Origin of the sequence: Aeromonas sp. QDB54 (assembly GCF_027707385.1) — a bacterium.
Lineage (GTDB): Bacteria > Pseudomonadota > Gammaproteobacteria > Enterobacterales > Aeromonadaceae > Aeromonas > Aeromonas hydrophila.
In genome coordinates this window covers 57672-113335 of sequence record NZ_JAPCIT010000006.1, presented here as the reverse complement: position 1 = coordinate 113335, position 55664 = coordinate 57672, and the positions used below count along the sequence as shown (strand labels likewise).

Genomic DNA, 55664 nt, shown 5'->3' with positions numbered 1-55664 from the left:
GGCTACCGCTATCAGCTGACCGTCAGCAAGCAGCAGCTCACCGATGTGCCGGCAGATGCCCCTTCCCTGCGCTACCAGCTCATCAAGGTCGTCAGCAAGCAGGCAGCGCGCTGATCAAAAAAGGCATCATTTGGAGATGTCTGTTCAGTTCATGACCCGGTTCTGGTACGCTGGTTGACGAATCCATTGTTTAATCAGCGTTTTCGGGCAGCCATGCCCCACCACTATGATCAAGATCCGCACGACCCGGGCCAACGACTGGCCCGCCATCATGGCCATTCAGGACGAGTGTTATCACCAGCTGGATCCTGAGCCCATCGAAGTCATGAGCAACAAGGCCGAACTGGCCCCCGCCTGCTGCTGGGTGGCCGAACACCAGGGCCAGGTGCTGGGCTATTTGCTCTGCCACCCCTGGCGCGCCCACCAGCCACCGCCGCTCTCCGTCCCCATTCAGCGCCTGGCCGGCAACGACGAGTTCTATCTGCACGATCTCGCCGTCTCACGGCAGGCCCGCGGCAAGGGCATAGGGCAGCGGCTGCTCGCCACCGCCCTTGCGTTTGCCGCAGACGAAGGGTTTGAGCACGCCGGTCTGGTGGCGGTGCAGGATGCGCCGGCCTTCTGGCGCAAGCAGGGCTTCCAGCCGGCCAGTACCCGCAAGTCCCTCACCGAATATGGCGAGGGTGCGACCTACATGCGACTGCCGCTGCCGCAACGGGGCTGACGATCACCCAATAAAAAAGGCGCCTTGCGGCGCCTTTTTTGCAACTCATGGTGGGCTCATCAAGCCTTGAACTTGCTGAACACCAGGGAGGCGTTGGTCCCGCCAAAGCCGAAGCTGTTGGACATGACGGTATTGAGATCCGCCTCTTCGTACTCGCGCACGATGGGCAGGCCTTCGGCCTTCTCGTCCAGGGTCTCGATGTTGATGCTGGGGGCGATGAAGCAGTGTTCCATCATCAGCAGGGAGTAGACGGCCTCGTGCACGCCGGCAGCACCCAGGGCATGACCAGTCATGGCCTTGGTGGCGGAGAGCTTGGGCGCATTGCTGCCAAACAGCGTCTGGATGGCTTCCAGCTCCTTGGTGTCACCGACCGGAGTGGAGGTACCGTGGGTGTTGATGTAATCCACCTTGCCGACACCCTGCATCGCCATCTTCATGCAACGCACTGCGCCTTCACCGCTCGGCGCGACCATGTCGTAGCCGTCGGAAGTGGCACCGTAACCGGTGATCTCGGCGTAGATGTGAGCACCACGGGCCAGGGCATGTTCCAGCTCCTCGACCACCAGGATGCCGCCACCACCGGAGATGACGAAACCGTCGCGATCCGCATCATAGGTACGGGAGGCTTTTTCCGGGGTGTCGTTGTACTTGGTGGACAGGGCGCCCATGGCATCGAACTGGATGGTGGAAGACCAGTCCAGCTCCTCGCCACCGCCGGCGAAGACGATGTCCTGCTTGCCGAGCTGGATCAGTTCCAGAGCGTGACCGATGCAGTGGGCAGAGGTGGCGCAGGCGGAGCTGATGGTGTAGTTGACACCCTTGATCTTGAACGGGGTGGCCAGGCAGGCGGAGGTGGTGGAGGACATGGTGCGCGGCACCATGTAGGGGCCCACACGCTTGACGCCCTTCTCGCGAGCGATATCCGCAGACTCGGAGGTGTTCTTGCCAGAGGCGCCACCGGAGCCGGTCACGATACCGGAACGCTCGTTGGACACCATCTCTTCCGGCAAACCGGCGTCTTCGATGGCCTGTTGCATGGAGAGATAGGCATAAGCCGCTGCATCACCCATGAAACGCATGACTTTACGGTCGATCAGTTCAGACGGGTCGAGTTTGATGTTACCCCAGACACGGCTGCGCAGGTTGTACTGTTCGAACTGCTCGGAATAGGTGATGCCAGATTTGCCTGCTTTCAGGGAGGCCAGCACTTCTTCCTTGTTGTTGCCGATACTGGAGATGACGCCGATACCGGTGATCACTGCTCTTCTCATTAATTCATCTCGTCTGGAAAAACTGGCGCCAAGTCTACCCGCTTTCGGCTGCCAAACTGGTCTGCTTTCACGTAGAATGCCCGCGATTTTGTGACGCGAGCAGAGGAAAACGTGAGTCAAACATCCTTACATCATGCCCGATTGGACTGGAATGAAGCGGGAACTCCAGTCTCCAGTGAGTTCGGGGATGTGTACTTTTCCAATGATAACGGTCTAAGTGAAACCCGCTACGTCTTTTTGCAGCAAAATCGGCTGCCAGCGCGATTTTCGCATCACGATAGTGACATTTTCGTGATAGGTGAGACAGGTTTCGGCACAGGTCTTAACTTTCTGGCGACAATGGCCGCCTTTCTGGAACAGGCGCCCCAATCCGGCAACGGTGCCCGCCTCCACTTCATCAGCTTCGAAAAATACCCGCTGACCCGGGAGGATCTGCGCAAGGCGCTGGCCGCCTGGCCAGAGCTTGCCACCTTCAGCCAGCCCCTCATCGCGCAGTGGCCGCTGCCCGTCGCAGGTTGTCATCGGCTGCTCTTTGCCGGCGGCCGGATCCGGCTCGATCTCTGGTTTGGCGACATCAAGGAGATGCTGCCCCAGGTGCCCCACCCGGCAGACGGGCTGGTGGACGCCTGGTATCTGGATGGCTTCTCCCCTGCCAAAAATCCCGAGATGTGGACGCAAGAGTTGTTCGACGGCCTGGCCCGCCTGGCGCGTCCCCACGCCACCATCGCCACCTTTACCTGTGCCGGCTTCGTGCGCCGCGGCCTGATTGCCGCCGGTTTTGCCATGCAGAAGGTGAAAGGACACGGCAGCAAGCGGGAGATGCTGGCCGGGGATCGTGCAGAGAAACAGCCACAGCAGACCATCGCCCCCTGGTATGCCAGACCCGCCGGCCGCGCGGGTGAGGTGCTGATCATCGGTGGCGGCATCGCCTCGGCCATGACGGCGCTCTCCTTGGTGGAGCGAGGCCGCAAGGTGACGCTCTTGTGCCAGGATGGCGAGCCGGCGACCGGCGCCTCCGGCAACCGGCAGGGGGCCCTCTACCCGCTGCTCAACGGCGAGCACGATGCCCTGTCGCGCTTCTATTCGCTGGCCTTCGGCTTTGCCAGAAGCCGACTGTTGTCCCTGGCGGAGCGCCACCCCGTCGCCTTCTCGCTGTGCGGCGTCACCCAGCTCGGCTATGACGACAAGTCCACCGCCAAGCTGGCCAAGATGGCGCAAGGCCCCTTCCCGCCCGAGCTGATGCAGGTACTTTCCGAGCCGGAGGTTGAGCAAGTGGTCGGCCTGCCCTGCGGTCACGGTGGCGTCAGCTATCCGCAGGGGGGCTGGCTCTGCCCGGCGGATCTCACCCGCGCCGCCATCAAGGAAGCACAAGCCAGCGGGTTGCTTGAGGTGGTTTTCAATACCGAGGTGATCGCCATTGCCGCACAGGCCGATGGCTGGCAGGTCGAGTCTCGTGACGGGCGCCGCTGGCAAGCCCCCAATCTGGTGGTGGCCGCCGGCCATCAGTTGCCTGCGCTCATCCCCTTTGCCGAACTGCCGCTCTATCCGGTGCGCGGCCAGGTGAGCTATGTGCCTACCTCGGTGAGCTTGAGCAAGCTCAACACCGTGCTCTGCTACGATGGCTACCTCACTCCGGCCCACCACGATCACCACTGCATCGGCGCCAGCTATGGCCGCAACCAGACCGACCTCGGGTTTCACGCCGACGAGCAGGCCCAGAACCAGGCGCGGCTGCAAGCCTGCCTGCCGCAGCAGAGCTGGCCCGCCGAGGTGGATGTGAGTGGCGATCAGGCCCGGGTCGGCGTGCGCAGTGCCAGCCGGGATCACCTGCCGGTGGCGGGACCAGTCGCCAGCTTGGCCAACCTGGCGGATCACTACGCCGGACTGCAGGGCGATCAGCAAAACGCACCGCCGTTGCCGCTGCATCCCGGCCTCTATGTGCTGGGGGCGCTCGGCTCGCGGGGACTCTGCTCGGCGCCCCTTTGCGGCGAGCTGCTGGCCAGCGAGATCTGCGGCGATCCGCTGCCGCTGGCAGCCGATCTGCTGGAGGCGCTCCACCCGGCCCGCTACTGGGTGCGCAAGCTGCTCAAGGGCAAGCCACTCCAGTGAGCGCTAAGGTGCTCGGCAAGGCGCAACAACAAAAAGGGCTCCCCGACGGGAGCCCTTTTTGTTCGATCAAATCCTGTCGGGCTCAGATGCCCTTTGGCCAGTTAAGGCCCAGCTTGCGACCGTGATCGGTCTGCTGCTGCAACTGGCTGAAACGCTGGCGCGAGCTGGCCAGTACCCCCTGCCCCCGTTGCCAGGCCTGATATTCCAGGGCGGCGCAGTCTCGCTCCACCGGCAGCTGCGCCAGCTGGATGCCGAGCTGGCTGACGCTCTCCAGCAAGATATCCTTGTGGCGGCTCTCGTAATCAAACATGGCGGCCACCAGCTTGTCCCACTTCTGGCGCTCGGCAGCGGAGGCCTTGGCCTTGTCCATCCAGTTCGGCACCATCACCTTGATCCGGGTGGTGACCCTGACTTGTTCCAGCTCGCAGCGCTGCGCCTCGGGACGGGTCTGCAACTGCCAGGAGAGTTGGTAGCTGGCCATGCCGATGTGGCCGTTGGCCCGGGCAGTGCCCGCGCTGGTCATCTGGCGCGCCAGGCTCGCCACGTCCGGTCCGGAAACCCGATAAAACTGAAAGTCGACCTTGATGTCAGGCACCGCCTTGATACCGGTGTAATGGGAACTCTCGGCCCCGGCCGTGGCGGCGAACAACATCAATGCCACCATGAAAACTTTGCTGACCATTCCCATCTCTGCTGCCTTGACCTCGTTGCTGGCGGGGTTGTTATTTTAATTAATAATCAACGCATTAATACTCGAAGCAGGAGATTAACCGCGATCCCCGCGACTGTCACCTACTCCCGTCACAAAGCCTAAGTGTCAGGTTGACAAGTCGCAACCCCGCACCGCCATTGATTTGCAAGCAAGATCACAAGTGATGCGCAACATCATGGCGAGATACCCCTTATTGGATAATAATCGCCGAGTTTTATGTCGATACATTTCGGGATTGGCCAGATTAACCTCCAAGTTGACGCCAGGAATGCATCCACCTTCATTCGTACTCAGGAACTCACTCTATGATGGAACTCCTTATCGGCACCCTGGTCACCCTGGCTGTGGGTCGCTACATCTTCAAGGGCTACTCGGCCACCGGGGTGTTGCTCAGCGGCGGCTTGCTGCTGCTGGCGATCACCGCCCTGATGGGCAAGGCGGTACTGCCCACCAGCGTCACCTCCACCGGCCACGTGGCCACCGACATCTTCGAATACGTGCGCTTCCTGCTGGTGGATCGGGGCGGTGGTCTCGGCATGCTGATCATGGTGCTGTGCGGCTTCGCCGGCTACATGAGCCACATCGGCGCCAACACCATTTTGGTGAAGCTGGCCAGCAAGCCGCTTGGCATCATCAAGTCCCCCTACATCCTGCTGGTTGCCGCCTATCTGGTGGCCTGCGCCATGTCGCTGGCGGTGAGCTCCGCCACCGGTCTTGGTGTGCTCTTGATGGCCACCCTGTTCCCGCTGATGGTCAACATGGGGATCTCCCGTGGCGCCGCGGCGGCGGTGTGCGCCTCACCGGCCGCCATCATCCTGGCCCCCACCTCCGGGGACGTGGTGATGGCTGCCCAGGCCGCCAACATGGAGCTGCTCGATTTTGCCTTCAAGCTGACCCTGCCCATTTCGCTGGTGGCCATCGCCGCCATGGCGGTGACTCACTTCTTCTGGCAGCGTTATCTGGATCAGAAGGCCGGCGAGCACAACGAGGCGGTCGCCCCGAGCGATCTCATCACCGATGCCCCCGGCTTCTACGCCATCCTGCCCTTCACTCCCATCATCGGGGTGCTGCTGTTTGACGGCAAACTCGGGCCCAAGCTCGACATCGTTACCATCATCGTCATCTGCCTGGTGCTGGCCGCCCTGCTGGAGCTGGCCCGCAAGCGCAACGGCAAAGAGCTGCTGGACGGGCTGCAGGTGTGCTGGCGCAGCATGGCCGACGCCTTCGCCGGCGTGGTGATGCTGCTGGTGGGTGCCGGGGTGTTTGCCCAGGGGCTGATGGGGCTCGGCTTCATCGCAAACCTCCTGGATCTGGCCCAGAGCTTTGGTACCGGCGGCATCGTCATCATGCTGGTGCTGGTGGTCATCACCACCCTGGCCGCCTTTACCACGGGGTCCGGCAACGCCCCCTTCTATGCCTTCGTGGAGCTTATTCCCCATCTGGCCACCAGCCTCGGCGTCAACCCCGCCTATCTGGTGATCCCCATGCTGCAGGCCTCCAACCTGGGCCGCACCATCTCGCCGGTCTCCGGAGTGGTGGTCGCCTGTGCGGGGATGGGCAACCTCTCTCCGTTCGAAGTGGTCAAGCGCACCTCGGTGCCGGTCGCGGTCGGCCTGCTGGTGGTGATCCTCGCCACCCAGATCATGGTGCCTGCCTAAATTGGCCGGGGCTCCCTGAGCGGCTGCCCCGCCTCTCCCTCGCGCTACCAGCCCGGCCTGCCGCCGGGCTGGTATCTCCCCCCACCATTGGAGTAGACTCGGTGCTCTTTTTTCTCTAAGGAGGACCGAGATGAGTATTACGGTTCAACTTGCCCACTTCAGTGACTGCCACTCCCATTTCGATGGCGCCCCCATGCGCTTCGCCCCCGCAGGCGAGTCCGAGTGGCGCACCCAGTGTGGTGGCTACCCCCGCATCCTGACCCGGCTCAACACCTTGCGCCGACAAGCCGACGCGGCGGGCCAGACCTGCCTGTTCCTGCACGGCGGTGACACCTTCCAGGGCTCGCTCTATTTCAACCGCTTCAAGGGGCGCGCCAACGCCGACCTGCTGAGCCTGCTGCGACCGGACGCCATGGTGATCGGCAATCACGAGTTCGATCTGGGCAACGGGCCGCTGGTGGAGTTTTTGCGCCAGCTCGATTTTCCGGTGCTGGCCGCCAATCTCGACAGCAGTCAGGAGCCCGCCGATGCCCCGCTGCGGCTGCGCGGCCTGCCCCAGTTGTATGACGCCAGCCGTCCCTGGCACCGGCGCATCATCGACGGCGTGCCTTTCGCCCTGCTCGGCATCACGCTGCCGCAGATGGCGGCCATCGCCAGCCCCGATCCCCATACCCGCTTTCACGGCATCGAGCAGACCCTGAAGGCCGCGCTGGCAGAGATCAAGGCCGCCGGCATCCGCCACATCATTCTGCTGAGCCACCTGGGGCTGGAGCAGGACAAACTGCTGGCCAAGCATTTCCCCGAGCTCAGCCTCATCATCGGTGGCCACACCCACAGCCTGCTCGGGGATCTGGCGCCGCTCGGTCTGGCGAGCGAGGGCAGCTATCCGCTGATGCGAAACGGCGTCGCCATCCTGCACGCCGCCCACAGCGCCCTCTGCCTCGGAGTGTGCGAGCTGGCGTTTGACCAGCACGGCCGGGTAGTGCGCAGCCGTGGCCAGCTGGAGTGGCTGCCCTGGCAGCCCTGGCCGTTTGCCTCGACGCCGCCGGCCGGGCTGCACTTCTGCGAGCCGGCGCCAGAGCTCGAGCAACTGCTGGCCAAACGCTACCGGCCCGAGCTCGAGACCATGACCCAGCGCATCGTGACCCGCCTTGGCGGGCCGCTGCACCATCAGCGACTGCCAGATGCCAGCCTGCCGGCCGGCAGCCAGGTGGCCCCCCTGGTGGCCAGCGCCATGCTGGCCGGGGCCCGCGAGCAGGTCGGTCAGGTGGACTTCGCCCTGCACAATGCCGGCGGGGTGCGCTGTTCCCTCGAACCCGGACCGCTTAGCGAAGCGGACATCGCCGGCCGCCTGCTGCCCTTCGCCATCCCGCTCACCCTCTATCGGGTGCACGGTCATGAGCTGGCCGAGGCGCTGGAGGGTGCCATCGACAACGCCACCAACAACGGCGTGACGGGCAATGGCAGCGGCAGCTTCCCCTATACCGCCGGAGTGCGCTTCTGTTATCAGGCGGACCAGCCCAAGGGGCGCCGGATCACGCGGCTGGAGTGGGAGCGCGCCCCCGGCCAGTGGCAGCCGGTCGAGGCCAATGCCATCTATCGGGGGGTTTCCAGCGCCTACACCGCCTCCGGCAAGGAGGGCTATACCGCGCTGGCCCGCACCCTGACCCAGCACAACCAGGAGCTCGGCATCACCCTGGCGGATGCCTTCATCCGCTGGGCCCGCTATCTGCCCGAGCTCGCCGCTGCGCCGGCACTGGTGGAGTATCAGGGGCCATCCACCCGGTAAGGATCTGCCGGGCCCCTTGGCGGTGGCCCGCCAGATCGCTTTAGCCGGTTTTGTCAGAAAACGTGCCGCTTTCATGCCGTAAAGCGGCACTTTTACAAATTATTTCAAGCACATTCCCCTCGCCCATTGCATCGTGCTGTCAGGCTCGGCAAGATAGGCCCGCTTTCGAGACTTCCCAGCAGGAACAGGTCACCCATGAATCATGCCATCCGTTTTACCCCTCCTCGCGTCAATCCGGGCCTGCGGCCGCTGGTGATCCTGCTCACCGGTTTGCTGGCCTTGCTGTTCTGCCTGCGCAACCCGCTGTTCCACGGCATGGCGCCAGGTTTCGACGCCTCGCTGTTTGCGGTGATGGGCAAGATGTGGAGCGAAGGGGGCGTGCTTTACCGGGACATGATCGACATCAAGGGCCCCATGATCTTCGCCCTCGACGCCCTCGGCTACGGCCTTGGCGGCTTCTTCGGGATCTGGCTGCTGGAGTGGGCACTCTGCTGGCTGGGGCTGCTGGCCAGCTGGCAGGCGTTTGGTCAGCTCGGCCTCTCCCTGCGGGCCCGGCTCGGCAGCATGCTGGCGGTACTGGCGCTCTACGGCACCCGCTACTACTACGGCAACATGACCGAGGACTGGACGTTCCATCTGGCCCTCATCGCCCAGTGGGCCTTCATCACCATGCTGCTGGACAAGCGCTGCAGCTGGGGACCGGCGCTGGTGGCCGCGCTCACCTTTGCCATCGTCGCCTGGATGCGCACCAACAACGGCGCCTTCTGGGGTGCCTGGTATCTGGTGCTGTTCTGCCACTGGTGCCTGCGCGAACAGTGGCGCTGCGCCCTCTCCCTGCTCTGCTCCAGCCTGCTCGGGCTGGCACTCGTCGGCGGCCCGCTGCTGGCCTACTTCCAGCATCACAACCTGCTGGCCGAATTCAAATACTATGCCTTCGACATCTTCTTCGAGGGGAGCTACGGCAACGGCTTCTCGCCGGATGTGGGCAGTGTCGGCCTGCTGCGCACCGGTCTCATCATGCTGTTGCCCGCCTTCATCGTGCTGATGATGGGGCGCCGTCAGGAGTGGTATCTGCCGGCCCTGTGCGCCACCCTGTTTGGGGTCATCTTCACCCTGATCGCCAACTCGGTCTCCGGCCACGTGTTCGATCACTACGATGTGCTCTATCTGCCGCTGGCCCTGTTGCCGCTCGCCTGCCTGCTGGATCGCAGCGAACAGCAGGCCGATGGCCTCGGCCTGCTCTGCATCTCCCTGGTGGTGCTGACCGCCAGCTGGCTGCTGGCCCAGCAGCTCGGTTACGGCTGGAGCACCAAGGAGTGGTCGCTGGAGCGGGTGCGCGAAGTGCTCGGCAACAGCCTGTTGTGGGCCCTGCCGGTGCTCATCCTGGTGCCCCTGTGGCGCGCCTGGGATGTGCGCAGCGCCACCCCCTGGCTCGCTTCGCTCGCCATGCTGGCCCTGCTGCTCAACAACGCCTGGGAAGGCACCCTGAAGGGCACGCCGTTCAACCCGCCGGCCCAGGTGCGGGTCGATCGGATCAAGGCCGAGACCAGCCCCACCGACAAGATCTGGGTGGATGGCATCCAGCCACAATATTACCTCTGGACCGATCGCCAGCCGGCCTCTGCCTACCTGTTCTTTGCCAACGTCAACCCACCCTACGACGTGCGTGAACGGGTGCTGGCCGACCTCAAGCGCCAGAGTCCCAAGTTCATCATCGCCAAGCCGGATCGGGTGGCCGATGAGCTCAAGAAGCCGAGCTCCCCCTCCAGTCTCGCCTTCTATCAATACCTGGTGAGCCAGTATGAAGAGGTGGATCCGGGCCTCTATCGCAGACGCTGAGCCCCCCTTGACCGAAAAGGGCCGTCATCCCGCGATGACGGCCCTTTTCATTGTACCAACGCAGGCAAGGCCCGAAACGGTAGGCAAGCGGCGACGCGCTGACTACAATGGCGCTCTTTTGATATGACGAGTAATGCAGACATGGCGGAACTGACCTACCTCGGTGGCTACCCCGAGCCCCTCAAGGCCCAGGTGCAACAGCTGATCGCGGCGGGCAAGCTGGGGGACGTGCTGGCCAAGCGTTATCCAGAGACCCATCTCATCCAGAGTGACAAGGCGCTGCTCGCCTACACCATGGAGCTGAAGAACCGCTACCTGAAAAGCTCGGCGCCGCTTGCCAAGGTGATCTTCGACGGCAAGATCAACGTGATCAAGGATGCCCTCGGCCTGCACACCTATGTGAGCCGGGTACAGGGCAGCAAGCTCAAGGCCAAAAACGAGATCCGCATCGCCGCCCTGTTCAAGGAGGCCCACCCGGCCTTCCTGAAGATGATCGTGGTGCACGAGCTGGCCCACCTGAAGGAGAAGGATCACAACAAGGGTTTTTATCAGCTCTGTCAGCATATGGAGCCCGACTATCATCAACTGGAGTTTGATCTGCGGCTCTGGCTCACCTGGCGCGATCTCGAACGGGCCACGCGCTGATCCCGACTGTTTCAAGGAGGAGACATGACTTCATTGCGCCGTTATCTTGCCGTGCGCCACTCAGGCCGGCGCCGGCCGCTCGGCCGCTGGCTGGGGGCGCTCCTGTTGCTGAGCCCCTGGCTGCAGGCCGCCGAGCGTTGGCAGAGCGATGCCTATCTCACCGAGAGTTTCTTCGAGGTCGCCATGAAGCGGGAGTACGGCCACGAACAGAACGTGCACTTCTCCCGCTGGGAACAGCCCATCCGGCTCAAGCTGGTCAACGAATTTGGCGACAAGGCGCTGCAAAGCGAGGTGGTCAAAGTACAGAGCCAGCATCTGGCCGGCATCATAGGCCGTCCCATCGTCCTGGTCAGCGAGCGGCCCAACATCACCCTGATCATGACTGAACGAGCCAAGATGGCGAGCTGGGCCAAGCGCACCATGGGGCAGGATGCCTCCGTCAAGACCGCGCTCAAAGAGGGGCTCTGCATGGCCAACTTCACCACCAATACCCGCCGTGAGATGGCCCGCGCCACCATCATCATTCCGGTGGATTACAGCCGGGCCAAGGGGCGCTTTCTCGACTGCGTGGTGGAGGAGCTCACCCAGGTGATGGGACTGCCCAACGATTCGGACAAGGTGTTCCCCTCCATCTTCAACGACAACAGCATCGACAGCTTTCCGACCGGGCTCGATTACGTGCTGCTCAAGCTCGCCTATCACCCGGCCCTGCAGGCCGGCATGACGGCCAGCGAAGTGCGGGTCGCCCTACCCGTCGCCCTCAAGGCACTGCGTGCCAGCGGCGACATCGCCCAGGCCGATCAGCGGGTGCAGATCAACAGTCTCAAACGCTGGGCAGGGCTTTGACGGTTGAGGATCAAAGGCTGAGTGCTGACGCACCATCCGCTCGGGCTCTCATCCCAGCAGCAACAAAAAACGCAGCCGTGGGCTGCGTTTTTTGTTCGACAAGAGAGGCGCTGGATGAGAGCCCGGCCACCAGGCTCAGGAGGCAACACTCTCCGGCATCCAGCTGTCGGCATTCTCCCACACCTCCTGCACCATGGCTTCTGCCAGCTCCTTGTCCTCCTTGCTGGCGCGGCTGACCGTCAGCGCCATGGCGCTGCCGGGGGCGACCCGCACATGCAGGTCGGGGAACTTCTCGCCCAGTTGCTTGAGCAGCTCCTGACGCAGCGCCTCCATGGTCGAGGTGGGCACCTGATGTTTTTTGTCGATGATGATTTCCAGACGCATAGGATACTTCTCCATGATTTATAACTGTATTTTTATACAGTAAAAATCAAAAGTAAAGTCCGTCATCAACCTCTTGTTGCCAACCCTGCTGCGGCATCACCAAACCCGACCGGTTACCCCGCTTGCCGGAGAGGCAGAACTTCGTTCGGTCTATCGCCCCTGCATCACACAAGACAAAAAATTGTTGATATCTATTCTCAACAAAGGCATGATTTATTTGTTATGTTATAACAATTAAATCATGAGGCCAACATCATGCGTCCCGACATTCACCCCGAGTACCGTCAGGTTCTGTTCCACGACCTGACCGCCAATACCTATTTTCTGGTGGGTTCCACCCTCAAGACCGATCGCACCAAGCTGTGGGAAGACGGCAACACCTACCCCTATGTGACGCTGGATGTCTCCAGTGCGTCACACCCCTTCTATACCGGCAAGCAGAAGCAGGTCAGCAAGGAAGGTCAGGTCGCCCGCTTCGGCCAGCGTTTCGGTCAGTTCTTCAACAAAGGAAAAGCGCAGTCATGAAAGTCCTCTCTTCCCTCAAATCGGCCAAGTCGCGCCACCCCGATTGCCAGATTGTCCGCCGCCGCGGCAAGCTGTTCGTGATCTGCAAGAGCAACCCCAGGTTCAAGGCCCGTCAGCGCTGATCCGCAGCCTCATAAAAACAAGGCCCTCATGGGAGGGCCTTGTCCATTTATCACTCCGGCATCACGCCGAATCTGCCGCTGTTGAAATCATCAATGGCCTGCACTATCTCCTCATGGCTGTTCATCACGAAGGGGCCGTGACCCACAATGGGCTCCTCGATGGGCTCGCCGCTCAGCAGCAGCACAGTAACGTCACTGTTTGCCTCGATCATGACCTGCCGCCCTGCCCGATCCAGCACCACCATCTGCGCCTCCCGGGCGATGGCACTGCCGTTGACCTGTACGGTCCCCTTGAGCACGATGAGCGCGCCGGTCCAGCCTTCGGACAACTCGAGTGTGCTGACACTGCCCTGCACCAGATGCAGATCCCAGACATGCAGCGGACTGAAGGTATGAGCCGGGCCACGGCCCCCCTCAAACTCGCCGGCGATGACCCGCACCGACCCCGCGTCGTTGGCCAGTGCCACCGTCGGAATGTCGCCCGCCAGGATGGGCTGGTAACCGGGCGGCGTCATCTTGTGCCGGCTCGGCAGATTCACCCACAACTGCACCATCTCCAGCTCACCGCCCGACTCGCTGAAGGCCGGGGCGTGAAATTCCTCGTGCAGGATACCGGCGCCGGCGGTCATCCACTGCACATCGCCTGGGCCTATCACGCCGCCCTGACCGGTCGAATCCCGGTGCGCCACTTCGCCCTTGTAGACAATGGTCACCGTCTCGAAACCGCGATGGGGATGCTCACCCACCCCGCGCGGCCGGCTGGTCGGCGTAAAGTTGGCCGGACCGGCATAGTCGAGCAGCAAGAAGGGGCTCAGCTGCTTGCCGTGGCTGTTGTAGGAGAAGAGAGAGCGTACGGGAAAGCCGTCGCCTACCCAGTGAGGACGGGGTGCGCTGTAAACACCGAGGATCTTTTTCATCTGTCGCTCCTGACATATCCGGTGGAATTGAACACTGGAGACAGCATAGTTTCGAGACGAACGGGTGGGTAGACTGCTAAATTGGGCATCAGCGTCCTATTTTTGGAACGATGAGAGCACCCTATGCAGGATCTGAACGATCTCTACTACTTCGTCCAGGTGGTGGATCACGGCGGTTTTGCCCCCGCCGGCCGCGCCATCGGCATGCCCAAATCCCGCCTCAGCCGCCGGATAGCACAGCTCGAAGAGCGGCTCGGCGTGCGGCTGCTCCAGCGCTCGACCCGTCAGTTTGCGGTGACCGAGCTGGGCCGCACCTATTACGAGCACTGCAAGGCGATGCTGGTGGAGGCCGAGGCGGCGCAGGCCGCCATCGAGATGACCCGGGCCGAGCCCTGCGGGCTGATCCGCATGAGCTGCCCCATCGCCCTGTTGCACACCCATGTCGGCCCCATGCTGGCGGATTTCATGGCCCGTCACCCGCAGATCAGGGTCGAACTGGAAGGGACCAATCGGCGGGTCGACCCCATCGCCGAAGGGGTCGATGTGGCCATCCGGGTCAGGCCGCCGCCGCTGCAGGACAGCGAGCTGGTGATCCGGATACTGGCGCAGCGTCGCCAGTGCCTGGTGGCCAGCCCGGCACTCGTCGCACAACAGGGCTTGCCCGCCGCGCCGGCGGATCTGCACGGCTGGCCCAGCATGGGGTTGGGAGCGCCGCGGCAGCACTATGTCTGGTCGCTGTTCGGGCCGCAGGGGGCGCATGCCGACCTCACCCACCAGCCCCGCTTCGTCACCACCGACATGGTGGCGCTGCGCAGTGCGGCGCTGGCCGGGGTCGGGGTGGTGCAGTTGCCGCTGTTGATGGTGCAGGAGCAGCTGACCGCCGCCACCCTGGTCAAGGTGGTTCCCGCCTGGGAGCCTAAGCCCGAACTCATTCACGCCGTGTTCCCCTCACGGCGCGGCCTGCTCCCCTCGGTGCGGGCCCTCATCGACTATCTGGTGGAGCGCTTCACCGCCATCGACGAGGAGTGATGAAGAAAGCAGCGGCCCCCTGCCCCAGGCAGCCACCCCATCATGGGGTGAATGCTGAAGGGACAAGATAGGCCGCAGCCTCAGGCAAGAGGGGTCACAGCGGGGTGGCACACTTGCGGTATTCGGTGGGGCTCACCCCCACCCGCTTTCGAAACACCCGCGAGAAGTAGAGCTGATCGTCATAGCCCACCTGCTGGCCGATGGTGGCCACCGACAGCGGCGTGGTCTGCAGCAGCAGCTTGGCCCGCATGATCCGCTGATCCTCGCGCCAGCGCACTATGCTCACCCCCACCTGCTCGCGAAACAGGTGAGCGAGGCGCGAGGGGGACAAGAACACCTGCTCCGCCAGCGCCTCCACCGAGATCTCGGCGCAGAGCGACTCGCTTAAGATCTGGCACGCCTGGTGAACCCGGTGGTCGATGGCGGGATAGGCATCCAGGGAGGAGGCTTCGTAGCAGCGAATGAGCAGCCGCTCCAGCAGGTTCATGGCGAGCTGCTCCGACATGGGCCGCAGCTGCTGGTGGGTCTCTTCGATATCGAGGAACAGGGCATCGAACTCGGCGAGCAAGGCGGCATCCGCCAGTTGCAATCGCCCCACCCGCTCCGTCACCTGCGGCCACTTGAGCCAGTCGGCCCAGTAGGCCCGCGGCCGGAAATAGACCCAGCGGTGGTACCACTCCTGCGCATCCGGTGCCCGGCCGTAATGGTGCACTGCCGCCGGCGGAAACAACAGCAGATCGCCGGGTTCCACGGTGAAGGCCTGCTCCCCTTGAAAGATCTGCCCCTTGCCCCTGATGGTCAGATTGACGATGAAGCCCTTCATCCCCTGAGGGCGGTCGATGATGAAGTCGAGCGCACTCCCCTGCTCTATGGGGGTCATGCCCGAGACCAGGAAGACATCAAAGGCATAGCCCGGCAGCAGGGGGTTGAGTTGTTTCGGCTTCTCTTTTTGCATCGAGGACATGGCGGAAAACAGCGCTTGGGTAAAAAAATCGGCTTGGGCCATTGTAAAGACTCACCTTGGGAACGCGCTATCCGGCGCGTGGCGCCGTGTGAAATTGGTGAACTGGCTCACAACGGGATGTGTCGTGCGCCATGGGGTAACCCTCTGCAGGCCCGCAGCGCGCGGGCCTGCACCGGTCGGACAGGATCAGATGCGCGCCTTGCGTACCTGCTTGTAGCGGTCGAACAGCACGGCGGCGAGCAGGATGAGGCCACGCACCACATACTGGGCAAACGGGGAGATGTTGAGCAGGTTCATGGCGTTCTCCATCAGCCCCAGGATCAGCACACCGGCGATGATGTAGGAGATCTTGCCGATCCCCCCTTTCATGGAGACCCCTCCCAGCACGCAGGCGGAGATCACCACCAGCTCGAAGCCGATGGAGGTCATGGGCTGACCCGAGGTCACGCGCGAGGCGAGTATGATGCCGGCGATGGAGGCAATCAGCCCGGTCATGGTGAAGATGATGATCTTGGTACGCACCACGTTGACCCCGGCCAGGCGCGCCGCCTCCTCATTGCCCCCCATGGCCAGGGTGTTGCGGCCGAAGGTGGTCTTGTTGAGCAGCAGCCCGAACAGCACGAAGCAGACGGCGGTCAGCCAGACCGGGGTCGGGATGCCGAGCAGGGCGGAGTTGCCGAGCTCGAAGAAACGCTCCTCGACGATGCCCACCGCCTTGCCGTCGGAGATGATGTAACCCACCCCGCGCGCCATCTGCATGGTGGCCAGGGTGGTGATGAGGGCGTTGATCTTGAATTTGGCCACGACTATGCCGTTGATGAGGCCGAACAGCACCCCCACCGACATGCCGGCCAGGATGCCCACCGTGATGCTCTCGGTGGCGTTGATGCCGACCGCACAGGCGACGCCGGAGCAGGCCACCACTGAGCCCACCGACATGTCAAACTCGCCGGAGGCGAGGCAGAACAACATGCCGCAGGCCACCATGCCCGACATGGAGACGGCGAGCCCGAGCCCGCGCATGTTGATCAGGCTGGCGAAGTTGGGCACCAGCACGCAGGCCAGCAGGAACAGGATGGCGAAGATCACCAGCATGCCGTATTGATCCCAGACGCGGGCCAGTTGCAGGCGGGAGCCGCTGGCCGTCGCGGCGCTGGCGGCCTGGCCGACTGAGGTAGTAGTTGTCATGGTATTTCTCCTGAAAATTCCGGGTGCTATCTCGTTGCGGTCAGCGAGTCAACGGGCCGGCATGGCCAGATTGAGCGCCTTGACCTCGTTGGCCTCGTCGTGGGAAAGCTCGCCGGCGATCTCCCCCTCCCGCATGACCATGATCCGATCCGCGATGCCCAGCACTTCCGGCAGCTCGCTGGATACCACCACCACGGCGATGCCCACCTTGGCCAGATCGTAAATCACGTTGTAAATCTCGTTCTTTGCCCCGACGTCGATGCCGCGGGTCGGCTCGTCGAGCAAGATGACCTTCATGTCCTCGGAGAGCCAGCGCCCCAGAATGGCCTTCTGCTGGTTGCCACCGGAGAGGTTCATGATGGCCTGCTGGGGAGACGGGGTCTTGACCCGCATGTCGCGGATCCGCAGCCTCGCGTTCTCGTCCTCCCACTGCTGGTTGATCCAGAAGCCCCCCCACGCGTGGTGACGGCGGGCACTGATGTTGATGTTCTCCTGCACCGAGTGGATGGGGATGATGCCGAGCGCCTTCCTGTCTTCGGTGCAGAGCATGATGCCGCTGCGAATGGCGTCGATGGGGCTGCCGATGACCACCGGCTTGCCGAACACCGCTATCTCGCCGCTGTGCATCTTGTCGGCGCCGAAGATGAGCTTCATCAGCTCGCTGCGCCCGGCCCCCACCAGCCCGAAGATACCGAGGATCTCCCCGCGTTTGACCTCGAACGATAACGGCGCCTTGAGCCCAGGCCCCATCAGGTTATCTACCTTGAGGCCAGCCTCGCCAAGCGGTCTTGGGCTGTAGCCATAGATGTCGGTCAGCTCGCGTCCCACCATGGTCTTGACCAGCAGATCCCGGTCCACCTCGGCCATGGAGGCGAAGGTGCGCACGAACTGGCCGTCCTTGAATACCGTGATGGCGTCGCACAGGGCGAAGATCTCGTCCATCCGATGGGAGACGTAGAGAATGACCTTGCCCTCGTCACGCAGCTGGCGGATGACCCGAAACAGCTGCTCTATCTCGCGCGACGACAGGCTGCTGGTCGGCTCGTCGAAGGCGATGACGCTGGCATCCCGGGTCAGCGCCTTGGCGATCTCCACCATCTGCCACTGCCCGAGCGACAGGTACTTGAGCGGCGTCTCGGGGGAGACATCCATGCCGAGGCGCGCCAGCTGCCTGGCCGCATCCTGATAGAGCTGCTCCCGATCGATGACCCCGCGCCGGGTCGGCAGCTGGCCGAGGTAGATGTTCTCGGCCACCGTCATCTCGGGCACCAGGTGCAACTCCTGATAGATGATGGCGATCCCGCTCTCCAGCGCATCGACCGTGCTCTGAAAGACCCGCTCCTGACCGGCCAGCTTCACCACCCCGGTGGTGGGCGATTGAAAGCCGCTCAGGATCTTGAGCAGGGTGGACTTGCCCGCGCCGTTTTCCCCCATCAGCGCGTGCACCGTGCCCTGCTGGCAACAGAAGGAGACGTTCTTCAGCGCCTTGACGCCGGGAAACTCCTTGCTGATGCCGCAAAACTCCAGATAAGGAACTGACTGATTCATGTTTCACTCCAGCCGACCGGCATGGCGCACTGCGCCATGCCGGTCTCGGTATCAGGGTTTAGATGGCGTCAATCACAGGCCTTTCTTCTGCAGTTCGACCTTGAAGTTGTCGCGGGTGATGAGCACCACGTCGGTCACTTCGGTGAACTTGGCCGGTTCGGCGCCGTTGACCACCCAGTCATGGAGCATCTGGATACTCTTGTAACCGTGCACGTCCGGGCTTGGCAGCAGGGAGCCGAGGAAGCCGGTGGCGCTGGACTTGGAGAGCTCGTTCACCGCATCCACCCCGTTGATGCCGATGCCGATGACGTTCTCGGCCTTGAAGCCCTGCCCTTCGGTGGCGCGCACGCCGCCGAGCACAGTGTTGTCATTCATGCCGACGATGAGCCAGTTCTTCACCTCAGGGTGCTGCACCAGCATGGAGTTGGCGGCATCCAGCGCCCCCGGAATGTCGTTGGCCTTGGTGGGTGAGCGGTAGATCTGCGCTTCGGGGAAACCGGCGGCCTTGAGCGCACTCAAGGAGCCTTCGACCCGGCGGCGGGCGGTGTCGAGCTCGTCGGCGGTGATGGCGAGCACCCCGGTCGCCTTCACGTCCCACTGACGTTTTTGCATCTCCTTGTAGAGCTCCTGGCCCTGGCGTTCACCAATCTTGGTGGCGGCCATCATCACCAGCGGCACCTGCTCCATGGGCTGGCCCTTGGCGTTGACGAACTGGTCGTCCACCGTGATGACCTTCAGATCCATGCTGTTGGCCTTGGCCATGATGGCGGCCCCGAGCTTGGGGTCAGGGGTGCAGATGACGAAGCCCTTGGCGCCGTTGGCCGCCAGGCTGTCGATGGCATTGAGGGTCTTCTCGCCATCGGGGACGGCGATCTTGATCACCTCGAAACCGAGATCCTTGCCCGCCTTGTCGGCGAAGTTCCATTCGGTCTGGAACCAGGGCTCCTCCGGCTGCTTGACCAGATAGCCCAGCTTCAGCGCCTCGGCCGAGAAAGCAGAATTTGCCATACCAAGGGCAAACCCCATTGCGATCATGCTGTTAACGATTTTGTTCATGCGAGTGTCTCCAGGTGTTCTATCAATCCATGTATCCACGCAGTGCTGCTCGTTGAGTCAATCAAGTCGCAGCCATATAAAAACATGCTTAAACAGGACGTTATTGTTGTTGCTAGTTGAGCGAACCAGGTTGTAATCGTTTTCACATGGAAAAATGGAGAGCAGGATCACGCCATGAAATTGCAGCCGTTTTGTCTATGTTTTCAGCAAAATAATCACATAGCGGATCTTCGATGGCCGTCACCCTCTTGCCGGCATAGCGTTTAAATCCATATTTCCAGCAGCCAATGGCTAACCGCTCATCCGGTCCATCTCCTATGGTTCCTCCCCAGTCACCCCTCATTGATGGTCAGGAGCACTTATGTCTGAGCACCCCAGGTCCGAGCAGATCACCATCGGACTCGATTTCGGCAGCGATTCAGTCAGGGCACTCGCCGTGCGCTGCCACGACGGCGCCGAGCTGGCAACCCAGGTCGTCTATTACCCGCGCTGGCAGGCCGGTCGTTACTGTCAGCCGGTCACCAACCAGTTTCGCCACCACCCCCTCGACTATCTGGAATCCATGGAGCAGGCGGTGGTCGCGGTAGTGAGCCAGCTCACCCCGCGTCAGCGCGCCGCCGTGCGCGGCATCGGGGTGGACAGCACAGGCTCCACGCCAGCACCCATCGACGAGGAAGGCCGTGTACTGGCCCTGCGCCCGGAGTTTGCCGACAACCCCAACGCCATGTTCGTGCTGTGGAAGGATCACACCGCCATCGAGGAGGCCGAGGCCATCACGGCGCTGTGCCACGGCGGCCAGTTCCCCGACTACAGCCGCTACATCGGCGGGGTCTACTCCTCCGAGTGGTTCTGGGCCAAGATCCTGCACGTCTCCCGCAGTGACGCGGCGGTGCGCGCCACCGCCTGCAACTGGGTCGAGCTGTGCGACTGGGTCCCCGCCATCCTGAGCGGCACCCAGGCCCCGGCCGACATTCGGCGCGGGCGCTGCTCCGCTGGCCACAAGTCCCTCTGGCACCCGAGCTGGGGCGGCCTGCCCCCCGCCGAGTTTCTCAACGCGCTGGATCCGCTGTTGACCGAGGATCTCGACTACCCCCTCTTTACCGACAGCTGGACCGCCGATCTGCCGGTCGGCACCCTGACCCCGGAGTGGGCGGAGCGGCTGCACCTCTCCTGCGAGGTGGTGATCGCCGGCGGGGCCTTTGACTGCCACATGGGCGCGGTGGGAGCCGGGGCCGGCAACAATGCGCTGGTCAAGGTAATAGGCACCTCCACCTGCGACATCCTGATCGCCGACAAAGCCACCATAGGTGATCGGGCCATTTCCGGGATCTGCGGCCAGGTGGACGGCAGCGTGGTGCCGGGCATGGTGGGGCTGGAGGCGGGGCAATCGGCGTTTGGCGACATCTATGCCTGGTATCAGCGCCAGCTCGGCTGGCCGCTGGAGAGCCTAGCAGCCCAATATCCGGAGCTGCGCACCGCCATCGAGGCCCACAAGCGGGAGCTGCTGCCAAGCCTCGCCGCCGCCTGGGAGCAGCAGCGCGATCTGGCCCATCTGCCGGTGGTGCTCGACTGGTTCAACGGTCGCCGTACCCCTTATGCCAACCAGCGCCTGCAGGGCACCGTCACCGGGCTCAACCTCGGCACCGATGCACCCGACCTGTTCGGTGCCCTGGTGGCCTCCACCGCCTTCGGGGCTCGCAGCATCATGGAGTGCATGACCAGCCAGCAGGTGCCGGTGGAGCAGGTGATCGCCCTTGGCGGCATCGCCCGCAAATCGGCCACCGTGATGCAGACCTGCGCCGACGTGATGAACAGGCCCATCCAGGTAGTGGCCTCGGATCAGTGCTGCGCCCTGGGGGCGGCCATCTTTGCCGCCGTGGCGGCCGGGATCCACGCCGATGTGGCCAAGGCCCAGCACCACATGGCGAGCGCCGTGGAGCGCACCCACCAGCCTGACCCTGAGCGGGTCGCCGAATACGAGCGCCTCTACCAGCGCTACCTCGCCTGGGGCGCCGCCGCCGAGCCGCTCTACAACCGGGGGGGACCGGCATGAACCTCAAGATGCTCAAGGAACAGGTGCTCGTCGCCAACCTGGATCTGCCGCGCCACGAGCTGGTGACCTTCACCTGGGGCAACGTCAGCGGCATCGACCGAGAGCGCAATCTGGTGGTGATAAAGCCGAGCGGTGTCAGTTATGAGCGGATGCTGCTCGAAGACATGGTGGTGCTGGATCTGGCCGGCAAGCAGGTGGAAGGCGCCTTGCGCCCCTCCTCCGACACCGCCACCCACCTGGTGCTCTATCGCGCCTATCCGGAGCTTGGCGGCGTGGTGCACACCCACTCCACCCACGCCACCGCCTGGGCCCAGGCGGGGCGCCCCATCCCCATTTTCGGCACCACCCAGGCCGACTACTTTCATGGCGAGATCCCCTGCTCGCGCCTGCTCACCCCGGGTGAAGTGGAGGAGGATTACGAGGGGCTGACCGGTCATCTCATCGTCGAGACCCTCAAGCAGACCCCCATCCTCACCATGCCGGGGGTGCTGGTGGCCAACCACGGCCCCTTCAGCTGGGGCAAGAGCGCCGAGGACGCGGTACACAACGCCGTGGTGCTGGAGGAGGTGGCGCGCATGGCCTGGCTCACCGGCCAGATCAACCCCGCGGCCCGCCCCCTGCCCGATTACCTGCTGGAGAAGCATTACCAGCGCAAACATGGCAAACACGCCTATTACGGCCAGACAAAAGCATAAAGAGGACACCAAGATGGAATTGATGAAACAGCTGGAAGTGTGGTTCCTGGTCGGCAGCCAGCACCTGTATGGCGCCGCCACCCTGAAGCAGGTGGCCGATCACGCCCACACCATCACCAGCCAGCTCAACGAGCGCGCCGGCCTGCCGGTCAAGATCGTGCTCAAACCCACCGGCACCACCCTCGACGAGATAAGCGCGGTAGCCCGCGATGCCAACCACGATGAGCGCTGCATCGGGCTCATGGTGTGGATGCACACCTTCTCCCCCGCCAAGATGTGGATCCCGGCCCTCAGCCAGTTGCAAAAACCCCTGCTGCAATTTCACACCCAGTTCAACCGGGATCTGCCGTGGAGCGAGATCGACATGGACTTCATGAACCTGAACCAGACCGCCCACGGCGGCCGTGAGTTCGGTTTCATGGGGGCCCGGCTGCGCCTGCCGCGCACCGTGGTGGTCGGTCACTGGCAGGATGAAGAGGCCCACCGCAAGCTGGGTAACTGGATGCGGGTCGCCGCCGCCATTCACGACAGTCGCCACCTGAAGATCGCCCGCTTTGGCGACAACATGCGCAACGTGGCGGTCACCGAGGGCGACAAGATTGAGGCCCAGATCCAGTTTGGCTATCAGGTGAACTACCACCCGGTCGGCGATCTGGTGAAGGTGATCGACGCCGTGCCTGCAAGCGACATCGAGGTGCTGCTGGCCGAATACGAAGAAACCTACACCCTGACCGAGGCGGTGCAGGCAGGTGGGGAGCTTCGCGCTTCTCTCTATGAGGCGGCGCGCCAGGAGCTGGGGATGAAAAAGTTCCTCACCGACGGCGGCTTTGGCGCCTTCACCACCACCTTTGAAGACCTTCACGGCCTGCACCAGCTGCCGGGGCTGGCCTGTCAGCGCCTGATGCAGCAAGGCTTCGGCTTTGGGGCAGAAGGGGACTGGAAGACCGCGGCCCTGCTGCGCACCCTCAAGGTGATGGGGGCCGGTCTTGCGGGCGGCACCTCCTTCATGGAGGACTACACCTACCACCTGGAGGCGGGCAACAACCTGGTGCTGGGGGCCCACATGCTGGAGGTGTGCCCCTCCATCGCCGCCAATAAACCCGTGCTGGATGCCCAGCATCTGGGCATAGGCAAGAAGGCCGACCCGGCCCGCCTGCTGTTTGCGGCCCCCGCCGGCAAGGCGGTCAACGCCAGCCTGATCGATCTGGGCAACCGCTTCCGGCTGGTGGTCAATCAGCTGGAAGTGGTGGACTTGCCAGAGGCCATGCCGAAACTGCCGGTGGCCAGCGCCCTGTGGAACCCCATGCCGGACCTGCAGACCAGCGCCGAGGCCTGGATCCTGGCCGGAGCCGCCCACCACTCGGTGTTCACCCAGTCGGTGGATATCGAGCAGCTGCGTACCTTCGCCGACCTCATGGGCATAGAGTGCGTGGTCATCGACCAGCACACCCGCATCCCCGAACTCAAGCAGACCCTGCAGTGGAACGAGGTCTACTACAAGCTCTGTCACTGAGCCCGCCACCAGAAAACCTGGACAGCCCCGCCAGCGGGGCTGTCTCTTTTTACTCTGCTCCCCTCCTTTTCATCTTCCATTGATGCAGGCCTGCCCAATAAAGCGGCAGCCGACCGGTCTACCCTTCGTTCTGCCTGCGCTATGGTTTACCATGCAGGCAACCGAGGTGCATGGCACCCCCACCCTGGCGCCAGGCGCCACCGTCATCGGATATCCCTCTCGAGCAACATGAGCAAAACAGCACACGCCGGCAGCGAGCCCACATTTTTCTTTCACGACTACGAGACCTTCGGCATCAGCCCGGCCAAGGACAGACCGGCGCAGTTTGCCGGCATTCGTACCGACGGGGATTTCAACCTCATCGGCGAGCCGCTGGTGATTTACTGCAAGCCGCCCGCTGACTATCTGCCGGAGCCGGAGGCGTGCCTGATCACCGGCATCACGCCGCAAAAAGCGATGAAGGACGGGCTGTGCGAGGCGGATTTCATCCGTCAGATACACGAGCAGTTCGCCACCCCGGGCACCTGCGTGCTGGGCTACAACAGCATCCGTTTCGATGACGAGGTGACCCGTTACACCCTCTATCGCAACTTCTATGACCCCTATGCCTATGCCTGGCAGAACGGCAACTCCCGCTGGGATATCCTCGACATGCTGCGGGCCTGCTACGCCCTGCGCCCGGAGGGGATCGAATGGGCGTTTGACGAAGAGGGCAAGCCGAGCTTCAAGCTGGAGAAGCTCACCGTCGCCAATGGCGTGGCCCACGCCAATGCCCACGATGCGCTCTCGGACGTGCTGGCCACCATCGAGATGGCCAAGCTGGTGAAAAAGGCCCAGCCCAAGCTGTTCGGCTACCTGTTTGACCTTCGCAACAAGAACAAGGTGAAGGCCCTCATCGACGTGGTGACCATGAAGCCGCTGGTGCACGTCTCCGGCATGTTCTCCCCCTGGCTGGGGTGTGCAAGCTGGGTCTCGCCGCTCGCCTGGCACCCCACCAACCAGAACGCGGTGATCATGGTGGATCTGACCCGCGACCCCACCCCGCTCATCGAGCTCACCAGCGAGGAGATCCGCGAGCGCCTCTACACCAAGAAAGAGGAGCTGGGGGATCTGGCCGGTATTCCGGTGAAGCTGGTACACATCAACAAGTGCCCGGTGCTGGCGCCGGCCGCCACCCTGACGGCGGAGCGTGCCGACCAGCTTGGCATCGACCGGGAGCAGTGCCGCAAGAGCCTGGATCTGCTGCGCGCCCACCCCGAAGTGCGGGAAAAACTGGTGGAAGTGTTCAATCAGGAGTTTGCCGGCAACAATGACGGCGACCCGGATACCCAGCTCTACGCCGGCTTCTTCGGTCACGGCGACAAGTCCACCATGGATCTGGTGCGCGCCACCCCGGCGGATCTGCTGGGTGAGCGGGAGTTTGCCTTCACCGACTCACGGCTGCCGGAAATGCTGTTCCGCTACCGTGCCCGCAACTGGCCGCACACCTTGAGCGAAGCGGAGCAAAAGCGCTGGCGCCTGCACTGCAGCGACTACTTCAGCCGCCGTCTGCCCGACTATGTACCGCGCCTCGAGGCGCTGGCCGAGCAGAATCAGGGTAACGAACGGAACTTTGCCATCCTCAAGAGCCTCTATCACTACCTCGAAAATCTGTGAGATGTGACCCGCCTCACGGTTAAATGACTGTACGCTCCCCCGCCCCGCGACATAATGGGAAGGGGAGCAAAGACTCCTGATGTTTCAATTATTTGTGCGCTAACATTGCACTAACGGCCGGTTGGCCTATCGACCCTTGGGGATGCCGCATCCGATGCGTTCAGGATTATCCGGTTTTGGTTTGCTCATCTGCGCCCTGCTGCCATCGGCCAGCATGGCGGGTGTGCGTTTTGATGTCCCCGACTATCTGTTGCAGTTGCCGCAGCAGACTTACCAGCTGATTGAAAGCAACTTCAGCCGCCTCTATCAGCAGACCGACTTTACCCCCCAGATCACCAACAGCTATTTCAACCGCTCCGATCTCTACAACTTCGTCGGCGTGCCGCTGGCCATCACCCCCCAGGCCGGTTTCCAGCTGGAAGTGTTCGGCCAGCTCTACAACCGCGCCTCCCAAAGCTATGTGCACATGAGCCAGGACATGTCGCTCTATCGGATGATCCGGGCCGACATGATGGGCAACACCAACGACGAGGTCGCCCTCGGCATGGGGCTCGGCATTCCGCTCACTGCGCAGCTCACCTTCAAGGCCCTGCTCTCCAGCAACGAGATCCCGGGCTATGGCGCCGCCAATTACGCCATCGGCTTCGAGTGGCGTTACTGACTCCGGTATAGCTGCGCCTTTCACAATACATTCAGGCTCCCGTGGGAGCCTGAATCATGATTGCCAGCCTGCTCAGCGGTAACGGATCACCCGCCCCTCGCCCCCCTGTAGGGTGAGCGCGGTACCGACTGCCCCCTCATCCCAGAAATCTTCGCCCCCTGCCGGCAACAGGAACTCCTGAGGCTGTGCCTCCCAGTTGAAGAGGCAGAGCAGGGTGCCGCCCTCGGGCAGGCTCACCTCGCCACAGGCAAAGTCCATCGACTCGAAACGGGCGCCAGGGGCGCGCGCCGCACAGAGCTCGAGCAGCCTGCGCAGTTGCGCCGCCTGCACCTCGTCGAGATCCTGCAGCCTGTCCCCGGCCAGCATCATGCCGCCGCTTGCCACCAGCGCCGCCAGATGGAAATGGTATTCGGCAGGGCTCGCCTGCTGGCTTGGCAGATCCCGCAAACAGATGCAGTCAGGGTCGAGGGCCCACAGCCGGTCGTTCTGCCAGGCGCGGCAGAACGCCTCGCGAGCGATCTGGCGATAGCGATGGCCACTGCGCTCCACGTCATCGCTCACCCGCATGCCGTGCACCAGCCCAAGGCTTGGCCAAATGGGGGCGTTGCAGCCGAGCAGGAAGGCCCCCTCGCCCGCTCCGCGCAGGATGGCGGCCATGCCGCGTCGGTAGGCCTCCACCCGGGTGGCGGCCGGGTCGTGGAAGCGGCCGCCGTGGATGGCCCCCCAGAAGTTGGCGTCGAGCTTGAAGTAGTGGATGCCCCACTGTTCGCGCAGGGTACGGAACACCCGTTCGAGGTGAGCCTGCACCTCGGGGTGGGTGCCATCCAGCACATACCAGGGGGTGCAGCGCCAGCCGCCGTAGGTAACCCGCTCGGAGGGCAGCGGCAGCCCGTCATCCCCCTTCACAAACCAGTGGGGGTGATCCTGAAACACCTGCGAACCGGGTTCGGCGATAAAGGGAGCCACCCAGAGTGCGGGCTCGCAGCCGGCGCCTTTGATCTCGGCGGCCAGGGAGGCCACCCCCTGCTCGAACTTGGCCGACGGGGTGAGCCAGTCACCCATCTTGGCCTGATAGCCGTCGTCGATCTGCACGTAGCGCAGCGCCGGGAAACGCGCGGCACGCACCTGCAGGTTCTCGCGAATGTCGGCGGCGCTCACGTCCGCGTAGTAGTGATACCAGGAGCACCAGCCGCTGGGGCGTTCGCCAACCTGGCCGATCAGCGAGCCATGCTCGGCCTCGATCCGCTGCGCCAGTTCAGCCAGCAGCGCCTCCCGATCTTTCCCCTCGAGGCAGAGCAGCGCCTCGCTCTGCCAGAACTGGCCGGCCGGGAGTACACGCCCCTCACCGTTCATCAGGATCTGCAGCCGGCCATCGGGGTAGAGCCGAAACTCCCCGCCAAAGCGCTGACAACTGGCAAAGGCGAGCAGCAACCAGCCCTTGTCATGCTCCACCAGCAGCAGGTTGTGCACCGTGTGATAACCCTGATCATCGGTGATCCGATAGACACCGGCATCGGGACAGCGACCGACCGGCTGCGGCGCTTGCCAGCTACCCATGGTCTGGGCCAGCATCTGGAAGCCTTCGCCGTAGATGGAGCACGCAGGCGAGAGGCCGAGCTTGCCGTCAAACAGCGTCCAGTGCCCGACCCGGGCCTCGCTGCGGCCGGTGTTGTCGAGCCGCACCCGGCACAGGGGCCCCTCCCACTGGCGGGTTTGCAGCAACGAAGGGGGCAGATGGTGGTCGTCCGCCAGCTGGCGCAGGCGGGACAAGAGAGATGTCATGGCGACTCCTTGTGGTTCGAAAAGGGTTCTATCTGAAAATATTCAATTAAATCAGCCTCAAACGAACTGATTTCAGCTGTTATTGTTTTAATGCCGCGACCCGGCCTCTCTGGTAGACTGGCGTATTCCTTAGTTCACCGTTACCAAGATGGGGCTCCTGTGATCGCGCAACGTGCCTTGCTGTACCTTCGTGACTTTCTGGTCATCGTCGCCTGCCTGCTGGCGGGCAAAACCCTGGCAGCCATCCTGCCGTTTGCCTTCCCCGGCAGCATCATAGGCATGCTGCTGCTGTTCGTGCTGCTCTCCCTGCAGCTGGTGAAACTGCACTGGGTAGAACTCGGCGCCAGCCTGCTGCTGCGCCACATGGGGGTCCTGTTCGTGCCGGTGGCAGTCGGACTGGTGGCCTGGCTGGAGCCGCTGCGTCAATCCTTCGGCCTCATCATGCTCTGCATCGTGCTCGGGATCGTGCTGATCCTCGGCACCGTCGGCCGCCTCTACCAGAGGATGAACAAATGATCTTCTGGCTGGCCATTCCCTTGACCCTGGTGCTCTACTTCGCCACCCGGGCCCTCTATCGCAAGCTGCCCTGGCCCATCATCAACCCGGTGCTGGTGCCCACCGCCGTCATCATCGGCCTGCTGCTCTGGTTCGATCTGCCGCTGGAGCAGTACGAGAGCGGCACCCGCCCCATCACGGCGCTGCTGGAGCCGGCGGTGGTGGCGCTGGCACTGCCCCTTTATCAGCAGGCCCGCCAGATCCAGGCCAGGCTCAAGCCCATCCTAATCTGTACCCTGAGCTCGGTCTTGATCTCGGTCTGCACTACCTTGCTGATCGGTCATTTTATGGGCGCCGATCCGGCATTGCTGGCCTCGCTCACCACCAAATCCATCACCACGCCGCTCGCCATGAGCGTCAGCCAGTCCCTGGGCGGCATTCCCGCCATCGCCGCCGCCGTGGTGGTGGTGGTGGGGATCGTCGGCGCCCTGATCGGCTTCCCCCTGCTCAAACTGATGCGGGTCACCGACCCCGAAGCCCAGGGGCTGGCCATGGGGGCCTGCGCCCACGCCATCGGCACCGCCACCTCCGCCGAGCAGGGCATCACCCAGGGGGCCTTTGCCTCGCTGGCCATGGTGGTGTGCGGCATCCTCACCGCCGCCGTGGCCCCCCTGCTGTTTGCCATTTACCACTGGTTGAGCTGAAGAGCACCCTTTTCCGCGATGGCGGGCCTGCGGGCCCGCCGATGTGCGACCTGCCGCACAATTTGCACAAGACAAACGTTTCCATTACCATCCCCCTCCGTTTGCCCGTCAGGGCGTGAGCACGCTCACACATTTAGCCGAGCTTGCTCCCTACAATGGCCCCCCAATTGGCCTTTGAGGACACACTATGCATCCCCGTTTTGCCAAGCCACTCGATACCCTGTCCGCCCCGCTCAAGGCGGCGCTGCTGCCCATGCTGGGTGATGATTTCCAGGCTCGCTTCACCCCGGATCAGATCGCCACGCTGAAGGCCGCCACCGGTCTTGACGATCGCGCCCTGCGCCTGGCCCTGCTGCCGCTGGCCGCCGCCTGCTCGGTGGCCCCCATCTCCAAGTTCTTCGTCGGTGCCATCGCCTGCGGCCTGAGCGGCAACTGGTATTTCGGCGCCAACATGGAGTTTGCCGGTCAGGGGCTGTTCCACTCGGTCCATGCCGAGCAGTCTGCCATCTCCAACGCCTGGCTGGGCGGCGAGACCGGCATCTCTGAAATCACCGTCAACTACACCCCTTGCGGTCACTGCCGCCAGTTCATGAACGAGCTGAGCACCGCCAAGATCCTCAAGGTCTCCCTGCCGGATGACTTGAGCGCGCTGCAATCCTTCCTGCCCCACTCGTTCGGCCCGGCGGATCTGGACATCACGGACGCGCTGATGAGCCCGCAGGCCCACGACGAGCTCACGCTTGAGAGCGACGATCCGCTGTGGCAGGCCGCGCTGGCCGCCGCCCGCCAGAGCTACGCCCCCTACAGCCAGGGCTATGCCGCGGTGGCGCTGCAGTTCGCCGACGGTCGCATCTTCTGCGGTCGCTACGCCGAAAACGCCGCCTTCAACCCCAGCCTGCCGCCAATGCAGATGGCCTGCGCCCACGCGGTACTGGGTGGCGAAGATCTCGCTACCATCCGCCGCGCCGTGCTGCTGGAGAGCAAGGATGGCCAGATCAGCCAGCAGGACTCCGCCCGCGCCACCCTCAAGGCGCTCGGTTCGGTCGAGCTGGAGTATCAGGCGGTCTGACCTGCCGTTGCCTGAAACAACAAGGGGAGCCAGTGGCTCCCCTTGTTGTTTTATGGTGTTCAGCAGCAAGCCTGCCGGGCCCCGTCAGGACTCCCAGATGATGCTCTGGGAAGAGGACCAGGCGTCGCCGAGATCGGCATACTTCTGCTCCAGCAGGTGGCGGCGGATCTTCATGGTCGGGGTGAGCACCCCGTTCTCGATGTTCCAGGGGCTCTTCACCACCAGGATGCCGCGGATTTTGGCGTGGGACTCCAGCTGCTCGTTGACCCGATTGCGGGCCGCCTCCAGCTGGGCATTGATCTTGGAGCGATCCCCCTTCATGGCGCTCTCCGCCAGCTGCACCAGCGCCACCGGCTGCGGCATGCCGTAGCCAATCACGCACAGTTGCTCGATGATGGGCTCCTGGCCGAGCAGCCCCTCAATGGGCACCGGCGCCACATACTTGCCCTTGGCAGTCTTGAACACGTCCTTCATGCGGCCGGTGATGGTGAGATAACCCTCCCGATCCAGCTTGCCCATGTCGCCGGTGTGCAGCCAGCCCTCTTCGTCGATGGCTTCACGGCTGTGCTCGGGATCCTTGTAATAACCCAGCATCATCCCCTCGCAGCGACAGAGGATCTCCCCTTCGTCGGAGATCTTGATGGTGACCCCCGGCCCCGCCTTGCCGACCGTGCCTATCTTGTCGGCCCTAAACGGGTAGTTGAGGGTGGAGAAGGCGTGGTTCTCGGTCATGCCCCAGGCCTCGGTGATCTCGATACCGATACTGTGGTACCACTCGAGCAGGGCCGGTGCCACCGGCGCCGAGCCACAGCCCAGCACCCGCGCCTGATCCAGCCCCAGCCCCTTTTGCAGCTTGCGCTTGATGAGGCCCGACACGAACGGGATCTTGAGCAGCAGCTCGAGTTTCTTCTGGGGCAGTTTTTCGTGGATCTTGATGCGGAACATGGCCCACAGCCGTGGCACCGAGATGAACACGGTGGGACGGCAGCGCTTGACGTCCTCGATGAAGGTATCGAGGGACTCGGGGAAGGCGATCTCGGCGCGGCCATAGAGGCTGCCGCCATAGACATAGACCCGCTCGGTGATGTGGGCCAGCGGCAGGTAGGAGAAGCCGCGATCCTGCTCGCACAGCCCGACCGCCTCCACCAGCTTCTCGCACGACCAGGCGTAGCGCTCGACGCTCAGCATGGCCCCTTTCGGCTTACCGGTACTGCCGGAGGTGTAGACCAGGCTCAGCAGGGAGTCCGGAGCCTGCCCCGGGCTGTCCGGGATGGGTTCGTGTTGCTCCAGCAGATCGTCCCACTGGTGGGCCGCCGGCATGGTGTCATAGGGAAAGGCGATGCGCAGCAATTCGGCGGGTACCCCCGCCTCCTGGCTCTTCCAGTCATCTAGCTTGCCGACGAAAATCGCCTTGGCCTCGCTGTGACGCAGCACGTATTCGATGGTGTCGACGTTGGCGGTGGGGTAGATGGGCACGCTCACGTACTGCCCCATCTGCATGGCGAGATCGGCGATGAACCACTGGGCGCAGTTCTTGGAGAGCAGCGCCACCTTGTCGCCGGCCACCAGCCCCAGCTGACGCAACGCAGTCACCATGCGGCGGGCCTCGTCAGCGACCTCACCCCAGGTGAAGTCCAGGTATTCGCGGTTGATGGTTTGACGCAGATAGACTCGGTCAGGACACTGCCGCTCCCATTGGTAGAGCATTTCGAGCGGCAGTTTATTGGCAATACGCGAGGAGGAAGCCATAGTTTAATCCCTGAAACAAAAGGCGAAACTTATTATTAACCTTTCACTAACTTCAGGGAAGAATAAACTCAAACTTCTGTTTGAACTGTGTAACCGATCAAGCTTCTGCTTGTTGTTGCAAACGAATCCACATTGCCTGCACCAGCTTCTCGTCCTGCTCGGAGAGTTCCCCCTGCAGGATGGCCTCGTTCAGGCTGCGCAGCACATAACTCTTTACATCCCGTACCAGGGTCTTGCCTTCCAGCTCGGCCCGCGCCACCGCCAGCGAGATGTGGCCGCGCAGATAACCCCCGGCAAACAGCTCATCCTCGGTCGCCGTGGCCACCATGCTGTCTATCAGTCCCAACAACTTGTGCTCAAATTCATGAATCGTCATTTAACGCAGCCTCATTTTCCGGGGTTGCCGGCAAAATAATTCGGGGGAGTGGAACCGCGATCCGGTTGATCACGGCTCTCTGGCGCCAGGCCAGCCGCATCCTTGATGTCCTATTCCGGGTTGGCCACCGGGTAGATGACCTGATCCTTGTATCCCGTGGTGATCCGCAGATAACCACTTAACGACCGGTTCAGCGCCGGGTCATCGGTATCCACCAGCAAGGGCCTGCCCGCAAGGGCCGCCAGCTTGGCTTTGGTGGCCAGGACCTGGATCTGGTCCCGCCCGACGGCCCGCAACACCTCTGGACTCAGTTGCTGATTTCCGCGCCCGAACAGATGTCCCTGACCGCCGATCAGGGTAATGATCAGCCGGCAGCGACGGCCACGGATCCGGGTCAGGATCTCGGCGGCGGACAGATCCTGCCCGATAAGCCGGCCATTTTCCACCAGATCCACACCGAGCAGGGTATTTTCGAGGCCGAGCTCCGTCATGCAGGCCGCCACCGTGCTGCCGGAGCCCATCAGATAGAGGGTATCGGGCTCCATCTGCTCGACCACACCGGCGGCGATGTCCGCCAGCACCAGCTCTTCAGACTCGCGCCCCCCCTGCTTGACCGCCTGCACATAGCGCAGATCGCCGGGCACCTGCAGCTGGCCGTAATGGCGGGCGCGCACCTTGCCGGCGCGAAACGCCTCCTCGTCGATGTCCATCACCTCGGCATCCACCAGACTCAGCAGCTCGCCGGCGATCATCCGGGCCGCCACTCGGCCGCTGGCAGCGGGCGTCACCCCATAGACCCCGGAGTGGATCTTGCAGCCGGCCGGAATGCCGAGCACGTGGCACGCCTCCCCCACCGCCGCACAGATGTCCCGCGCGGTGCCGTCACCGCCAGCAAACAGCAGCAGATCGACGCCCGCCTCGCGCATCCGTTCGGCGGCGATGCGGGTATCGGCCGCCGTGGTGGCTGCTGCCGCGGGCTGATAGACGATGCGGCAAGGCAGACCGAGCTCGCCGGCAAGCTCGGCCCCCATCTCGCCCGCCACCGTCAACAGCTCGAAGCGGTCCGCCAGTTCACACAGTGGCAGCAGCGCCTGACGGGTCCGCTCGCGGGCCTTGGGGACGGCGCCACGGGCCAGCGCCTCGGCCACCATGCCGTCACTGCCCTTGAGTCCGACCGCGCCGCCGATGCCGGCGACCGGATTGATGATGAGTCCTAAACGAAACATATGTCCCTCCCGTTGGATGGCCGCCATTTTTATCTTTTCCTGCCACTGGGACAAGCCATAACCCCCTGTTAGAATGCGCGGCTTCAACCCTCAATCAAAGTTCAACCAAGGTTCAATCATGCTGGAATGGATTGCAGACCCCTCCGCCTGGGTCGCGCTCGCCACCCTGACCCTGCTCGAGATCGTACTGGGCATCGACAACATCATCTTTATCTCCATCTTGGTCGGCCGCCTGCCGGAGGCGCAGCGCCAGAAGGCGCGGATCCTGGGACTGGGTCTCGCCATGGGTACTCGCATCCTGTTGCTGCTCTCCCTGGCCTGGGTGATGCGTCTCACCGAGCCGTTGTTCACCGTGCTGGGCGAGGCCATCTCGGGCCGCGATCTCATCCTGCTGCTGGGGGGTCTGTTCCTCATCGGCAAGAGTGCCCACGAAATCCACGCCACCCTGGAGGGCGCCGCCGAGCCTGAGAGCGTGAGCGCCGCCGCGTCCGGCTTCATCAGCACCCTGATCCAGATCGCCATTCTCGACATCGTCTTCAGCCTGGATTCGGTCATCACCGCCGTGGGCATGGCGGATCACGTGCCGGTCATGGTGCTGGCCATCATGATCGCCGTCTTCATCATGATGTTCGCCGCCAAGGCCATCGGCGATTTCGTCGACAACCACCCCACCATCAAGATGCTGGCCCTTTCCTTCCTCACTCTGGTCGGTTTCGCGCTGATGGCCGAGGGGATGGATCTGCACATTCCGAAGGGCTACATCTACTTCGCCATGGCCTTCTCGCTGACGGTGGAGATGATCAACATCCGCCTGCGCAGTCACCACGACCGCGAAAAGCTCAAGCAGGAATAACTGTGAGCCACAAAAAAGAGCGCCATCAGGCGCTCTTTTTTTATCTACACAACCATGTCATTCATTGCTGATGACAATCGCCACGCGGCGGTTCTCGGCCCGACCGGCAGCCGTCTTGTTGTCGGCGATCGGATCGCGTTCACCACGGCCCCGGATGTCCAGGTTGGCCTGCGGCATACCCACCGAGACCAGCACGTCGGCCACCGACTGCGCCCGCTTGTACGAGAGCTGATCGTTATAGTCCGCCGCCCCGTTGGAGTCGGTATGACCATCGATCCGCGCCCGGTTCAAGCCTACCTCCTGCAGGGTCTTGCCCAGTTTTTCCACCACCACACGGGTCTTGGGGGTCAGGGCACCAGCGTTGTTGGCAAACAGCACACGGTTGGAGAAGTCCAGAGTCCAACCCTCGTCGGTCAGGCGAAAGCCTTGCTCCTTGAGTACGGCGATCTGCTCTGCGGTCAGGCCGTGGGGGGCGCTTTGGCACCCCGCCAGCACGCTCAACAGCAGACCGATCAAGCCGGTTTTCATCAGGACATGGATCTTCATTGTTATTTTTCCTCAGCAGAGACATCGAATTCCAGCTGGTCATGGAGCGCAAGCTCCCGACGCAGCCGTTTGGCTTGGTACATGGCATGGTCCGCCTGCTGCAGCAGATCGGCGGCGGTCAGCCCCTGATCCGGATACAGCGCGATCCCGATGCTGACGGCAGCCAGCAGCTGGCTGCCATCCCCCAGTACCACGGGGTCTGCCATGGCCTGCTGGATGCGGGTTACCACATCTTCCGCCTCGCCCACCTGGGACAAGGGGGTCAGCAGGATGGCAAACTCGTCGCCCCCCAGACGGCATACCAGATCCATCGGCCGCAGCTGATGTTGTATCCGTCTGGCCAGGGCGATCAGCACGTCATCCCCGGCGGCATGGCCCAGGGTGTCGTTAATCTGCTTGAAGCGATCACAATCGAGGTAGAGCAGTGCAAAGCGCTCATCATGCAGCCGGCCGGTGGTCACTGCCTGATCCAGACGAGCCTCAAACAGAGCACGATTGGGCAAGCCGGTCAAGGCGTCATGGGTGGCCTGGTGCAGCAGGCTGGCATTCTCCCGCCGCTGGTGAGCCTGCCAGGCTTCCAGTTCGTCGAGCAGGGAGTTGAAATCCTGGCCGAGCGCGTGCAGCTCGGCGATGTTGGCCTCGGGCACCCGCATGGCGAGGATCCGCTGGCGGCTGACGCTGTGGGCTACCTGGGCCAGATCCTTGAGGGGCGCCGTGAGGGAGTTTTGCATCCGGCGCGCCACGTAGAGCGCCCCCAGGGTGCTGAGCACCAGGCAGAGCAGCATCGCCAGCAGGGTCTGCAACAGGAACAGCAGCAGGTATTGGCCGTGCCCCACCAGATGAATGCGGGCGATCTCCACCCCGCCCCGCAGCATGGGCTGATCCACCGGCCCCGGCAGAATGAGCCGCGCCAGATACTGTTCAAGACCGGACCAGGGGGTGCTCATGGCCCGGCTCCAGCTGGCCAGCAACTGGCCGCTCGGCAGATAGATGCTGGCCCGCGCCACATCTTCGTGGGTGGTGATGGCCTGCAGCGCCTCGCGGGCCGCCTCTTCGTCGTGGAACACCACGGCCGCTTCGCTGGTGTAACTGATGGCCCGCGCCACCAGTTCCAGGTTGTGATCCGCATAGAGCCGCAGCGCCAGCAGGGCGATGCCGGTCAGCAGTACACCGGCCATGCAGACCGCCGTCAGGGACGTCACCAGGTGGGTGCGTCCCAGACTCTGTCGCAAGGTGAGGCGCTGGTTGGGGGGGCGGAACAAGCCGATCATGAACCCCCCTCATCGGCCTTGGCCAGCTTGAGCACGGCGGGATGTACCCGCACCCCGCTCCTGGCCAGGGCATCCAGATTGACCCGAAAACGGATCCGCTCCTTGCCGATCTGCAGGCAGAAGACGGAGTCGGCCACGCACTCGGTGCTGTGCTCGCTGATGCTGAGAATGGGGTAGCCGCGCAGCCGCTCGAACAGCGGCAGCCGTCGCTCGGGGGACAATACCCCCAGATAGAGCACGTCACACTGGGGGCCGATCGCCTTGTCATCGACGTCGTAGCGATGGACTGTGACCGGCCGGCCGTTGGCCTGCTGCTTGATGGAGAAGAGCGCAGTGGCGTACTCCGTCGGCGCCGCCACGCACAGGCGCAGCTCGCTCGGCTCGGTCGGCCAGCGGGTGTAGCTGAGAATGTCGAGCACGGTCTGGCGCACCTGCTCGGCTCGCAGCTCGGCCGAGGTCAGGGGGGGCGGCTCGGTGGAGAGGGCCAGCGTGCAAACCAGCGGCGCCAACCACGCCAGGATCCGGATCAGTGAAAAAGAGTGCATCGTGCCTGCGCTTAAGCCCACATCAGCACCCATGAAGGGCGGTTGCCCGCGAGGGGTGAGCCGGATGGAAATAGTATTGAACTTGTCAGCAGCATGACAAGGCGCAGCCGACAGAGCAAGGGGCTGACCGGGCCGGCATCACAATAATGACGAGGGCCCACCCGTGCGTGAGCCCTGCAATAAAGTGCATTCATGGGGTTACTTCTTGTTGATCCCGTATTCCCGCAACTTGTTGGCGATGGCGGTGTGCGACACGCCAAGCCGTTTGGCCAGCTGGCGGGTGGAGGGGAATGCCGGGTAGAGCCGCTCCAGCAGCCGGCTCTCGAAGCGCTTCACCGCCTCGTCCAGTCCCCCTTCGAACCACTCGTCGATGAGCGGCATGGCGTCGGCCGCCACCGGCAGATCCACGTGCTCAGGGCCGATCTCGTCCCCTTCCAGCAAGGTCATGGCGCGGTAGAGGCAGTTGCGCAGCTGGCGCACGTTGCCCGGCCAGCGGTAGGCGGTCAGGTATTCGGCCATGTTGCGGGTAAAGCGCGGGCGCGGGCGCTGCAGTTCGCTGGCAAAGCGCGAGACGAATTGCTGGGCCAGCGCCATGATGTCAGCCTTGCGCTCGCGCAGCGGCGGCAGCGCCAGACTCAGCACGTTGAGGCGATAGTAGAGGTCTTCCCGGAACTTGCCCTCGTGCACCAGATCCAGCAGCTGCTTCTGGGTGGTGCAGATGAAGCGCACGTTGACCTTCACCTCCTGCTCGTCACCAACCCGGCGGAACACGCCATCTTGCAGCACCCGCAGGAACTTGGTCTGCAGATGGGGGGACATGTCGCCGATCTCGTCCAGCATCAGGGTGCCGCCGCTCGCCAGCTCCAGCACCCCGCGCTTGCCCTCGGTGTTGTTGCCAAAGGCGCCGGGGGCGTAACCGAACAGCTCGCTCTCGGCCACGTTGTCCGGCATGGCCGCGCAGTTCAGCGCCATGAAGGGGTGGCTGGAGCGCAGGCTGGCACCGTGACAGGCGCGGGCCAGCAGCTCCTTGCCGGTACCGGTCTCGCCGACGATGAGCAGCGGCGCATCCTGCATCGCCAGCTTGCTCGCCTGGGCCAGCACCTGTTTCATCTTCTGGCTCTCGGCCTGCAGGTGCTCAAAGCCCCCCACTTCCACCGCGTGCAGCGCGCTGAAGTGCATGCCGACCCGGCGAGCGGATTTGAGCACCACCACGGCGCCGGCCAGGGCCTGTCTGCCCTTCTCTTCGGCCACGAACAGCGGCATCAGATCCGCCAGATACTCTTCGCCATTGATGCTGAGCTTGCAGGTCTGCGGCCGGATCTCGCTCGCTTCCAGCCAGCGGCTGAAGGAGAAGCCCTTGACCAGGGAGCCGAGCGCCGCGCCACGCACCTCCTCCACCGGCAGGGCCAGGGTGGTGAGGGCGGATTGGTTGGCCTGGGTCACCTTGCCCTTGGCATCGAGGGAGAAGACCAGATCCGGCAGCGCCTTGAGCAGCGCCTCAATCTCGTGGTGCTCGCGCTCGGAGGGCATGTAGGGGATGGTCTTGACGTCATAGACCCCGGGAATGCGGCGGATCTCCGGCATCAGGTGCTGGAAATCACGAAACTCCAGCTCGGGAAAGTTGAGATAGATGATGCCTGAGGTATCGATTTCGATGCCGCGCAGATCGATGTTGTGCTCCACCAGACGGTCGAGCAGTTCCCGGGTCAGGCCCAGGCGGTCTTCACAGCTGACTTCAAGACGCATTCGGGACACACTTCCTAGCTAACTCTATGAATGACCGGATAATACAGACTCGATCCCGCCAGTGCGAGCGCCAGCCCATAAAAATGCGGGCCCGCCCCGTTTTCACCGGGCAGGCCCGCGCCATCTACAGACGTTTATTTGAGCAGCTGGTCGGTGCGCGCCGCCATGATGAAGTCGTTGCGGTGTAATCCACCTATCTTGTGGGTCCACCAGCTGACGGTCACCTTCCCCCATTCGGTCAGGATTGCCGGATGATGAAACTCCGCCTCTGCCAGTTCACCCAGCCGATTGGTGAAGGCGAGCGCCTCCTTGAAGTTGCGAAAGGTGAATTCGCGCCGCAGTTGCAGCTCACCTTTTACCACCAGCGGCTGCCAGTCGGGGATGAGGCGCATCAGTTCGCTCAGCTCCTGCTCGCTCACCTTGGGGGCATCGGCGCGGCACGCTTCACACTGCTGGCTGGCCAGTTCGGACATGGGACTCTCCTTGTGTATCGATGAAAAGGGGGTAATCAAACACCGGCGGGCGGCTCAGCTCGCCTGCTTGCCGCCGGCCGGTGCAAAACGGGGAGGACGCAGCCCCAGACGGCGCGCCTCGGCCACCATGGCCATGATGTCCTGCTCCGCCAGACGATAGAGCTCGCCAAGCTCGGGCAGCACGAAATAGGTGGGCTGCATGATGTCGATGCGATACGGGGTGCGCAGCACTTCAATGGGATCAAAGGGTTGCAGCACGGGTTGGCCGCCGAGAGCATAGGCGGTTTCGCCGATGGAGGAGAGAATGCCGCCGCCATAGATGCGCAGCCCGTCTGCCGTGGCCAGCAGGCCAAACTCCACCGTGAACCAGTAGAGCCGCGCCAGAAAGACCCGCTCCTCCTTGCCGGCCCGCAGGCCAAGCTGGCCGTAGACATGGGTGAAATGGGCGAAGGCGGGGTTGGTCAGCATGGCGCAGTGGCCGAAGATCTCGTGGAAGATGTCGGGCTCCTGCAGATAATCGAGCTCGTCCCGGCGGCGAATAAAGGTGGCCACCGGAAACTGGCGGTTGGCCAGCAGGGCAAAGAAGCGGTCAAAGGAAATGAGCGCCGGTACCGCCGCTACCGACCAGCCGGTGGCCGGTTGCAGCACGGCGTTGATCTGGGCCAGCTGGGGGATCCGATCCCGGGGCAGGTCGAGCCGCGCCAGCCCGGCCTGGTACTCGTCACAGGCCTTGCCCTCGAGCGCCGCCAGCTGGCGTGCGATCAGGATCTGCCAGGTGCCGTGCTCCTCGTCCGAGTAGTGGATCGTGCCCGCTTCATCCGGCTGGTGGGCGGTGTAGAGACTTGCCATGGGTGACTCCATCCTCTGGGTTGCGACCCGCCATCCGGGCGGTGTGGCGCCATTGCGCGATGGGATCACTGTAACGGTTTGCCCCCCAAAAAAGCAGCCGACCCAAGGGTCGGCTGCGGCGGATAATTGTAAATAATTTGTGACAACCACAATCGAACCCCTGGCCTGCCGTTTACCCCTTGTTGAGGTAGCCCGCCAGCTGACCGATCAGCCGCTTGCGCAGCTCACCAAGCCTGGGTTTCTCGTCCGCGCACCAGGGCAGCGGGCGACACGCCTCTATGGTGCGCAGGCCGAGGCGAGCGGTGAGCAGGCCGGCCCCTACCCCTTGGGCAGCGCGGGCGGAGAGCTTGGCGGTAAGCTCAGCCCCCAGCAAGTCCATCCCCACCTCGGTCACCAGCTCGGTGGCGCCGGCGTAGAGCATGTTGCGAAACACCTGACGAATGAGGCGAATGCGGCTCCAGTAGCCGAGCTCGATGGCGTAGACGTCGGCAATGTCCTCGATCATCCGCAGGTTGCGCCACAACATCAGCATCATGTCGACGGTGGCGAGCGGGCTCAGGGCCACCAGCACGGCGGCCTCCCCCGACCATTTGGCCACCCGCGCCTGGGCCAGCTTGTCCCGCTCGGTCAGCACCAGCTGACTGTAGAGGGTCAGCACTTCCCGATCGCTGTGACTCTCGTCGAGCTGTGACAGCCAATTGCGATACCCCTCCCGCCCCTTGTCGCCACTCTTCTCGGCGAGCGCCTCGCAAAAAGCCTGCCCCTGCCCGACGCCCTGACGGGCCAGCAGATCGTCGGCACGGGAGCGCACATCCTGGCGCCGCTTGAGGGTGCGCAGCCGCAGCCACTCACGCCCCGCCACACCTGCCGTGCCTACGGCCACCAGACCGGAGGCCAGCAACCAGGCGCTGCCCCAGAGCGGGGTGGTGAGCAACTGGTCGTAGAGAAAGGCGCCATACTGGCCCAGTGACAACAGGCCAACCGCCCCCAGTCCCCAGCCAAGCAGCCGGTGCCGCCGGCGCGGCTTGATGGTGAGAGCGGGCTCCACCTCGGTGAATGCCTCCAGCTCGTCGAGGCACTCGAAACTCGCCTCTTCCAGCCGCTGGGCGGGTGCAGGCTGTCGCTCGTCGCTGGCCACAGTCAAGGCGGGCTCCAGGATCACCTTGCCCTGCAGCGGAGGCGGTTCGGCCACCGTCGGTTTTCTCTGATCGTTCATCTTTTTGCTTGCTCCTCCACGCGGCCGTGCAGCCATGCCTTGCTACCTACATTGCCGCACAGCCTGGGTTATTCGAGGTGATCCCCGAGCAGAAACTCCAGCGCAGCGTCGAGCCGGATATGAGGCAGCGCCTGATGGGCACTCATGGGCAGGGGGCGAAACGCCTGGAAATCAAAGCCCTGATTGTTCCACCACTGGGCCGGTGGAATATGAGGCGGCACCTCCCCCGGAAACAGCAATAACGGCTCGCCGGCGAGGCTGGTGCCACGGATGGCGGGAAACTCACGGCCATTGGCCACCCCCTTGCCCACCTCGGTCGCCTTGATGGCGGCGAGCGCCAGACACTCTGTGGTGATCCCCTCAAAGCGCGCCTGACCCCGACCGCTGCGCACCAGATGCTGGAGCAGGGAGACCATGGGGCCGTGCTGCTCTGGGGTGACGTGATCGGCCTTGCTCGCCACGAACAGCAGCTTGTCGATGCGCGGCGAGAAGAGCCGCCGCCACCAGTTGCTCTTGCCGTAGGCAAAGCTCTCCATGATGCGGGCGATGGCCTGCTGCATGTCGCCAAAGCTGGCCGCCCCGGCGTTGAGGGGCTGCAGGCAATCCACCAGCACGATCTGGCGATCGAAACCCGCAAAGTGCTGCTCATAAAAACCCTGTACCAGGTGTTGCTTGTACTGCTCGAAGCGCTGCTTGAGGGTGGCGTAGAGGGTGCCATCGGCGGGCTCGCCAACTGGCGGCTCCCACACCCAGGGCACGAACTGCAGCAGGGGGGCGCCGGCATACTCCCCCGGCAGCACAAAGCGACCGGGCTGGATGAGGTGCAGCCCCAGCTCCCGCTTGCAGGCGTGCAGGTAGTCGGTGTAGCGCTCGGCAAGCTGTGCGACCGGTCGCTCTTCAAAAGGCTGCACAGCCTGCCACTCCGGCGCCAGCCAGCCAGCGGCAAGGGCCTGCAGCTCGGGGCGGCGCAACTGGTCGCGCACCTGCTCGCTCCACTGCTCGTAACTGAGTTCCAAGAGCGGCAAGTCCAGCAGCCACTCCCCCGGGTAATCCACCAGATCCACATAGAGGGTGGAGATCTCCCCCAGATGCTTGCGCAAGGGATGGCGGGTGCGATAGCGAATTTCGAGGCGTACCTCGGCCACCCCGCGGGTCGGCTCGGGCCAGGCGGGCGGCTCGCCAAACAGGGCGTCGAGGCCGCGCTCGTAGGCAAAGGTGGGAATATGGGCGTTTTGCTGTGGCACCCGGCGGGCGCCGAGAATGCGCCCCTGACGCAGGGCATCCCACAACGGCAAACGGCCATCGATGGCCGCGTGTTCCAGCTGGTTGACCAGCGCCGTGATAAAGGCGGTCTTGCCGCTGCGGGAGAGGCCGGTCACCGCCAGCCGCAGGTGGCGATCCCGTACCCGGTTCACCACGTCTGTGGCCCTGTGCTGCAAGAGCGACCACTTTTGTTCCAGTGTGTTGCGTATCAAGGCTTGTTCAATCCCTCAATTCGATCGTCGGTTTCAGGTGTGCCAGCCATGTCGGGTCTTGGGATCCCGTTCAAGAGAGGGGCCTCGCTCAATCGGCGAGACCCGGGCCAGAGGTCACAGCTTGCTGAACTCCCGCTGCAGGGTGAACTCCTTGGAGGTCACCAGCTTCTCGATGCGCTGCAATCTCGGCTCCAGGGTATCTAGCTCCTGTGCGATGCGGCCCAGCGCCTGATGAGGGGTGACACCAGCCTGCCAGCTGCGCGCCTTCATCCGCACCTCGGCAAACTCCCCCTCTTCGTTTTCATAGAGAGTGACCGGCCGCTTGTCGAGCAGAAACCAGGCGGCCACGTAGGCGGTGAAGGTGATGAAACCGGCGAAGATGAGGCCGCTGATGGCCAACAGCCGCACGATCCAGGTCTCCACCCCGAAGTACTCTGCCAGACCGGCGCAGACCCCGGCTATCTTGCCGCGCTGGGGGTCACGATAGAGGTTGCGCCCCTCTTTGCTCCACTGCGTCATACCTTGTTCCTCCAGCCCGGGACTTCCGCATCCAGAATCGACTCCAGGGCACCGACCCGCTCCTGCATCTTCTCGGCACGCACCAGCAGCCCCTGCAGCTGTTCACGCTCGCCATCGGCAAGACCGGCGCCAATGCGTCCCTTGGCGCGGTAGTGCAGCACCAGCCAGATGGGGGCCACCACCACCATGAAGACCACCATGGGAACCATCAATACACCCAGCAGATCTTCCATCTGTTACTCCCCCTGTTTCGGCGTGGTATCGCCTTGACCCAGCTTCTGGCGCATGGCCTCGAGCTCTTTGCTGATCTGATCGTCCGCTTCCAGTTCGGCAAACTGCTGGGCCAGCGCCTTGTCGGACTGTCCCAGATCGGCGCGGGCCTCCATCTCGTCGATGCGGCGCTCCATGCGCTCGAACTTGCTCACCACCGCCTGGCTGTCGCCACGGGCGACCTGGCTCTGCACGTTGAGACGGCTGCTGGCCGCTTCGCTGCGAATGGCCATCGCCTTCTGGCGGGCTCGGGCGTCTTCCAGCTTGGCTTCCAGCTGACGGATCTCCTCCCCCAGCTTGGCGATGCCGCTGTCCACCGCCTGCTGCTCGCGCTCGAGGCCGTCGGCCAGCTCGGCCTGCTTCTTCTTCTCGATAAGCGCCGCGCGGGCCAAGTCTTCCCGTCCCTTGCTCAGGGCCAGCTCGGCCTTGCCCTGCCACTCGGCGACCCGCTCCTGATGGCGGCTGACCTGGCGGCCAATCTCTTTCTGGTTGGCGAGGAAGCGGGCCAGATTGGAGCGCTCCTTCACCAGCTCGTCTTCCATCTCCTGGATGATCAGGCGCACCATCTTCTGGGGATCTTCTGCCTTGTCGAGCAGGGCCGTCAGGTTGGAATTGATGATGTCGGCCAGGCGGGAAAAAATACTCATGATTGTACTCCTGTGGTTGGCATACGTTGTTTCTCCATTGACAATGGCAACTTGTGTGCCAATCTGGAACAGAATTTAACTTGTTGATTTATATGGGGCAGATAAGTCGACTTTCAAGATGCACCACACAAGTAATGATTAGAATCACCAACTTTTGGTAAGATTGACCAGCTTTCAACGATTCACGGGGATGACTATGACCACGGCCACGGAAAGCCTGTTGGGGGAATCCAACGCATTTCTCGAGATCATTGAGCAGGCCTCCCGCCTGGCGCCGCTGCGCAAGCCCGTGCTGATCATCGGCGAACGGGGGACCGGCAAGGAGCTCATCGCCCACCGCCTACATTATCTCTCGGCGCGCTGGGATCAAAGCTTTGTCACCGTCAACTGCGCCACCTTGAGCGAGAGTCTGCTGGAGACCGAGCTGTTCGGCCACGAGGCGGGCTCTTTCACCGGCGCAGCCAAACGCCACCAGGGCCGCTTCGAGCGGGCCGACGGCGGCACCCTCTTCCTTGACGAGCTGGCCACCACCAGCGCGCGGGTGCAGGAAAAACTGCTGCGGGTCATCGAGTACGGCGAGTTCGAGCGGGTGGGCGGCGCCAAGCCCCTCAAGGTGGATGTGCGACTGGTGTGCGCCACCAACGAGGATCTGCCGGCGCTGGCCGACAAGGGGCAGTTTCGCCACGACCTGCTCGACCGGCTCGCCTTCGACGTCATCACCCTGCCCCCGCTGCGGGAGCGGCGCGAAGATATTCTGATGCTGGCGGAGCACTTCGCCCACGGCATGACCCGGGAGCTCGGCTATCCGCTGTTTGCCGGTTTCTCGCGCAAGGCGACCCAGTTGCTGCTGGATTACCCCTGGCCCGGCAACGTGCGGGAGCTGAAAAACGTGGTGGAGCGCAGCATCTACCGCCAGGGCAACCCCCAGTTGCCGCTGGCCGAACTGGTGCTCAACCCGTTCGATTCCCCCTGGCGCCCCCGGGCCCAGGCGGCGGTCGCGGCCCCCCTCCAGCTGGAGCAGACGCCGACGATGACACCGGACTCCCCCGCCTTGCCGCTGGATCTCAAACAGGCGGTGGCGGGCTACGAGATTAATTTACTCAAGCAAGCGCTGCAGCAATCCCAGTATAATCAGCGCAAAGCCGCCCAACTGCTGGCCCTGAGCTATCACCAGTTCCGCGGCATGCTGCGCAAATACCAGCTGCTGGACAGTGACAACGATGCGGATTAATCACCCGGGCAGCCTGCCCCAGAGCGGCACCCACCCCTTGCCGGCCCCGTCGCCGGCAACTTCGTATAAAAACATGGTTCGACAATGAGAATGCTCAAACCCTTGCTGCTTGGAGTGCTGGTGCTGCTCACCGGTTGTCAGAAACAAGACGACGCGTCCAGGACGGGACTCATCTATTGTGCCGAAGGCTCGCCCCAGACCTTCAATCCCCAGGTCTCCAATTCCGGGGTGACCCTGGATGCCAGCTCGCGCCCGCTCTACGACCGTCTGCTGGAGGTGAACCCCAACACCTTGGCGCTGGAGGGAGGGCTCGCCACCCGCTGGAGCACCAGCGAAGACGGCCTCTTCTATACCCTGACCTTGCGCAAGGGAGTCACCTTTCACCACACGCCCTGGTTCAACCCCTCTCGCCCCCTCAACGCCGACGACGTGGTGTTCACCTGGCAGCGGCTGCTCAACAAGCAGCACCCCTATCACGACGTCTCCGGCGGCGAATACCCCTACTTCTACAGCCTGGGGCTGGATCAGCTGATCAAGCGGGTCTACAAGAAGGGCACGGATCAGGTGGTATTCGAGCTGAACCGGCCGGATGCCTCCTTCCTCGCCACCCTGGCCAGCGACTACGCCATCGTGCTCTCCGCCGAGTATGCCGGGCAGCTGCAAAAGGCCGGCACCCCTGGGCTCATCGACAGCCGCCCGGTGGGCACCGGGCCGTTCAGCTTCAAGGAGTATCGCCACAACGAATACGTGCGCTACCTGCGCCACCCCGGTTACTGGGGCGGCGAGGCCAAGATTGAGCAGCTCATCTACGACATCACCCCCAAATCGTCCAAGCGGCTGGCCAAGCTGCTGACCGGCGAGTGCGACGTGATGAGTACCCCCTCCGCCAGCCAGCTGTCGGTGATCGACCAGGATCCCGACCTCAGCCTGACGGTGCAGTCCGGCATGAACGTCGCCTTCCTCGCCCTCAATACCCGCAAGGCACCGTTCAACAAGGTGCAGGTGCGCCAGGCCATCGCCAGCGCCATCAACATCGACAACCTGCTGCAGGCGGTCTATTTCGAGACGGGCCAGCCCGCCAACAGCCTGCTGCCGCCGCTCTCCTGGGGCTACAACCCCTCCCTGCCGATGCGCCAGCCGGATCTCAAGCGGGCGCGTCAGCTGCTCAAGGAGGCGGGACTGGAGCAAGGGTTCGAGATGCAGGTGCTGGTGCAGCCGGGCTCGCGCGCCTACAACCCGGATGCCCTCAAAACCGCCCAGCTGATGCGAAGCGATCTGGCCAAGGTCGGCATCAAGCTCAAAATCGTGCAGCAGGAGTGGCCGGTCATCGAGGCCCGCCTCGCCCAGGGCCAGTACGACAGCCTGCTCAGCGGCTGGATTGCCGACAACGCCGATCCGGACAACTTCTTTCGCCAGCTGCTGAGCTGCGCCGCCGTCGAGCGCGGCAACAACTACAGCCGCTGGTGCAGCCCGGCGTTTGATCAGCTGCTGGACGATGCGGTGACCACGCCCCAGCTGGCATTCAGGCTGCGCAACTACTACTACGCCCAGACCCTGCTCAACGAGCAGATGCCGCTCATTCCGCTGGCCCATGCCCTGCGCACCCAGGTCAGCCGCAGCGACATCGAGGGGCTCTCCCTGATGCCCTTTGGCGGCACCGTCTTCAACCAGGCCTATCGGGAGTAAGCATGTTTCTCTATATCCTGCGTCGCATCAATCTGCTGCTCATCACCCTGCTGGCGCTGACCTTCGTCGCCTACCTGCTGGACGTGCGCCTCATCGGCCAGCAGGCCAGCTTCTGGAGCGGCTACCCCGACTTCCTGCGCCGCATTCTGGACGGGGATCTGGGGCTCTCCAGCGTCTCCGGCCTGCCGGTGCTGGACGAGATCCGTCACTACTTCCCCGCCACCCTGATCCTCTGCGTGGCGGCCTTCGCCATCTCGCTGCTGGTGGGCATTACGCTCGGCACCCTGGCGGCCCTTTCCCAGGGCAAGCCGCTCGATCTCACCATCATGACCGCCGGCCTCATCGGCTACGCGGTGCCGGTGTTCTGGCTGGCGCTGCTGGTGGTGATGTTCTTCTCGCTGGATCTGGGCTGGCTGCCCGCCTCCGGCCAGATCAGCCTGCTCTATGACGTGCCCTCCATCACCGGCATCGCCCTCATCGACGTGCTGATGAGCCACGAACCCTGGCGCCAGGCCGCCCTGCACGACGCTCTGCGCCACCTGATCCTGCCCTCGCTGGTGCTGGCGGTGGTGCCCACCACCGAGGTGATCCGCCACGTGCGCAGCTCCCTCATCGACGTGATGAAGCAGAACTACATCAAGGCGGCGGCCAGCCGCGGCCTCTCCCGTCGCCAGATCGTCTGGCGTCACGGCCTCAAGAACGCCCTGCCGCCGGTGCTGCCGCTGCTGGGCCTGCAACTGGGCAGCGTGCTCACCTCCGCCATGATCACCGAGGTGGTGTTCGAGTGGCACGGCATCGGCCGCTGGCTCATCAACAGCATCGCCCTGCAGGACTACGCAGCCATCCGCGGTGCCACCCTGGTGGTGGCCAGCTTCGTCATCTTCATCAGCGTCAGCACCGAGCTGCTCACCACCATCATCTACCCGGCGCGGCGCAAAGAACTCTATGCAAAACAAGACTGAACGTGTTCATGGCATGACCCGGAGCCAGGAATCCTATGCAAGACAAGACTAGCCTCTACCCCGAGCTCAAGATCCTCTCGCCGCTGGAGCAGACCTGGGCCTCCTATCGCCGCAATCCGCTGGCGATGGCAGGGCTCTGGTGCTTCGTGATCCTGCTGCTCATCACCCTGTTCGGCCCGCTGGTGGTGCCCTACGGCATCGACGAGCAGCACAGCGCCCGCTTGCTGCTGGCCCCCTCCTGGGCCAACAGCGGCAACATCGATTATTTCCTCGGTACCGACGATCTGGGCCGCGACATCCTCTCCCGGCTGGTGGTGGGCGCCAGGTTCACCTTTGGCAACGCCCTGCTGGTGGTAGTGATCGCCATGGTGGCGGGTACCGCCATCGGCATCCTCGGCGGCATGAGCAAGGGGCTCAAGTCGAGCGTGCTGCACCACCTGCTCGATACCCTGCTCTCCATCCCCTCCCTGCTGCTGGCCATCATCATGGTGGCCATCCTGGGGCCGGGTCTGTTCAACACCCTGATCGCCATCACCCTGGCGCTGATCCCTCCCTTCATCCGGGCCACCTACAACGCGGTCCACACCGAGATGCAGAAGGAGTACATCATCGCCAGCCGGCTCGACGGCTCTCCCCCCTTGCGCATCATGCGGCTGGCCATTTTGCCGAACATCGTCGAGACCCTGGTGGCCCAGACCACCCGCACCCTGTCGGCAGCCATCCTCGACATCTCGGCGGTGGGCTTTCTCGGCCTCGGCGCTCAGTCACCGCAACCGGAATGGGGCGCCATGCTGGCCGACTCGAGCGATCTCATCTATCTCGCCCCCTGGACCGTGACCCTGCCGGGCATGGCCATCCTGTTCAGCGTGCTGGTCACCAACCTGGTAGGTGAAGGTATTCGCGAAGCGCTCAAAGAAGGGAATGACTGATGCAATGCTCTGTGCCCAAGATAGGCATGCTCACCCTTGTCCCCCGCCAATTCCTGTACGGCGTGCAGGTCAACCCATCGCTGGTGGGCGAAGGCATTCGCGAAGCACTCAAAGAGGGGAACGACTAATGCCTCTGCTCGACATACGCAACCTCACCATCGAGATCGACACCCCCCAGGGCAAGGTCAAGGCGGTAGACAAGGTGAGCCTGACCCTGGCCGAGGGGGAGATCCGCGGCCTGGTGGGCGAATCCGGCTCCGGCAAGAGCCTGGTGGCCAAGGTGATCGTCGGCATCCAGAAGGACAACTGGACGGTGCGCGCCGACCGGATGCGCTTCAACGACATGGACTTGCTGACCATGGCGCCCCGCGAGCGGCGCCGCATCATGGGCCGCGAGATCGCCATGATCTTCCAGGACCCCATCAGCTGTCTCGACCCTTCCGAGGAGATCGGCACCCAGCTGGAAGAGGCGATCCCGACCGACTCCTTCGAAGGGCAGTTCTGGCAGCGCTTCCAGTGGCGCAAGAAGAAGGCCATCGCCTTGCTGCACCGGGTCGGCGTCAAGGATCACCGCAAGGTGATGCGGGCCTACCCTCACGAGCTGTCGGACGGCATGTGCCAGAAGGTGATGATCGCCATGGCGATTGCCAACCAGCCGCGCCTGCTGGTGGCGGACGAGCCCACCAGCGCCATGGAGTCCACCACCCATTCGCAGATCCTGCGGCTGCTGGACAAGATGAACAAGCTGGGCAACACCACCATTCTCATCATCAGCAACGACATCGCCGCCATCGCCAACCTGACCGACACCATCAACGTGATGTATTGCGGCCAGATGGTGGAGGTGGGCACCCGGGAGCAGATCCTGGAGACGCCGCACCACCCCTATACCGATGCGCTGCTCAAGTCGATCCCCGACTTTGACAAGCTGGTGCGCCACAAGTCGCGCCTGGAAACCCTGCCCGGCGTCATTCCGCCCCTGCAGCACCTGCCCATCGGTTGCCGGCTCGGCCCCCGCTGCCCCTATGCCCAGAAGCAGTGCGTGCAGACCCCGCTGATGAGCAAGATCAAGGGGCACCAGTTCAGCTGCCACTTCCCGTTGAACATGGAAGAGCCCAAAAAGTGAATTCAATCCCGTATCAGAGCGTGGCAGCATGCCCTCTCACCAAGGAGCCAGGACAGTGATCGAACCCTCCCTGTTGCAGGTCAGGGGCCTGTGCAAGACCTATCAGAACCGCACCGGCCTGTTTCGACGCCGGGCGGTGGAAGCCATCAAGCCGCTCTCCTTTGATCTCGAGGTGGGCCAGACCCTGGCCATCGTCGGCGAGGCCGGCTCCGGCAAGAGCACCCTGGCCCGCATTCTGGCGGGCATGATAGAGCCGAGCGGTGGCGAGATCGCCATCGAGGGGCAGCCGATGATCCACGGTGACTATCAGACCCGCTGCAAGCTGCTGCGGATGATCTTCCAGGACCCCAACTCCTCCCTCAACCGCAAGATCCGGGTCGGCCAGATCCTGGAGACGCCGCTGCGCCTCAACACCGAGATGACCGAGGAGGAGCGCCGCGACAAGGTGGTGCAGACCCTGCGCATGGTAGGCATGCTGGCGGACCACGCCCTCTTCTATCCGCAGATGCTCTCCGCCGGTCAGCAGCAGCGGGTGGCGCTGGCACGGGCGCTGATCCTCAACCCCAAGATCGTGGTGGCCGACGAGGCGCTCTCCACCCTGGATATCTCGGTACGCTCGCAGATCATCAACCTGCTGCTGGAGATGCAGGAGACCATGGGGCTGAGCTATGTGCTGGTGGCCAACGATCTGGGGGTGGTGAGCCACATCAGCGACGAGGTGCTGGTGATGCACGAAGGGCGGGTAGTGGAGCGCGGCAAGACCCTCAAGGTGTTCGCCGATCCCCAGCATGAGGTGACCCGGCGCCTAATCCAGAACTACAACAACGAATACCGCCGCTGATCCTCGCCCGGCGGCGCGACACTGGCCCTTGCCCACCGTCGTCGCGCCTGAAAAAGAGACAAAAAAATCCCGGCTCAGGGGCCGGGAATTGCGCTCAAAAATGAATGCGTCGCTCGTAGTAGGAACGCTGCAATGGTAGGCAGCGCCCTGCCCGTCAACAACCGTCAGATCTGACAGGAAGACCGCTATGGAACCGGAACTGCGGATCCGGCGAGCGGATCAGCTCCGCCTCCACCTGGCCGAAGAAGGCCACCCGTTCACTGATGTCCTCCCCCGCATATTGCTCTGCCAGTGCCAGATAGTCCTGGTAGTGGCGCGCCTCGGAGCGCAGCAAGGAGACGTAGAAACGCCCCAGCTCCTCGTCCAGATGGGGCGCCAGCTTGGCAAACCGCTCGCAGGAGCGCGCCTCGATATAGGCGCCGATGATCAGCTTGTCGACGATGGTGGCGGGCTCGTGGGTGCGCACATGCTGCATCAGGTTGCGGGCATAACGGGAGGCGGTCACCGGGCCGTAGGGAATGTCGCGGGCCTGCATGATCTCCAACACCTGCTCGAAGTGATGCAGCTCCTCCTGGATGAGCCGCACCATGGGAAACAGCAACGGATTGCGGGACAGCTCCTCGAACACGGTGCGATCAGACTCCCCCATGCTGCGCTTGCCCAGGATCTCGGCCTTTTCCGGAATCGCATCCAACTCCCGATAGAACTCCAGCTTGGGCAACAAATGACGCTTGCCCTTGGGCAGGCAGTAGCGGCGCACCAGGCTGTGGGCGGTGAGCGCGGCCTTGTTTTCGCAGTTGGCGTGATCGATGAGCAGGGTCGGCAACCAGGCGGGATCCCGCGCCATCTCGATCCACGCATCCGGGGTCTCGCAGTGCAAAAACTGGCGCACAGGGGCTAGCAGGTCATCCATCTGAATTCTCGTCTGTTCGGGTTGATACGGCGGCGGCCCATGCTAGCGGATCCCGCCGCCACTGCCCATAGCTACTGGTACAAACGCTGCTTTTTCAAGCAGATGCGGGCCCTTTTCGGCGAGCGGAAACAACAATGGGGGCCAAGGCCCCCATCTCGTTGCAACACCCCAGCGTGGAAAACGTTTAACTGCCTTCGTTAAAAATTTCCAGGTTGCTGGTGCCTTCCTGCCACTCGCGCACCGCCTTGTTGTCATCGCTGCGCATGGCGTTGAGGTGGTCGAGGTAGGATTGGTCCACGTCGGAGGTGACGTAGTGACCGTTGAACACCGAGGTCTCGAAGTGGCGCAGCTCGGGGTTGATCTCCCGCACCGCCGCTTCCAGATCTTCCAGATCCTGGAAGATGAGGCCGTCGGCGCCAATCAGCTTGCACACCTCTTCCACTTCCCGGCCGTGGGCAATGAGCTCGTTGGCGGTGGGCATGTCGATGCCATAGACGTTGGGGAAGCGAATTTCCGGCGCCGCCGAGGCGAAGTAGACCTTGGCGGCCCCCGCTTCACGGGCCATCTGGATGATCTGCTCGGAAGTGGTACCGCGCACTATGCTGTCGTCCACCAGCAACACCTTCTTGCCCTTGAACTCGGAACTGATGGCATTGAGCTTGCGGCGCACCGACTTCTTGCGCTGGGTCTGACCCGGCATGATGAAGGTACGGCCGATGTAGCGGTTCTTCACGAAGCCCTGCCGGTACGGCAAGTCCAGGGTGTGGGCGATCTCCAGCGCCACGTCGCAGGAGGTCTCGGGGATGGGGATGACCACGTCCACGTCGAGATCTTCCCACTCGCGGGCAATCTTCTGACCCAGCTTGCGACCCATGTTGAGGCGGGCGGCATAGACCGACACCTTGTCGATGCACGAATCAGGGCGAGCGAAGTAGACATATTCGAAGATGCAGGAGCTCATCTGCGGGTTCTCCGCACACTGCTCGGAGAAGAGCTGGCCCTGCTCGGTGATGTAGATGGCCTCCCCCGGCGCGACGTCGCGCACCGTCTCGAAACCGATGGCGTCAAGCGCCACGCTCTCGGAGGCAAGCATGTACTCCACCTGCCCCTGCTCGTCGACCCGGCGACCCAGGATCAGCGGGCGAATGCCGTTGGGATCGCGAAAACCGATGAGACCGTGGCCGATCACCAGGGAGACCACGGCATAGGCACCGCGGATCTGCTGGTGCACCTTGCGCACCGCCGAGAAGATGTCTTCCGGGCACAGCGCCATCTTGTCGCAGAGATCCAGCTCGTGCGCCAGCACGTTCAGCAGCACCTCGGAGTCCGAGGTGGTGTTGATGTGGCGACGGGCCACCTTGAACTGCTGCTCCTTGAGCTCCTTGGCGTTGGTGAGGTTGCCGTTGTGGGCCAGCACCATGCCGTAGGGGGAGTTCACGTAAAAAGGTTGGGCTTCAGCGGCACTGGAGCTGCCTGCGGTGGGATATCTGACATGTCCTATGCCGATATGCCCTTTCAAGCGCTGCATGTGACGCACTTCAAACACGTCCTTCACCAGGCCGTTGGCCTTGCGTTGCCGGAAGTTTCCACTGTCAATGGTCACGATCCCGGCGGCATCCTGTCCCCTGTGCTGCAACACCGTCAAGGCGTCGTAGAGGGCCTGATTGACGGGGGTGGTGCCAACTATACCGACAATACCACACATGTCTTTGCTACCTCGAAGTCACTATACCTGTTTAAGAAAACTCGATGAGTTCAGCATGAACCCGAAAAACCACTGGATGACCGGCTTGAACTCGGGCACCAGCTTGGACGCCGTCCACCAGTCGCTCTGGGAGAGGTTGGTGAAGGTATCCATGAAAAAAAGCAGGGCACTGACGATCAGTACCCCGCGAATAGCGCCAAAACAGATGCCGAGCACCCGATCGGTGCCGGACAGCCCCGTCTTGTCCACCAGCAGCCCCACCACGTAGTTCACCACGCTGCCAAGGATCAGGGTCGCCACGAACAGGGCGGCGATGGCCAGGCCGTTGCGCACCAGCGGGTCGCTGAACGAGGTGAAGTAGATGGCGAGATCCGAATAGAAATGGCTGGCGATGAAGAAGGCGACGAACCAGGTGACAAGGGACATGGCCTCCTTGACGAAGCCGCGCACCAGGCTGATGAGAGCAGAGAAACCGACGATGCCGATGATGGCGTAATCAATCCAGACCATAGAAAAAGATGTCCTGCGAAATTGCGGCGCAGTCTAACAAAAACGATTGCGCAATGCTTGATAAAAATGTGTTAACGGTTCAAACAGGTGGCGAACCAGCGCATTCACGGCCATTGAAACGGTTGACCGACGCCAGAATGCACAACGCCATGGCATGCCATGGCGTTGTCGTCTGCAATGAGCGCTTACCCGATGTGGGTCAGGCCGCCCATGTAGGATTGCAGCGCCGCCGGGATGGCGATGCGGCCGTCTTCCTGCTGGTAGTTCTCGATCACCGCCACCAGGGTGCGACCCACCGCCAGACCGGAGCCATTCAGGGTGTGCAGCAGCTGCGGCTTGCCATCGATGCGCACGCGAGCCTGCATGCGGCGTGCCTGGAAGTCGGTGCAGTTGGAGACGGAGGAGATCTCGCGGTAGGTATTCTGGGCCGGCAGCCACACTTCCAGATCGTAGGTCTTGGCGGCGCAGAAGCCCATGTCACCGGTACAGAGCGCCATCACACGATACGGCAGCTCCAGCAGCTGCAGCACCTTCTCGGCATGGCCCGCCATCTCTTCCAGCGCTTCCCAGGATTTCTCCGGGTGCACCAGCTGGACCATCTCGACCTTGTCAAACTGGTGCATGCGGATGAGGCCACGGGTGTCACGACCGTAGGAGCCGGCTTCGGAACGGAAGCAGGGGCTGTGGGCGGTCATCTTGATCGGCAGTTCCTGCTCGTCGAAGATCTCGTCGCGGGCCATGTTGGTGAGCGGCACTTCGGAGGTCGGGATCAGGGAGAACTTGCGTACCTTGCCCTCTTCTTCCCCTTCGCCATCGATGCCGGTATTGAACAGGTCCTGGGAGAACTTCGGCAGCTGGCCGGTACCGTACAGGCTGTCCGGGTTGACCAGATAGGGCACATAGCACTCGGTGTAACCGTGCTGCAGGGTGTGCAGGTCCAGCATGAACTGGGCCAGGGCACGGTGCAGACGGGCAATCTGGCCCTTCATCACCACGAAGCGGGAGCCGGAGAGCTTGACGCCGTTCTTGAAGTCAACGCCCTTGGCCGCTTCACCCAGATCGATGTGATCCCGTACCGGGAAGCTGAACTCGCGCGGGGTGCCCCAGCGGCGCACTTCCACGTTGTCGTTCTCGTCACGACCGACCGGGGTGGTGTCGCTCGGCAGGTTGGGGATGGCGTCTGCGATGACCTTCAGCTCGGCCAGCAGGGCATCCAGCTCGACCTTGCTGGTCTCGAGCTCTTCGTTGATCTTGGTGACCTCGGCCTTGAGCGGGGCAACATCTTCGCCGCGACGGGCAGCCTCACCGATGGATTTGGAGCGGGCGTTGCGCTCGGCCTGCAGCTCCTGGGTACGGGACTGCAGATCCTTGCGTTTCTCTTCCAGAGCATTGACAGCCGCTACGTCCAGAACGTAGCCACGTGTCGCCAGACGAGCGGCAGCTTCGGCGATATCGCTGCGCAGATATTTGGGATCCAGCATGGTTTACCTACTTTTTTAAAATGGGATCTGGGCCTGAGTCATCATGACGGGCTGGAAAACAGATCCGGAAGTTAACATCGGTTGGCGCACCCCTGTCGTCTTTCAGAATCGGGCCTATGGTGAGCAGGCTTTCGAAATCAAGAAGATGGCACCAGGCCAAGACAAGCGGGGTCAGAGGGCCAGTGTATCAGACCGCCCCCCCGCCCGAACAGGGACTATTGCGCCCGTTTTGCCCTGTTTTCCGGGGGATGACGACCTGGATCAAATCGGCTGACCAATTAACGCGCAACCCGGTAAGACAGACCCGGGAGAGGCTCGCTACCAGCCGCCAGCCGCACCACTATTTGTCCCGTTGCCGCGGGCTCTGCCGATCCAGTTGATGCAGATAGTCGAGCTTCTGGCCAATCTGCTTCTCAAGGCCGCGATCGGTGGGCTGATAGTACTGCTTGCCGGCCAGCTCGGGCGGGAAGTACTGCTCGCCGGCGGCATAGGCACCGGGCTCGTCGTGGGCGTAACGGTACTCGGCGCCATAGCCCAGCTCGCTCATCAGCTTGGTCGGTGCGTTGCG

The 55664-nt window shown here is 63.2% G+C and carries 55 protein-coding genes (2 of these 55 cut by a window edge); 27 read left to right on the top strand and 28 right to left on the bottom strand.

Annotated features, from left to right (window positions below):
• Together PG881_RS07805 and PG881_RS07800 are read left to right on the top strand one after the other, a co-directional pair.
• Positions 1–114 carry the 3' end of a DUF4377 domain-containing protein gene (locus tag PG881_RS07805; protein ID WP_270799079.1) on the top strand. It extends 213 nt beyond the left edge of the window, so the window shows 114 of its 327 coding nt (coding positions 214–327); the start codon falls outside the window, past its left edge; its stop codon occupies positions 112–114.
• 112 nt (positions 115–226) lie between these two features.
• Positions 227–721 carry a GNAT family N-acetyltransferase gene (locus PG881_RS07800; protein ID WP_029301085.1) on the top strand — a complete coding sequence of 165 codons (495 nt, stop codon included), beginning with the start codon at positions 227–229 and terminating at the stop codon, positions 719–721.
• 59 nt (positions 722–780) lie between these two features.
• Here PG881_RS07800 and fabB read toward each other — a convergent pair whose 3' ends face one another.
• The gene (gene fabB / locus PG881_RS07795; RefSeq protein ID WP_270799076.1) at positions 781–1992 is read right to left on the bottom strand and encodes a beta-ketoacyl-ACP synthase I; all 1212 of its coding nucleotides are present in this window, start codon (positions 1990–1992) and stop codon (positions 781–783) included.
• 90 nt (positions 1993–2082) lie between these two features.
• Here fabB and mnmC point away from each other — a divergent pair, with 90 nt between their 5' ends.
• Complete coding sequence (gene mnmC / locus PG881_RS07790) at positions 2083–4101, top strand: bifunctional tRNA (5-methylaminomethyl-2-thiouridine)(34)-methyltransferase MnmD/FAD-dependent 5-carboxymethylaminomethyl-2-thiouridine(34) oxidoreductase MnmC (protein WP_270799074.1); 2019 nt, start codon at positions 2083–2085, stop codon at positions 4099–4101.
• An 82-nt stretch (positions 4102–4183) separates the two neighbouring features.
• Here mnmC and PG881_RS07785 read toward each other — a convergent pair whose 3' ends face one another.
• Positions 4184–4783 (bottom strand): DUF922 domain-containing Zn-dependent protease, encoded by a 600-nt coding sequence (locus PG881_RS07785; protein ID WP_161785100.1) that lies wholly within the window; start codon positions 4781–4783, stop codon positions 4184–4186.
• 335 nt (positions 4784–5118) lie between these two features.
• Here PG881_RS07785 and dcuC point away from each other — a divergent pair, with 335 nt between their 5' ends.
• The 5 genes from dcuC to PG881_RS07760 all read left to right on the top strand — a co-directional run bounded on the left by dcuC (position 5119) and on the right by PG881_RS07760 (position 11590).
• Positions 5119–6471: an anaerobic C4-dicarboxylate transporter DcuC gene (gene dcuC / locus PG881_RS07780; protein WP_016350497.1), complete on the top strand. Its 1353-nt coding sequence runs from the start codon at positions 5119–5121 to the stop codon at positions 6469–6471.
• Between the two features lie 130 nt (positions 6472–6601).
• Positions 6602–8260: a bifunctional metallophosphatase/5'-nucleotidase gene (locus PG881_RS07775; protein WP_270799070.1), complete on the top strand. Its 1659-nt coding sequence runs from the start codon at positions 6602–6604 to the stop codon at positions 8258–8260.
• Positions 8261–8455: 195 nt separating this feature from the next.
• Complete coding sequence (locus PG881_RS07770; RefSeq protein ID WP_029303209.1) at positions 8456–10099, top strand: hypothetical protein; 1644 nt, start codon at positions 8456–8458, stop codon at positions 10097–10099.
• Between the two features lie 141 nt (positions 10100–10240).
• A complete protein-coding gene (locus PG881_RS07765; RefSeq protein WP_041217502.1) occupies positions 10241–10744 on the top strand; it encodes a M48 family metallopeptidase in 504 nt (167 codons plus the stop codon).
• A gap of 24 nt (positions 10745–10768) precedes the next feature.
• On the top strand, positions 10769–11590 hold the full coding sequence (locus PG881_RS07760; protein ID WP_270799067.1) for a DUF2927 domain-containing protein: 822 nt from the start codon (positions 10769–10771) through the stop codon (positions 11588–11590).
• Positions 11591–11725: 135 nt separating this feature from the next.
• Here PG881_RS07760 and PG881_RS07755 read toward each other — a convergent pair whose 3' ends face one another.
• Entirely contained in the window at positions 11726–11974 is a 249-nt protein-coding gene (locus PG881_RS07755) for a DinI family protein (RefSeq protein ID WP_011705785.1), read from the bottom strand.
• A 255-nt stretch (positions 11975–12229) separates the two neighbouring features.
• Between PG881_RS07755 and PG881_RS07750 the strand changes: the two genes are divergently transcribed.
• Positions 12230–12499, top strand: a complete 270-nt coding sequence (locus PG881_RS07750) for a type B 50S ribosomal protein L31 (RefSeq protein ID WP_010634187.1) — start codon at positions 12230–12232, stop codon at positions 12497–12499.
• Positions 12496–12621: a type B 50S ribosomal protein L36 gene (gene ykgO, locus PG881_RS07745; protein ID WP_005300174.1), complete on the top strand. Its 126-nt coding sequence runs from the start codon at positions 12496–12498 to the stop codon at positions 12619–12621. The genes PG881_RS07750 and ykgO overlap by 4 nt, the downstream gene beginning before the upstream one ends.
• A gap of 50 nt (positions 12622–12671) precedes the next feature.
• Here ykgO and PG881_RS07740 read toward each other — a convergent pair whose 3' ends face one another.
• Positions 12672–13538, bottom strand: coding sequence for a pirin family protein (locus PG881_RS07740; protein WP_270799065.1), 867 nt, complete (start codon positions 13536–13538; stop codon positions 12672–12674).
• Positions 13539–13661: 123 nt separating this feature from the next.
• On the opposite strand from PG881_RS07740, the gene PG881_RS07735 reads away from it, so the two are divergent.
• Complete coding sequence (locus PG881_RS07735; protein WP_270799064.1) at positions 13662–14567, top strand: LysR family transcriptional regulator; 906 nt, start codon at positions 13662–13664, stop codon at positions 14565–14567.
• A 94-nt stretch (positions 14568–14661) separates the two neighbouring features.
• Here the strand turns inward: PG881_RS07735 and araC are convergent, their stop codons facing one another.
• The 4 genes from araC to PG881_RS07715 all read right to left on the bottom strand — a co-directional run bounded on the left by araC (position 14662) and on the right by PG881_RS07715 (position 19323).
• Entirely contained in the window at positions 14662–15573 is a 912-nt protein-coding gene (araC, locus tag PG881_RS07730; RefSeq protein ID WP_044799840.1) for an arabinose operon transcriptional regulator AraC, read from the bottom strand.
• A gap of 144 nt (positions 15574–15717) precedes the next feature.
• Positions 15718–16719 carry an L-arabinose ABC transporter permease AraH gene (gene araH / locus PG881_RS07725; protein ID WP_270799062.1) on the bottom strand — a complete coding sequence of 334 codons (1002 nt, stop codon included), beginning with the start codon at positions 16717–16719 and terminating at the stop codon, positions 15718–15720.
• 48 nt (positions 16720–16767) lie between these two features.
• The gene (gene araG / locus PG881_RS07720) at positions 16768–18267 is read right to left on the bottom strand and encodes an L-arabinose ABC transporter ATP-binding protein AraG (RefSeq protein ID WP_270799060.1); all 1500 of its coding nucleotides are present in this window, start codon (positions 18265–18267) and stop codon (positions 16768–16770) included.
• A 72-nt stretch (positions 18268–18339) separates the two neighbouring features.
• Entirely contained in the window at positions 18340–19323 is a 984-nt protein-coding gene (locus PG881_RS07715) for an arabinose ABC transporter substrate-binding protein (RefSeq protein ID WP_029301096.1), read from the bottom strand.
• A gap of 361 nt (positions 19324–19684) precedes the next feature.
• Between PG881_RS07715 and PG881_RS07710 the strand changes: the two genes are divergently transcribed.
• From PG881_RS07710 to PG881_RS07690, 5 genes are all read left to right on the top strand, one after another.
• On the top strand, positions 19685–21376 hold the full coding sequence (locus PG881_RS07710; RefSeq protein ID WP_270799058.1) for a ribulokinase: 1692 nt from the start codon (positions 19685–19687) through the stop codon (positions 21374–21376).
• On the top strand, positions 21373–22071 hold the full coding sequence (locus PG881_RS07705; protein ID WP_011705776.1) for an L-ribulose-5-phosphate 4-epimerase: 699 nt from the start codon (positions 21373–21375) through the stop codon (positions 22069–22071). Before PG881_RS07710 ends, PG881_RS07705 begins: the two co-directional genes overlap by 4 nt.
• 13 nt (positions 22072–22084) lie before the next feature.
• The gene (gene araA / locus PG881_RS07700; RefSeq protein ID WP_270799055.1) at positions 22085–23584 is read left to right on the top strand and encodes an L-arabinose isomerase; all 1500 of its coding nucleotides are present in this window, start codon (positions 22085–22087) and stop codon (positions 23582–23584) included.
• Positions 23585–23812: 228 nt separating this feature from the next.
• The gene (gene sbcB / locus PG881_RS07695; RefSeq protein ID WP_270799053.1) at positions 23813–25240 is read left to right on the top strand and encodes an exodeoxyribonuclease I; all 1428 of its coding nucleotides are present in this window, start codon (positions 23813–23815) and stop codon (positions 25238–25240) included.
• 154 nt (positions 25241–25394) lie between these two features.
• A complete protein-coding gene (locus tag PG881_RS07690; RefSeq protein ID WP_039214596.1) occupies positions 25395–25901 on the top strand; it encodes a hypothetical protein in 507 nt (168 codons plus the stop codon).
• A 72-nt stretch (positions 25902–25973) separates the two neighbouring features.
• Here PG881_RS07690 and PG881_RS07685 read toward each other — a convergent pair whose 3' ends face one another.
• On the bottom strand, positions 25974–27683 hold the full coding sequence (locus PG881_RS07685) for a glycoside hydrolase family 36 protein (protein WP_270799051.1): 1710 nt from the start codon (positions 27681–27683) through the stop codon (positions 25974–25976).
• Between the two features lie 159 nt (positions 27684–27842).
• Between PG881_RS07685 and PG881_RS07680 the strand changes: the two genes are divergently transcribed.
• The 3 genes from PG881_RS07680 (at position 27843) to cdd (ending at position 29951) form a co-directional block, all read left to right on the top strand.
• Entirely contained in the window at positions 27843–28199 is a 357-nt protein-coding gene (locus tag PG881_RS07680) for a CidA/LrgA family protein (RefSeq protein WP_270799049.1), read from the top strand.
• Positions 28196–28882: an LrgB family protein gene (locus PG881_RS07675; protein ID WP_270799046.1), complete on the top strand. Its 687-nt coding sequence runs from the start codon at positions 28196–28198 to the stop codon at positions 28880–28882. The genes PG881_RS07680 and PG881_RS07675 overlap by 4 nt, the downstream gene beginning before the upstream one ends.
• A 187-nt stretch (positions 28883–29069) precedes the next feature.
• The gene (gene cdd / locus PG881_RS07670; protein ID WP_130632544.1) at positions 29070–29951 is read left to right on the top strand and encodes a cytidine deaminase; all 882 of its coding nucleotides are present in this window, start codon (positions 29070–29072) and stop codon (positions 29949–29951) included.
• A gap of 84 nt (positions 29952–30035) precedes the next feature.
• On the opposite strand, the gene PG881_RS07665 is transcribed toward cdd, so the two are convergent.
• From PG881_RS07665 to PG881_RS07655, 3 genes are all read right to left on the bottom strand, one after another.
• Positions 30036–31700 (bottom strand): AMP-binding protein, encoded by a 1665-nt coding sequence (locus tag PG881_RS07665; protein WP_270799041.1) that lies wholly within the window; start codon positions 31698–31700, stop codon positions 30036–30038.
• A 97-nt stretch (positions 31701–31797) separates the two neighbouring features.
• A complete protein-coding gene (locus PG881_RS07660) occupies positions 31798–32076 on the bottom strand; it encodes a YfcL family protein (RefSeq protein WP_158197470.1) in 279 nt (92 codons plus the stop codon).
• Between the two features lie 110 nt (positions 32077–32186).
• Positions 32187–33302, bottom strand: coding sequence for an ATP-NAD kinase family protein (locus PG881_RS07655; RefSeq protein WP_041216318.1), 1116 nt, complete (start codon positions 33300–33302; stop codon positions 32187–32189).
• Positions 33303–33420: 118 nt separating this feature from the next.
• Here PG881_RS07655 and PG881_RS07650 point away from each other — a divergent pair, with 118 nt between their 5' ends.
• Positions 33421–34155 (top strand): TerC family protein, encoded by a 735-nt coding sequence (locus PG881_RS07650; RefSeq protein WP_016350476.1) that lies wholly within the window; start codon positions 33421–33423, stop codon positions 34153–34155.
• A 57-nt stretch (positions 34156–34212) separates the two neighbouring features.
• Here PG881_RS07650 and PG881_RS07645 read toward each other — a convergent pair whose 3' ends face one another.
• The 11 genes from PG881_RS07645 to pspA form a co-directional block, all read right to left on the bottom strand.
• On the bottom strand, positions 34213–34701 hold the full coding sequence (locus PG881_RS07645; RefSeq protein WP_017409647.1) for an OmpA family protein: 489 nt from the start codon (positions 34699–34701) through the stop codon (positions 34213–34215).
• 2 nt (positions 34702–34703) lie between these two features.
• Entirely contained in the window at positions 34704–35972 is a 1269-nt protein-coding gene (locus tag PG881_RS07640) for a diguanylate cyclase domain-containing protein (RefSeq protein ID WP_043165233.1), read from the bottom strand.
• Positions 35969–36550, bottom strand: a complete 582-nt coding sequence (locus PG881_RS07635; protein ID WP_060389642.1) for a YfiR family protein — start codon at positions 36548–36550, stop codon at positions 35969–35971. The genes PG881_RS07640 and PG881_RS07635 overlap by 4 nt, the downstream gene beginning before the upstream one ends.
• A 165-nt stretch (positions 36551–36715) precedes the next feature.
• A complete protein-coding gene (tyrR, locus tag PG881_RS07630) occupies positions 36716–38263 on the bottom strand; it encodes a transcriptional regulator TyrR (protein ID WP_016350472.1) in 1548 nt (515 codons plus the stop codon).
• 134 nt (positions 38264–38397) lie between these two features.
• Positions 38398–38736, bottom strand: a complete 339-nt coding sequence (locus tag PG881_RS07625; RefSeq protein WP_029303242.1) for a 4a-hydroxytetrahydrobiopterin dehydratase — start codon at positions 38734–38736, stop codon at positions 38398–38400.
• Positions 38737–38790: 54 nt separating this feature from the next.
• A complete protein-coding gene (gene phhA / locus PG881_RS07620; protein ID WP_011705758.1) occupies positions 38791–39585 on the bottom strand; it encodes a phenylalanine 4-monooxygenase in 795 nt (264 codons plus the stop codon).
• Positions 39586–39757: 172 nt separating this feature from the next.
• Positions 39758–40801: a YcjF family protein gene (locus tag PG881_RS07615; RefSeq protein WP_270799035.1), complete on the bottom strand. Its 1044-nt coding sequence runs from the start codon at positions 40799–40801 to the stop codon at positions 39758–39760.
• Between the two features lie 68 nt (positions 40802–40869).
• A complete protein-coding gene (locus PG881_RS07610; RefSeq protein ID WP_270799033.1) occupies positions 40870–42276 on the bottom strand; it encodes a YcjX family protein in 1407 nt (468 codons plus the stop codon).
• A gap of 114 nt (positions 42277–42390) precedes the next feature.
• The gene (gene pspC / locus PG881_RS07605) at positions 42391–42795 is read right to left on the bottom strand and encodes an envelope stress response membrane protein PspC (protein WP_270799030.1); all 405 of its coding nucleotides are present in this window, start codon (positions 42793–42795) and stop codon (positions 42391–42393) included.
• Positions 42792–43028: an envelope stress response membrane protein PspB gene (pspB, locus tag PG881_RS07600; RefSeq protein ID WP_005300084.1), complete on the bottom strand. Its 237-nt coding sequence runs from the start codon at positions 43026–43028 to the stop codon at positions 42792–42794. Before pspB ends, pspC begins: the two co-directional genes overlap by 4 nt.
• Positions 43029–43031: 3 nt before the next feature.
• On the bottom strand, positions 43032–43712 hold the full coding sequence (pspA, locus tag PG881_RS07595) for a phage shock protein PspA (protein ID WP_011705754.1): 681 nt from the start codon (positions 43710–43712) through the stop codon (positions 43032–43034).
• A 196-nt stretch (positions 43713–43908) separates the two neighbouring features.
• On the opposite strand from pspA, the gene pspF reads away from it, so the two are divergent.
• The 7 genes from pspF to PG881_RS07560 all read left to right on the top strand — a co-directional run bounded on the left by pspF (position 43909) and on the right by PG881_RS07560 (position 50487).
• Positions 43909–44943 (top strand): phage shock protein operon transcriptional activator, encoded by a 1035-nt coding sequence (pspF, locus tag PG881_RS07590; RefSeq protein ID WP_270799253.1) that lies wholly within the window; start codon positions 43909–43911, stop codon positions 44941–44943.
• A 90-nt stretch (positions 44944–45033) separates the two neighbouring features.
• Positions 45034–46629, top strand: a complete 1596-nt coding sequence (gene sapA, locus PG881_RS07585; protein WP_270799251.1) for an ABC transporter substrate-binding protein SapA — start codon at positions 45034–45036, stop codon at positions 46627–46629.
• A 2-nt stretch (positions 46630–46631) separates the two neighbouring features.
• Entirely contained in the window at positions 46632–47591 is a 960-nt protein-coding gene (locus tag PG881_RS07580) for an ABC transporter permease (protein WP_270799028.1), read from the top strand.
• Positions 47592–47626: 35 nt separating this feature from the next.
• A complete protein-coding gene (locus PG881_RS07575) occupies positions 47627–48520 on the top strand; it encodes an ABC transporter permease subunit (protein WP_011705750.1) in 894 nt (297 codons plus the stop codon).
• Entirely contained in the window at positions 48520–48648 is a 129-nt protein-coding gene (locus tag PG881_RS07570; RefSeq protein WP_005300067.1) for a hypothetical protein, read from the top strand. Before PG881_RS07575 ends, PG881_RS07570 begins: the two co-directional genes overlap by 1 nt.
• Positions 48648–49646, top strand: a complete 999-nt coding sequence (locus PG881_RS07565) for a peptide ABC transporter ATP-binding protein (protein ID WP_005300065.1) — start codon at positions 48648–48650, stop codon at positions 49644–49646. Before PG881_RS07570 ends, PG881_RS07565 begins: the two co-directional genes overlap by 1 nt.
• Before the next feature lie 55 nt (positions 49647–49701).
• Positions 49702–50487 carry a peptide ABC transporter ATP-binding protein gene (locus PG881_RS07560; protein ID WP_011705748.1) on the top strand — a complete coding sequence of 262 codons (786 nt, stop codon included), beginning with the start codon at positions 49702–49704 and terminating at the stop codon, positions 50485–50487.
• 154 nt (positions 50488–50641) lie between these two features.
• Here PG881_RS07560 and miaE read toward each other — a convergent pair whose 3' ends face one another.
• From miaE to PG881_RS07535, 5 genes are all read right to left on the bottom strand, one after another.
• Entirely contained in the window at positions 50642–51400 is a 759-nt protein-coding gene (gene miaE, locus PG881_RS07555; RefSeq protein WP_270799025.1) for a tRNA isopentenyl-2-thiomethyl-A-37 hydroxylase MiaE, read from the bottom strand.
• Positions 51401–51584: 184 nt separating this feature from the next.
• Complete coding sequence (gene purF / locus PG881_RS07550; protein ID WP_270799023.1) at positions 51585–53105, bottom strand: amidophosphoribosyltransferase; 1521 nt, start codon at positions 53103–53105, stop codon at positions 51585–51587.
• 21 nt (positions 53106–53126) lie between these two features.
• Entirely contained in the window at positions 53127–53615 is a 489-nt protein-coding gene (locus tag PG881_RS07545) for a CvpA family protein (protein WP_011705745.1), read from the bottom strand.
• Between the two features lie 185 nt (positions 53616–53800).
• The gene (gene serS, locus PG881_RS07540) at positions 53801–55096 is read right to left on the bottom strand and encodes a serine--tRNA ligase (RefSeq protein WP_016350460.1); all 1296 of its coding nucleotides are present in this window, start codon (positions 55094–55096) and stop codon (positions 53801–53803) included.
• Between the two features lie 340 nt (positions 55097–55436).
• Positions 55437–55664: the 3' portion of a replication-associated recombination protein A gene (locus tag PG881_RS07535; protein ID WP_167825126.1), read on the bottom strand. 1110 nt of this gene lie beyond the right edge of the window; 228 of the gene's 1338 nt are visible here — the last part of the coding sequence; the start codon falls outside the window, past its right edge; the stop codon is at positions 55437–55439.

Excerpts from the sequence above, each read along its gene's own strand:
- PG881_RS07615 (WP_270799035.1), bottom strand. The coding sequence starts at position 40,801 with ATGAACGATCAGAGAAAACCGACGGTGGCCGAACCGCCTCCGCTGCAG.
- pspC (WP_270799030.1), bottom strand. The coding sequence starts at position 42,795 with ATGACGCAGTGGAGCAAAGAGGGGCGCAACCTCTATCGTGACCCCCAG.
- PG881_RS07575 (WP_011705750.1), top strand. The coding sequence starts at position 47,627 with ATGCAAGACAAGACTAGCCTCTACCCCGAGCTCAAGATCCTCTCGCCG.
- PG881_RS07660 (WP_158197470.1), bottom strand. The coding sequence starts at position 32,076 with ATGACGATTCATGAATTTGAGCACAAGTTGTTGGGACTGATAGACAGC.
- PG881_RS07625 (WP_029303242.1), bottom strand. The coding sequence starts at position 38,736 with ATGTCCGAACTGGCCAGCCAGCAGTGTGAAGCGTGCCGCGCCGATGCC.
- PG881_RS07770 (WP_029303209.1), top strand. The coding sequence starts at position 8,456 with ATGAATCATGCCATCCGTTTTACCCCTCCTCGCGTCAATCCGGGCCTG.
- PG881_RS07640 (WP_043165233.1), bottom strand. The coding sequence starts at position 35,972 with ATGATCGGCTTGTTCCGCCCCCCCAACCAGCGCCTCACCTTGCGACAG.
- PG881_RS07775 (WP_270799070.1), top strand. The coding sequence starts at position 6,602 with ATGAGTATTACGGTTCAACTTGCCCACTTCAGTGACTGCCACTCCCAT.
- PG881_RS07785 (WP_161785100.1), bottom strand. The coding sequence starts at position 4,783 with ATGGTCAGCAAAGTTTTCATGGTGGCATTGATGTTGTTCGCCGCCACG.
- PG881_RS07800 (WP_029301085.1), top strand. The coding sequence starts at position 227 with ATGATCAAGATCCGCACGACCCGGGCCAACGACTGGCCCGCCATCATG.
- pspF (WP_270799253.1), top strand. The coding sequence starts at position 43,909 with ATGACCACGGCCACGGAAAGCCTGTTGGGGGAATCCAACGCATTTCTC.
- PG881_RS07750 (WP_010634187.1), top strand. The coding sequence starts at position 12,230 with ATGCGTCCCGACATTCACCCCGAGTACCGTCAGGTTCTGTTCCACGAC.
- purF (WP_270799023.1), bottom strand. The coding sequence starts at position 53,105 with ATGTGTGGTATTGTCGGTATAGTTGGCACCACCCCCGTCAATCAGGCC.
- PG881_RS07650 (WP_016350476.1), top strand. The coding sequence starts at position 33,421 with ATGCTGGAATGGATTGCAGACCCCTCCGCCTGGGTCGCGCTCGCCACC.
- araH (WP_270799062.1), bottom strand. The coding sequence starts at position 16,719 with ATGACAACTACTACCTCAGTCGGCCAGGCCGCCAGCGCCGCGACGGCC.
- PG881_RS07545 (WP_011705745.1), bottom strand. The coding sequence starts at position 53,615 with ATGGTCTGGATTGATTACGCCATCATCGGCATCGTCGGTTTCTCTGCT.
- PG881_RS07645 (WP_017409647.1), bottom strand. The coding sequence starts at position 34,701 with ATGAAGATCCATGTCCTGATGAAAACCGGCTTGATCGGTCTGCTGTTG.
- PG881_RS07635 (WP_060389642.1), bottom strand. The coding sequence starts at position 36,550 with ATGGGTGCTGATGTGGGCTTAAGCGCAGGCACGATGCACTCTTTTTCA.
- PG881_RS07685 (WP_270799051.1), bottom strand. The coding sequence starts at position 27,683 with ATGACATCTCTCTTGTCCCGCCTGCGCCAGCTGGCGGACGACCACCAT.
- sapA (WP_270799251.1), top strand. The coding sequence starts at position 45,034 with ATGCTCAAACCCTTGCTGCTTGGAGTGCTGGTGCTGCTCACCGGTTGT.
- PG881_RS07755 (WP_011705785.1), bottom strand. The coding sequence starts at position 11,974 with ATGCGTCTGGAAATCATCATCGACAAAAAACATCAGGTGCCCACCTCG.
- fabB (WP_270799076.1), bottom strand. The coding sequence starts at position 1,992 with ATGAGAAGAGCAGTGATCACCGGTATCGGCGTCATCTCCAGTATCGGC.
- sbcB (WP_270799053.1), top strand. The coding sequence starts at position 23,813 with ATGAGCAAAACAGCACACGCCGGCAGCGAGCCCACATTTTTCTTTCAC.
- PG881_RS07765 (WP_041217502.1), top strand. The coding sequence starts at position 10,241 with ATGGCGGAACTGACCTACCTCGGTGGCTACCCCGAGCCCCTCAAGGCC.
- PG881_RS07675 (WP_270799046.1), top strand. The coding sequence starts at position 28,196 with ATGATCTTCTGGCTGGCCATTCCCTTGACCCTGGTGCTCTACTTCGCC.
- cdd (WP_130632544.1), top strand. The coding sequence starts at position 29,070 with ATGCATCCCCGTTTTGCCAAGCCACTCGATACCCTGTCCGCCCCGCTC.
- araA (WP_270799055.1), top strand. The coding sequence starts at position 22,085 with ATGGAATTGATGAAACAGCTGGAAGTGTGGTTCCTGGTCGGCAGCCAG.
- araG (WP_270799060.1), bottom strand. The coding sequence starts at position 18,267 with ATGAATCAGTCAGTTCCTTATCTGGAGTTTTGCGGCATCAGCAAGGAG.
- pspA (WP_011705754.1), bottom strand. The coding sequence starts at position 43,712 with ATGAGTATTTTTTCCCGCCTGGCCGACATCATCAATTCCAACCTGACG.
- PG881_RS07715 (WP_029301096.1), bottom strand. The coding sequence starts at position 19,323 with ATGAACAAAATCGTTAACAGCATGATCGCAATGGGGTTTGCCCTTGGT.
- PG881_RS07710 (WP_270799058.1), top strand. The coding sequence starts at position 19,685 with ATGTCTGAGCACCCCAGGTCCGAGCAGATCACCATCGGACTCGATTTC.
- araC (WP_044799840.1), bottom strand. The coding sequence starts at position 15,573 with ATGGCCCAAGCCGATTTTTTTACCCAAGCGCTGTTTTCCGCCATGTCC.
- dcuC (WP_016350497.1), top strand. The coding sequence starts at position 5,119 with ATGATGGAACTCCTTATCGGCACCCTGGTCACCCTGGCTGTGGGTCGC.
- PG881_RS07665 (WP_270799041.1), bottom strand. The coding sequence starts at position 31,700 with ATGGCTTCCTCCTCGCGTATTGCCAATAAACTGCCGCTCGAAATGCTC.
- pspB (WP_005300084.1), bottom strand. The coding sequence starts at position 43,028 with ATGGAAGATCTGCTGGGTGTATTGATGGTTCCCATGGTGGTCTTCATG.
- tyrR (WP_016350472.1), bottom strand. The coding sequence starts at position 38,263 with ATGCGTCTTGAAGTCAGCTGTGAAGACCGCCTGGGCCTGACCCGGGAA.
- serS (WP_016350460.1), bottom strand. The coding sequence starts at position 55,096 with ATGCTGGATCCCAAATATCTGCGCAGCGATATCGCCGAAGCTGCCGCT.
- PG881_RS07570 (WP_005300067.1), top strand. The coding sequence starts at position 48,520 with ATGCAATGCTCTGTGCCCAAGATAGGCATGCTCACCCTTGTCCCCCGC.
- PG881_RS07580 (WP_270799028.1), top strand. The coding sequence starts at position 46,632 with ATGTTTCTCTATATCCTGCGTCGCATCAATCTGCTGCTCATCACCCTG.
- PG881_RS07655 (WP_041216318.1), bottom strand. The coding sequence starts at position 33,302 with ATGTTTCGTTTAGGACTCATCATCAATCCGGTCGCCGGCATCGGCGGC.
- PG881_RS07565 (WP_005300065.1), top strand. The coding sequence starts at position 48,648 with ATGCCTCTGCTCGACATACGCAACCTCACCATCGAGATCGACACCCCC.
- PG881_RS07690 (WP_039214596.1), top strand. The coding sequence starts at position 25,395 with ATGCGTTCAGGATTATCCGGTTTTGGTTTGCTCATCTGCGCCCTGCTG.
- PG881_RS07740 (WP_270799065.1), bottom strand. The coding sequence starts at position 13,538 with ATGAAAAAGATCCTCGGTGTTTACAGCGCACCCCGTCCTCACTGGGTA.
- miaE (WP_270799025.1), bottom strand. The coding sequence starts at position 51,400 with ATGGATGACCTGCTAGCCCCTGTGCGCCAGTTTTTGCACTGCGAGACC.
- PG881_RS07760 (WP_270799067.1), top strand. The coding sequence starts at position 10,769 with ATGACTTCATTGCGCCGTTATCTTGCCGTGCGCCACTCAGGCCGGCGC.
- PG881_RS07705 (WP_011705776.1), top strand. The coding sequence starts at position 21,373 with ATGAACCTCAAGATGCTCAAGGAACAGGTGCTCGTCGCCAACCTGGAT.
- PG881_RS07735 (WP_270799064.1), top strand. The coding sequence starts at position 13,662 with ATGCAGGATCTGAACGATCTCTACTACTTCGTCCAGGTGGTGGATCAC.
- phhA (WP_011705758.1), bottom strand. The coding sequence starts at position 39,585 with ATGGCAAGTCTCTACACCGCCCACCAGCCGGATGAAGCGGGCACGATC.
- ykgO (WP_005300174.1), top strand. The coding sequence starts at position 12,496 with ATGAAAGTCCTCTCTTCCCTCAAATCGGCCAAGTCGCGCCACCCCGAT.